Source organism: Mesorhizobium sp. WSM4813 (genome assembly GCF_055811555.1).
The window spans coordinates 28,585-77,232 of record NZ_JBVVQU010000032.1 but is presented as its reverse complement, the minus strand read 5'-3'; the positions used below and the strand labels follow the sequence as shown (position 1 = coordinate 77,232).

Below are 48,648 nucleotides of genomic sequence, written 5' to 3'. Positions count from 1 at the left end.
GCTCCGAATCATCGAAGCCCCATGGAATCAGATCAACCGCAATCCCTAAAGTGCGTTAACCCGAGTTCGTAGCCCTGCACCCACCCGCCTTTGGCTTGCACCCCGCCCCACCTTCCGCTATAGAGCCGCCACCCGCGTAGACACCCTTGGAGGCAACGCGGCGGAAGGCTGTCCGGCCTGCGTGATCCCAAAATAGATTTTGGACCAGATCATGTAAGGCCATGACGGCTTTCGACGTTTACGGTCCAGGCATCTCGCCGGCCGCGAACGCTCCAGAACAACGCGAAAGGAAATGCCATGAGCCAAGATACTTACGAGCTCAAGGCCGAAGCGCGCGAACAGGTCGGTAAGGGGTCCGCCCGTGCAGTTCGCCGCAACGGTAAAGTGCCTGCAGTAATTTACGGCGACAAGCAGCCTCCCCTGGCAATTGCGCTGACCTACAAGGACATCTACTACAAGATCCATGGCGGCGGGTTCCTGACCACGATCGCCACGATCGATGTCGACGGCAAGAAGATCCAGGTCCTGCCTAAGGACTACCAGCTCGACCCGGTCAGGGATTTCCCGGTCCATGTCGACTTCCTGCGCATCGGCAAGGACACCGAAGTCAATGTCGACGTGCCGGTCCACTTCATCAACGAGGACAAGTCGCCCGGCATCAAGCGCGGCGGCGTGCTCAACATCGTGCGTCATGAAGTCGAGTTCCACTGCCCGGCCAATGCGATCCCGGAATTCATCACCGTCGATCTCACCGGCACCGATATCGGCGATTCGATCCACATCTCGGCGGTCAAGCTGCCGGTCGGCGTCAAGCCGGTGATCTCCGACCGCGACTTCACCGTCGCGACCATTGCCGGCTCCTCGGCGATGAAGCCGGAGGCGGAAGAGACGGTCGAAGCGGCTGAACCCGAAGCGGCGGCTCCTGCCGACGAAGAGAAGTAATCCCTTTCCGCCTAGTGTGACGAATCCGAAATTCGCATCACCTTGGAGCAGCGCACTGGGCGAATTTCGGATTCTAAGGCCACACTAGCAACCATGGGTTCTAGTGTGGTTTTTGGATTTGAAGTTCCTGAACGCTGATGCCGTCAAAGCAACAGGAACTTCAAATCCACCACACTAGAGGTGACGATGCTGCTGTTTGCAGGCCTCGGCAATCCGGGCGCGAAATACGCCAACAACCGGCACAATGTCGGCTTCATGACGGCGGACGCAATCGCCCGCCGCCATTCCTTTTCGCCCTGGTCGAAAAAGTTCCAGGGCCTGATCGCCGAAGGCACGCTTGCCGGCGAAAAGATCATCCTGATCAAGCCGCAGACCTTCATGAACAATTCAGGCCAGTCGATCGGCGAAGCGCTGCGCTTTTACAAGCTCGGCCCCTCGGCGCTGACGGTCTTCTATGACGAGATCGACCTTGCCGCCGGCAAGGTGCGGGTCAAGGTCGGTGGCGGTTCCGGCGGCCACAACGGTATCCGCTCGCTCGACCAGCATGTCGGCAAGGATTTCCGCCGCGTGCGCATTGGCGTCGGCCACCCCGGCATCAAGGAAATGGTGCATGGTCATGTGCTTGGCGATTTCGCCAAAAGCGACCGCGAGTGGCTGGACGTGCTGCTCGACACCATTGCCGACGATGCTGGACTGCTTGCCAAGGGCGACGACAATGCCTTCATGAATCGCGTGACGCTGGCCCTGCGCGACAAGCTCACGCCGACAGGCGACGACGACCGCCCGCCACCCAAGGCGTCAAAAGCACAAAGCCACGTTCGCCAGGCGCGGCCGCAGCAGCCGGCGGTCAAGCTGCCCGAAACCGGCCCGATGGCCGCCATGCTGAAGAAGCTGTTTGGCGGCAAGGAGTGAGCTTCCGCGTGAACGGAGCCGGAGGGCTTGACGTTCGTCACCCCTTTCGCCCATAGCCCTCATCAAATTTCGATTTCCCGATAGGACCGGACAAAAATGGGTTTCAAATGCGGCATCGTTGGCTTGCCCAATGTCGGCAAGTCGACGCTTTTCAACGCGCTGACCAGGACGGCGGCGGCGCAGGCCGCCAACTACCCGTTCTGCACCATCGAACCGAATACCGGCGAGGTGGCGGTGCCCGACCCCCGCCTGCAGAAGATCGCGGCGATCGGCAGGTCGAAGGAGATCATCCCGACCCGCATTTCGTTCGTCGATATCGCCGGCCTGGTGCGCGGCGCTTCGAAGGGCGAAGGACTGGGCAACCAGTTCCTGGCCAATATCCGCGAGGTCGACGCCATCGTCCATGTGCTGCGTTGCTTCGAGGATGACGACATCACCCATGTCGAGGGCCGCATCGATCCCGTCGCCGACGCCGAGACCGTCGAGACCGAGCTGATGCTGGCCGATCTCGACAGCCTCGAGCGCCGCATCGTGCAGTTCCGCAAGCGCGCCTCCGGCAAGGACAAGGAGGCGCTGACCGTGCTTCCGATGATGGAAGCCGCTCTCGAACTCCTGCAGGCCGGCAAGCCAGCCCGCATCCTGCTCAAAGATATCTCCGCGGAGGATCTGCGCATCCTGCAGGGGCTGAACCTGCTGACGTCGCACCCCGTGCTCTATGTCTGCAATGTAGCCGAGGCCGACGCTGCCACCGGCAACGCGCACACCAAAGCGGTCGAGCAGATGGCTGCCGCGCAAGGCGCCCGCACCGTGGTGATTTCCGCGGCGATCGAAGCCGAGGTCGCGCAGCTCAGCGACGAAGAGGAAATGGAATTCCTGGCAACGCTGGGCCTCGATGAGCCTGGCTTGAACAAGGTGATCCGCGCCGGCTACGAGCTGCTGCAGCTCATCACCTATTTCACAGTCGGGCCGAAGGAGACACGCGCCTGGACCGTGCACAAGGGCGCCAAGGCGCCACAGGCGGCAGGCGTCATCCACACCGATTTCGAGCGCGGCTTCATCCGCGCCCAGACCATCGCCTATAACGACTTCGTCACGCTGGGCGGCGAAGTGGCGGCCAAGGAAGCCGGCAAGGCGCGCGACGAAGGCAAGGAGTATGTCGTCCAAGACGGCGACATCATGCTGTTCAAGTTCAACACCTGAGCTGACTGACGGCGCGTCGGAAACCCTCATGGGCGCCGGCGCGATCACAGCCTCGTGCACTCCGCACGGGCCGTTTCCGCGCGGCTTGACGGCCCGCAATGCCCGGTCTAAGGGGCGTCTGCACCGGCCCGTGCTTTCGTCGAGAGCGCCTGTCCCGTGCAATCCGAAACGACGCGCCCGCTCGAACCTATCCTTTTGGCGTCAGCAAGGGAGACCCGGCGATGATCAAGGCATTCGTCGTGGACAATGATCGCCTGCGCCTCGCCGACGATCTCTTGCAAAACAGCGACAAGATCGTCTGGGCCGATCTTCTGAACCCGACAAAGGAGGAGGAAGCGACCATCGAGGCCTGGCTCGGTGTTGCCATTCCGACGCGCGAGGAGATGGAGGAGATCGAGATTTCCAGCCGCCTTTACGTCGAGGACGGCGCCTATTTCATGACCGCCATTCTGCCGGCCCAGACCGAGGCCGACGATCCCCTGATGTCGCCGGTCACCTTCGTGCTGGCCGGCAACAGGCTGATCACCGTGCGCTATCACGAACCGAAGGCCTTCAAGACCTTTCCGCTGCGCGCCGAGAAGGTGGCGACCGGCTGCACCAGCGGCGACACCATCCTGATCGGCCTGCTGGAGGCGATCGTCGACCGCCTCGCCGACATTCTGGAGCGCGCCGGCCGCGACATCGAGACGATCTCGCGCGACATCTTCCAGGCAAGCTCGACCAAGGCTTCCAAACGCAACCGCGATTTTCAGGAATTGCTGAAGGCCATCGGCCGCAAGGAGGACATTGCCTCCTCGATCCGCGACAGCCTGATATCGCTGCAGCGGCTCGCCGGCTTCCTCACCCACGCCTCAACCCAGACCAAGATGAGCAAGGACATCCGCGCGCGCATCAAGACCTTGTCGCGCGATGTGCTGTCGCTCGCCGACCACGCCACCTTCCTGTCGCAGAAGATCAACTTCCTGCTCGACGCGACGCTCGGCATGATCTCGATCGAGCAGAACGCCATCATCAAGATCTTCTCCGTCGCCGCGGTCATCTTCCTGCCGCCGACGCTGGTGGCGTCGATATACGGCATGAATTTCAATGTCATGCCCGAGCTGAACTGGCATTTCGGTTACCCCTTCGCCATCGGCTTGATGATCCTATCGGCGATCCTGCCCTTCTGGTATTTCCGCCGCCGCGGCTGGTTGTAGGGCCTTCGGAGCTTCTATTCCGTTGGGCGTTATGGCCTGGCGCATCAGAAATTACTTGACCAAATTGCGCCCCGCCTGCATCCGGGAACCCCGATCCGTGGCGATCGTACAACCTTGAACCGGATTCCAGACCATGACCGGAAAGAATTCCAGACCATGACCGGAAAGACTTGGGCCTATGAGGATTTCGTCGAGGGCGCCTCGCTCGACCTCGGCACGAAGCTGGTGAGTGCGGCCGAGATCATCGAATTCGCGCAAGAGTTCGATGCGCAGCCGATGCATCTCGACGAGGCGGCGGGCAAGGCCAGCATCCTTGGCGGGCTGGCGGCCTCCGGCTGGCACACCTGCGCGATGTTCATGCGCATGCTGTGCGATGCCTTCCTGCTGGACTCGACCTCGCAAGGCGCCCCCGGCGTCGACCAGGTCCGGTGGAAGAAGCCGGTGCTGGCCGGCGACATCTTGAGCGGCAACACCACCGTCCTTGCCAAGCGCCTGTCCAGGTCCAAGCCCCAACTCGGCCTCGTCACCATGCGCAGCGAGCTTTTCAATCAGCGTGGCGAAGGCGTCTTCGAACTCGAGAACACCGTCATGTTCCTCGCCCGTGATGCCGCACAGGGCCCCTCATGACTTTGGACGAGTTCTTCTGCATCGGCCTCACCGTCACCCTTGGGTCGCATACATTCGAACCCGAGGCGATCAAGGCGTTCGCCAGGAAATACGATCCGCAGATATTCCATCTCGACGAAGAGGCGGCGAAGAAAAGCGTGTTCGGCGGCCTGTGCGCCTCGGGCTGGCACACCGCTGCAACCTGGATGAAATTGAACCTAGAGACCGGCGTGGAGGCCGAGGGCGCCCGCTGGGCCGGCGCTGGGCCGGCGCCCGAATTCGGCCCCTCGCCCGGCTTCAAGAACCTCAAATGGCTGAAGCCCGTCTATGCCGGAGAAACCGTGACCTTCACCCGCACCGCGCTTGCCCATCGCCCCATCATGTCACGGCCGGGCTGGCGGCTGCTGACGCTGCGCTCGGAAGCCTTCGATTCGACCGGCGACAAGGTCATCGAGTTCGAAAGCGCTGTGCTGGTGAAGATGGGGTAATTTCTTCCTTAGGAAGAGCTGCCCCTCTCAATGCCCTTCAAATCCGATCAGCGTCCTGACTGGCACGCCGAGCGCTTCGAGCTTCTCGCGGCCGCCGAGGTCCGGCAGGTCGATGACGAAGCAGGCGGCGAGGATGTCGGCGCCGATCTGCCGCAACAGCTGGACCGCCGCCGCCGCGGTGCCGCCGGTGGCGATCAGGTCGTCGACCAGGATCACCTTCTCACCCGGAGATACGCCATCCCTGTGCATCTCCATCTCGTCCAGCCCGTACTCAAGGCTGTAGGCGACGCGCACCGTCTCGTAAGGCAGCTTGCCCTTCTTGCGGATCGGCACGAAGCCGGCCGAGAGCTGATGGGCGACGGCGCCGCCAAGGATGAAACCGCGCGCCTCGATGCCGGCGATCTTGTCGACTTTCTGGCCGGCATAGGGATGCACCAGCTCGTCGATGGCGCGGCGGAAGGCGCGCGCATTGCTCAGCAGGGTGGTGATGTCGCGAAACAGGATGCCCGGCTTGGGATAGTCCGGAATGGTGCGGATCGCGGCAAGCAGCGTGTCTTCGAGCGAAGGTTTCATGGGGCGGCTCTCCGGGCATTCGTCCGATTCGACATAAAGACGGGAAAAGGAACTCCGGCCGATCGTAACCCGGCGCGGCCGGCGACGGCTACCGCGATGTGGCGCCTGGAAGAAAATTGTCCGGCAAAGGACCGAGCCAGCGGTCTTTGGAGGCGTCCTTCGGAAATACAAAAAGGCGCCTTTCGACGCCCTTTCGATTTGGTGGCTTTGCGTAGCTCAGTGCGCCACGCCGGCCCACACCTTGCGCTTGGTCAGATAGACCAGCGCGCCGAACAGCAACAGGAAAACCAGCACGCGAAAGCCGGTCTTCTTGCGGGCTTCAAGATGCGGCTCGGCCGCCCACATCAGGAACGCCGACACGTCGCGGGAATACTGGTCGACCGTCTGCGGCGCGCCGTCGTCATAGGTCACTTGATCGTCTGAAAGCGGATTAGGCATCTTCAGCGACACGCCCGCAATGAAGTAGGGATTGTAGTGCGTGCCTTCCGGTATCTCCATGCCCGCCGGCGGCTGCTCGTCATAGCCGGTCAGCAGCGAGTGGATATAGTCGGGACCGCCCTGGGCGTATTGCGTGAAGATGTCGAAGACGAAACGCGGAAAGCCGCGCTCAACGCCGCGCGCCTTGGCCAGCAGCGACATGTCGGGCGGGGCAGCCCCGCCATTGGCGGCCGCTGCTGCCTGATCGTTGGGGAACGGCGCCGGGAAATAGTCTGACGGTATGCCGGGACGATCGAACATGTCGCCGGCATCGTTGGGACCATCATTGATCGTGTACTCGGCGGCCAGCGCCTTGACCTGCGCTTCCGAATAGCCAAGGTCTTCCAGCGTGCGGAACGCCACCAACTTCATCGAATGGCAGGCCGCGCAGACTTCTTTGTAGACCTTCAGCCCGCGCTGCAACTGCGCCTTGTCGTAGGTGCCGAACGGCCCGGCGAAGCTCCAGTCCATCTCCTTCGGCTCGTGTATCGGGAAATGCGTCGGCGCGGCTTCGTTGTGCGCCTCCTCCTGGGCGGTCGCCCCGGTGGTCGCGGCCGCTGTGCCTGCCAACACAAGGCCGAGCAGCGCCAGCGAGGTGAGAATCGTCTTCATACCAAATCCCCTTGAGATTCTCTGCCGCGCCGTCGTCTCGAGCGTGATCTTTTCCGAAAACCGGTCTCCACTTTTCGGCAACATGCTCAGCTCTTGGTTTCCGGTGCGGCTGTCGCGCGAGCCGGATGCCCGCCACCGCCATGCTTGTTCTTCTCGAGCACCGCCTCGGTGATCGAATTCGGCAACCGCCGCGGAGTCTCGATCAGGCCAAGCACCGGCAGCGCGACCAAGAAGAAGGCGAAATAGAACAATGTCGCCATCTGCGCCATGAACACGTAGCTGCCTTCGGCCGGTTGCGAACCCAGCCAGCCAAGCAGGACGGCATCGATCACGAACAGCCAGAAGAACAGCTTGTACCAGGGCCGGTAGACCGCCGAGCGCACCTTCGAGGTGTCGAGCCACGGCACCAGGAACAGCATTGCGATGGAACCGAACATCGCCAGCACGCCACCGAGCTTGGAGTTGATCGGCCCGATATTGAAGGTGATGGCGCGCAGGATCGCATAGAACGGCAGGAAGTACCATTCCGGCACGATATGCGCAGGCGTCTTCAGCGGGTCGGCGACGACATAGTTGTCCGGGTGACCGAGAAAGTTCGGCAGGTAGAAGACGAAATAGGCGAAGATGAACAGGAACACGAGCATCCCGAACGCGTCCTTGATGGTCGCGTAAGGGGTGAAGGCGACGGTATCGGTTTTCGACTTGACCTCGATGCCGGTCGGGTTCGACTGGCCGACCACATGCAGCGCCCATATATGCAGCACGACGACGCCGGCGATCATGAACGGCAGAAGATAGTGCAATGAAAAGAACCGATTAAGCGTCGGGTTATCGACAGCGAAGCCGCCGAGCAGAAGCTGCTGGATCCATTCGCCGACCAGCGGAATGGCGCTGAAGAAGCCGGTGATGACGGTCGCGCCCCAGAACGACATCTGCCCCCAGGGCAGCACATAGCCCATGAAGCCTGTCGCCATCATCAGGAGGTAGATGATGCAGCCGAGGATCCACAGAAGCTCACGCGGCGCCTTGTAGGAACCGTAGTAAAGGCCGCGGAAGATGTGGATGTAGACCGCGACGAAGAAGAAGGATGCGCCGTTGGAATGGAGGTAGCGCAACAGCCAGCCCGAATTGACGTCGCGCATGATCTTTTCGACCGAATCGAAGGCGAGAGTGCTGTCCGCCGCATAATGCATGGCCAGCACGATGCCGGTCAGCATCTGCGCCGTCAGCATGAGCGCCAGGATGCCGCCGAAGGTCCACGCATAGTTGAGGTTGCGCGGCACCGGATAGGCGACGAAGCTGTCATAAACCAGCCGCGGCAGCGGCATGCGGGCGTCGAACCAGCGTCCGATACCGGTCTTGGGCGTATAGGTCGAGTGTCCCTCGCTCATCGAAATATCCCTTAGCCTTAGCCGATACGGATCTTGGTGTCGGAAATGAACTGGAACACCGGCACCGACATGTTCTCCGGCGCCGGCCCGCCGCGGACGCGGCCAGCGGTGTCGTATGTCGAACCGTGGCACGGGCAGAACCAGCCGCCGAACTCGCCTTCCTGGCCGAGCGGAATGCAGCCGAGATGGGTGCAGACCTGAACCATCACTATCCAGGCCTCCTTGCCCGGCATGGTGCGGTTGGCATCCGTCGCCGGTGCATCGGCCGGCAAATTGGCATTGCGGGCGAGCGGATCCTTGAGCTCGGCCAGATTGACCGCCTCGCCGTCCTTCATCTCTTCTTCGGTGCGGTTGCGCACCACCACCGGCTTGCCGCGCCATTTCACGACAAGCGACATTCCGGGTGTCAGCGAGGAGACGTCGACCTCGACCGAGGCCAGCGCCAGCGTCGAGGCATCCGGGCGCATCTGGTCGATGAACGGCCAGGCGACGGCACCCGCGCCGACCACCGCGGCCATGCCCGTGGCGACGTAGAGAAAATCACGACGGTTGGGATCCTGGATGTCGGTTGCGCTCACGGGTGCCTGATCCTTTCGCCTCTTCCGTGCCGGTGGCCGAGGCTTGTTCCCCGCTCTTTCACGCCAACCCGACAGCGCATGGCGAACAGGCTAGCGAATTCCTCCGGCAATTGGCCTTCGGTTTATGCGTGAAGCCCGTTTTTGTCCAGACGGGTGAAGGCACAAGGGCAGATTGTCGCGGGGACGCAATTCGACGGCGGACGGCGTGGCGACGAAGACGGCGAAACCACAGGAAAACAATGGCAAAACCGGCGCCGGTGTTTGCCTCGACAGAAGACCCAGCCTCGGTCTATCCTCGGCTCATGACGCACGTCATCGACCGCGACAAATGGGCCAGGGCGTCCGACCGCTGGCCCGACCATTGGCAAGGCGAACTGCAGTGCGGCGCCTACGGCTCCAAAAGCTGTCTGATCTTCAACTATCTGCCGGAGATCGGCGGCGGCCCACGGCTGCACATGCATCCCTATTGCGAGATCTTCATCATCCGCACTGGCGCCGGGCTGTTCACCGTCGGCGACCGGCAGATCGAGGCGTCGGCCGGCCAGATCCTGATCGTGCCGCCGAACACGCCGCATAAATTCACCAATCTCGGCCCAGGCCCGCTGGAGACCACAGACATCCACGAAAACGGCAGCTTCATCACCGAATGGCTGGAGTAGACAACGCGCCGAAAGTCCGCGTCAGCGAAAAGCGGGAACCGGTTTTCGGGAAAGATCATGGCCAAAAAAATAGTGGTGAAAATCTGACGCTTGGTACCCGAGGTTAGACAACGGCCTCTTGGCGCCAGGTGATCCACCGGCGCGGTTGACGCGCAGCAAAGGCTTTCGCTGATCGGAGGGACCGGTCCGATCCCACGACTAGTCCATCCTTCGGTCCAAGTGCGAACACAGAACCTTTGCAACATTATGGTTCTGATGCGTAGTCGCAGTAATGGAAGGTGGCGAGATAGCCGGGGAGTGCGCGCATGAACTCCTGTTGATGGGTCCAAGCTCTGCACTCGACCATGGAGGTCATAGGTTTCACGTGGGGGAGCCTGATTAGCTCCCCCTGGTTGGTCAGAAGGATTGTGACAGCGATAGCGGTGGACATGGCCCAGTCATCCATCGACTTAAGGCTGGCGACATCATAACCGCCGGGGTTGGGACGGACGTCGTCTGAGGCAGCCTCGTTGACATGGTTAGGGCCGCTGAGTTTCGCGGTGCGGGAATCCGCTTTTGCGGCCGTTTGCGCCACCAAAAGAAGAGCGAAAGCGATGATGAGCTTGGTGCTTTTCATGTTATCCTCCTTCCAATCCGGTGTTGTTGGGATCACTTGGAAGTGACGACCGAATTGGCTGCGCCAGGAAGCGCGCCAGGAAGGTGAAATGTCCCGAAAGACTCCTGAAATTGACCCGAAATCTGCTGAGACGATCACGTTTCGCGGTTTTGTCTTCCTGCCGAAAAGCAAAGAACTCCGAACCGTCGAAGGCAAATCGGTCAATCTTCGCAGCCAGTCCGCCGAGGTGCTTTCCGTGCTCGCGGCGGGACCGGGCGAAATCGTGTCCAAGGATGCGCTGATGCAGGCGGTTTGGCCCGACACCTTCGTGACGGACGACAGCCTCACGCAATGCATTGCCGTTATTCGCCGCGCGTTGGAGGACGACGAGCACGGGATCGTGGAAACCGTCCCAAAGAGAGGTTACCGACTGAACGCCGATCCATCGGACGCGGCGGACTCAAATGCCGCAGCCGGCGCGGCACGTGCCAAGACACGATTCTCGCAGCGCGGTTTTATTCTTGCTGCAATCGTTCTCATTGCGGCAGCGATCGGCGCGTATTTCGGCGTGGAAACATGGCAAGCCGCTCCAGTTCGTTCGAGCGACATGCCGAGGATTGCGGTCCTTCCTTTCGAGGACTTCAGTGCTGGTGCGGATCAGGGATATCTCAGCGACGCCGTCGCCGAGGGGATCATCACCGAGCTTGCACGGAGCGAGACTTATGCCGTCATCGCCCGGAACTCGAGCTTCAGGTACCGCGACCAGCCGGTCGACGCCAGGCAGATTGGAGATGAGCTCGGCGTCGACTACCTGCTCGAAGGCAGCCAGCAGAAGATCGGAGTCCGGCTGAAAGTGACCGCCCAGTTGCTGAATGCGCGTGACGGATCGCATCTCTGGGCCAACACCTACAACCGGGAGATTGGCGATCTTTTCGCCGTCCAGGAGGAAATCATCCGCACGCTTGCCGATCGGGTCGGGCGCAGGATCCAGCGCCCCCTGCCGAAGAGCACTGCTGCACAGGTCAGCGCGCTCCACTATCACCTGATGGCGATTGCCGAGATGCGCAGCAGTGCTTTCACTGCCGCGGGGAACCAACTGGTGCGGCAGTTGAGCCTCAAGGCGATCGAAGCGGATCCAAACGCCCAGTTCGGCTATATCGGGCTGGCCTGGTCCTATCGCCATGATGTGACATTTCGGGTGGCACGAGCAGGAACATAACCGAGACAAGGCCTTGAAGCGTGGCGCCGAGTACGCCGACAAGGCAATCCTGCTCGCTCCCGACGATGCCGAGGCACATCATATCCGCGCCCGCATCCATACCGAAGCCGGAGAGATCGAGCAGGCCCTTGCACAGTTCGATCAGGCAATTGCGCTGAATCCCAGCAATTCAAGCATCCTTCACGGCAGTACGGACCCGCTGCTGTATATTGGCCGCATCGACGAAGCGACCGATCGGATCGAACAGGCCAAGGGCATCGATCCTTTTCACTCTGATTTGCTCCACTGGCAGATGGGCTGGGCACTGTGGGAAAAGAACGATTGCCGCGCTGCGCTGGCGGCGATGCGGAAAATGTCTAGAATCCCGACAGGCGCACACCGAATGCTTGCGGGGATCCACGCTTGTCTGGGAAACGAGCGGGAGGCAAAGGAAGCGCTAGCGGTTTTCCTCCAGGATTCGCCCGGCGAATCGATCAGCAAGGAACGCAGGGAGTGGGAGAAGATATGGACCGCGCCCGGAAGCCTCGACCGCTGGATCGAACACATGCGGATCGCGGGGTTGCCGGAGTGACGGCTGACCGTATGCGACCACCCGGCAGAAGACCGATTGGCCGCTAAACCTTTGAAGTCTTAAGGGCGTATAAGCGCTGATTGCGCTCAATGTTGGATCGTCTTCGCAAGAAAGATTGAGTGCGGGAAAGTCAGCAATTGGGCCGCCTTGCACCATAGTGCACTCGCACCCGAACTTCTTGAACGGGTCGAAATCGGTATTTCGTCTTCGGTACCAAGCGTCAGATTTTTACCACTGGTATCTATTTCGCGCCGAGCCTAGCCAGCACGGCCTTGGGAATGTTGTATTCCCGGATCACCGCGTCGTGCTTGCGCAAACCGCACAATTCGCGCTGGATGAAATAGGCGTGGACGGCCTCGGCCGCGGCCTTGAGCAGCCGGGCACGTTGTTCGCCTTCATCGCCATGTTCACGCAACCTCGCCAGCGTTTCATCCACGCGTCGGCCGGCGCGGCCGAGCGCCGCCGCCTTTTCGCCGAGGATTTCATGGCCGAGCAGGTCGAGCGCGCTCTCCTGCGTCCCCGATCGTCCGAAATTCGATGGCATTCGCACCGACATGGTCCACTCCGGTTTTTGCTGAAATCTGGCCCTACTCCGCCGGCCGCGTCTCCTCCAGCACGCTCTCCTCGTTGAACAGGAAGCCGCCGGACTGCCGCTTCCACAGCCGCGCATAGAGCCCGTCGAGCGCCACCAGTTCGTCATGCGTGCCTTGCTCGACGATGCGGCCGCCGTCGAGCACCACCAGACGATCGAGTGCAGCGATGGTCGACAGCCGGTGCGCGATGGCGATGACCGTTTTGTTCTCCATCAGCATCGCCAGATTTTCCTGGATGGCCGCTTCGATATCGGAATCAAGCGCCGACGTCGCCTCGTCGAGTATCAGGATCGGCGCGTCCTTTAGGAAGACGCGGGCGATCGCCACGCGCTGGCGCTGGCCGCCAGACAATTTCACGCCGCGTTCGCCGACAAAGGCCTCGTAGCCCTGGCGCTCGCGATTGTCGCGCAAGTCGAGGATGAAGTCGTGCGCCTCGGCCTTCTTCGCGGCCGCGATCACCTCGGCGTCGGTCGCTTCCGGCATACCGAGCTTGATGTTGTCGCGAAGCGAGCGGTGGAAAAGCGCAGTATCCTGGCTGACAACGCCGATATTGGCGCGCAGCGAATCCTGCGTCACCTTTGAAACATCCTGGCCGTCGATAGTGATCTTGCCGCCCTCTACGTCGTAGAGGCGCAGGATCAGATTGGCCAGTGTCGTCTTGCCGGCGCCGGACGGACCGACCAGTCCGACCTTCTCGCCCGGCCGCACGACAAGGTCGATGCCGTTGAGCACGCCGAATCCCTTGCCGTAGTGGAACTCGACTTTTTTCACATCGATCCGGCCGCCGGTCACGACAAGCTCCCTGGCGTCGGGTGCGTCGGTCAGGCCGAGCGGCTGCGAGATCAGCGCCTTGGAGTTTTCCAGCACGCCGAGATTCCGCAGGATGCCGTTGAGCTGCATCATCAGCCGGCCGAGCAGCATGTTGAGCCGAAGCACCAGCGACAGCGTGAAGGCGACGGCGCCGACCGTGGTCGAGCCTTCGACCCAGAGATAGACGGCAAAACAGGCGATCGCGGTGATCATGATCCCCGACAGCGTCGTCAGCGCCATGCGCACGCCGGTCAGCCGGCGGGTGAACGGGCGCAGCGCGTCGAGATAGATATCGAAGCCGCTCCTGATGTAGCGGTCGTCGCCGTCGGCGGAGAACAGCTTCAGCGTCTGCACGTTCGAATAGGAATCCACGATGCGGCCGGTGATCATCGAACCGGCCTCGGCGGTTGCCTCGGCGTGTTTGCGGATCGCCGGCAGATAGCGCTTGGCGAGCCAGCCGAAGGCGGTGATCCAGATCACCACCAGCACCGCCAGCCGCAAGTCGAGACCGGCGACCAGCACCAGCGTCGTCACCGTGTAGACGACCATGAACCAGACGACCCCGATGAAGCTTTCCATCAAATCGCCGGTCGCCTGGCCGGCCTGCCAGACCTTGGTTGCAATGCGGCCGGCGAAATCGTTCTGGAAGAAGTCGTAGGACTGCCGCGAGACATGGCGGTGCGCCTGCCAGCGCACCAGATTGTAGAAGCCGGGGGTGATCGTCTGCTCGTCGACCAGCGCCGCCAGGCCGACGACTATGGTGCGGAGGACCAGCACCACGGCGGCCATGAAGACAAGTTCGGGACCGGCGGCAGTCCACAGCGCGTGCCAGCTGCGCTCGCCGGGGAGCTGGTCGAGAATGTCGACCAGCCTGCCGACGAAGTAGAACAGCCCGGCCTCGACCAGCGGCGCAATGCCGCCGATGACCAGCATGGCGAAGAAAGCGACCTTCGCCTGGCCGACATAGTGCCAGAGGAAACCGCTGACGCTGACCGGTGGCCGAAGATTCGCAGGCTCCCTGAACGGATAGACCCAGTTCTCGAACCAGCGATAGACGGCAATCATCATTCGGCGGCCATCATTCTGCTGCCATCACTCTGCTGCTTGACCCCTAGCGATGGCATCGTTGGCGGCGGCACCGTCGTCGAGCAGGAAGCCGCCCGACTGGCGCTGCCAAAGCTGCGCATAGAGCCCGCCGCTGGCGACGAGTTCCTCATGCGAACCATCCTCGATGACGCGGCCCTTGTCCATGACGACGAGCCGGTCCATCGCCGCGATGGTCGAGAGCCGGTGCGCGATGGCGATGACGGTCTTGCCTTGCATGAGCTTGTAAAGGTTCTCCTGGATCGCCGCCTCGGCCTCCGAATCGAGCGCGGACGTCGCCTCGTCGAGAATGAGGATCGGCGCGTCCTTCAGCATAACGCGGGCAATGGCGATGCGTTGCCGCTGGCCACCGGACAATTTGACGCCGCGATCGCCGACATGCGCATCGAAACCGGTGCGGCCACTGGCGTCCGAAAGCCTTGATATGAAATCAAGTGCCTCGGCGCGGCGTGCTGCCTCGACCAGCATCTCGTTGCTGGCGTCCGGCCGGCCATAAAGGATGTTCTCGCGCACCGAACGATGCAGCAGCGAGGTGTCCTGCGTGACCATGGCGATCTGGGCGCGCAGCGAATCCTGCGTCACCGCCGCTATTTCCTGGCCATCGATCAGGATCTTGCCGTTTTCAAGGTCGTAGAAGCGCAACAGAAGGTTGACCAGCGTCGACTTGCCGGCGCCCGAGCGGCCGACGATGCCGACCTTTTCGCCCGGCTTCACCGTCAGCGACAGGTTTTCGATCATGCCTTTCTGCTTGCCGTAGTGGAAGCGGATGTCCTCGAAACGGATCTCGCCCTTGGTGACGACAATGTCCTTGGCGCCAGGCCTGTCTTCGACGACACGCGGCAGCGAGATCGAGCTGATGCCGTCCTGCACCGTGCCGATATTCTCGAACAGGGTGGACATCTCCCACATGATCCATTGCGACATGCCCCAGAGCCGAAGAACGAGGCCGATGACCAGAGCGACGGCACCGATCGTCACTACCTGGCCGAGCCACAGCCACAGCGAGATCGCGGTGACCGAAAACAACAGCAGCGAGTTCAGGACGTAGAGCAGGCCGTAGAGCTGCGTCACCAGCCGCATCGACCGGTAGACCGTATCGAGAAAGCCGGCCATGCCTTCCCGGGCGAAGGACGCTTCGCGCCGCGCATGGGAGAACAGCTTGACCGTCTGGATGTTGGAGTAGCTGTCGACGACGCGGCCGGTCATGGTCGAGCGCGCGTTGGCCTGCTCCTCGCCAACCTTGCCCAATCGCGGGATGAAATAGCGCAGGAGCAAGACATAGCCGGCCAACCAGACGGCAAGCGGTGCCGCCAGCCGCCAGTCGGCCGAGCCGACGATGAACAGCATGCCGAGGAAGTAGACCACGACATAGTTGAGCACGTCGATGAGCTTGATGACGCATTCGCGCACGGCGAGCGCGGTCTGCATCAACTTGGTCGCGATGCGCCCGGCGAACTCGTCCTGATAGAAGGCCATCGACTGCTTGAGCAGGTAGCGATGCACCTGCCAGCGGATACGCATCGGATAGTTCCCCATCAGCGTCTGCTGATTGAGGAGCGCATGGAACCAGACCGTCGCCGGCAGTGCGAAGACCACGATGAAAGCCATGCCGGCGAGTTTCCAGCCTTCGGTCTGCAGGAACGTCTCGCGGTTCTGCGCCGACAGCCAGTCGACGATCCGGCCCATGAAGCCGAACATCCAGACCTCGGCAAGGGCGATAGCCGTCACCAGCATCGCATCGACAGCGATGTAGGGCCAGGCGCCGCGCGTATAGTGCACGCAGAAGGCGATCAGCGTCTTCGGCGGCTCGACCGGCTCCTCGGCAGGGAACGGATCGAGCCTTGTTTCAAACCAGCGGAACATTGTCTTGGTACTCATGTGCTTGTTTTCGCTCACGCGGCGCGGAGCGCGTGGCATCCTTGGAGCGCGTAGCGTCAAAGACCGGCGTCCCGGAATCACCCGGGCCGCCGGTCCTGCTTCGCGCAATATAGGATGTCGCGGGCTTTTCGCCGACAGGCTCGCTTGACGATCCTGACAACGCCGTGTCGACGACCCGAAGTTTCGCGCCGGTTTTTGTGCCGGGGCGGATCAGCCTGATGATCCGGCGCACCAGCGACGGCCGGCTGTGATCGGGAACCGCGCGCGAGAAATCGACGTCCGGCAGCATGCCGCGATGCGGGCGCCGACGGGTCTCGGCGTGAGCCGCAGACGAATAGGTTTCGCCGATCAAAAGCGCTGAGGTCGCCATCCTGCGCTCGTGCAGGCTTCTTGAACCGGGAATTTTGCAGGGATCGAACATCGGTTCGTCCTCCATGTGAAAATACGGAAAAAAGTCCGGCCTGTTCGCGGGCGAATGGCCGGCGAAAGGCAAGGCCAGCGAAGGCCGGGATTGACCAGGGGCGTGTCCAGGTGGGGCGTTCAGCCCCTTCGACAGCTTGAAAAACATCGCAGGATTCCTTCGAAGACCGAAAAAGGTTTCGGCGAAGAATCGGTGCGATCGAAGTCTAAAGCGTCAGGAGAATCGTCGTACCGAAACCGCCGGCAGGCTGGTAAGCCCACAAGAGGGGCGCTGGATGTACATGATCATCATGAATTCCCCTCCATCGGTTCGGGTTGACAATGCCCGGCGTATAACCGACTTCGCAGAAAATGACCACCCGCCGGTCCAGCAATTTCCAAAACCGCGAACCTGCTGTGGCCGATCTGCCACTTACTAGAAGGATGCGGAAATGAACAACCGTCTCCGCATCGCGCTCTACCAGCCGGATATCGCCGGCAACACCGGGACAATCCTGCGCTTTGCGGCTTGCCTCGGTCTCGACGTCGACATCATCGACCCGGCCGGCTTCCCGCTCTCCGACCGGGCGCTGAAACGGGCCGGCATGGATTATCTCGAAATGGCGGCTCTGACCCGGCATGTCGACTGGCACGCCTTCGAGAACTGGCGCAGAGGCGAAGCGCGGCGGCTGGTGCTGCTGTCGACCAGAGCCGCGACCGCCTACACCGATTTCGCCTTCACCGACGCCGACATTCTTTTGTTCGGCCGTGAATCCGCAGGCGTGCCGGATCCTGTCCACAAGGCGGCGGATGCGCGACTGATCATCCCGATGCAGCCGGGCGCGCGCAGTCTCAACGTCGCGCTTTCCGTGGCCATGGTGGCCGGCGAGGCGATCCGGCAGCTCGGATAGCATTCGCAGACCGTCGGTGGGCGCAGCGAACACTGCCGCTTTCTGGCCCCCGGCTGCTTCCTGCCCAATGACCGCGCCCTTTCTGGTCATTCTCACCCAGGCGCACATCGCCTTCTCCTGCGGTTTGCATGTCCAGGGTTTCTTCGTTACAAGCTCAACTTAACTTGAGGTCAAGCGGAAAATTCGAATGGCGGTGACGGAACTGACGGTCGGCCAGGTGGCCACGCGCAGCGGGGTGGCGGTATCGGCGCTGCATTTCTACGAGGCGCGCGGACTGATCCGCAGCCACCGCACATCAGGCAATCAGCGGCGCTACAGCCGCGACGTGCTGAGGCGTGTGGCGATCATCAGGATCGCGCAGGAGGTCGGCATCTCGCTGGCCGAGATCGGTGCCGCACTTGAATCGCTGCCTGAAGGCCGCACGCCGACGCGCGAGGACTGGAACCTGCTTTCAACGGCCTGGCGCGACCAGCTCGATCAAAAGATTGCCCAGCTGAAGAAGCTGCGCGACGGGCTGACCGACTGCATCGGCTGCGGCTGCATGTCGATCGACAAGTGCCCGCTGCGGAACAAGGAAGACCGATTGAGCGCCCAGGGCCCAGGAGCAAGGCGGCTGTTGGTCGCTCGTTAATCCGCTGCCGGCAATCGCCTGATGGTGAACTCGATGACGTCGCCTGGCCGCTCGAACCAGCTTTCGATCTCGGTCCAGTAGGCCTGCTTGGGAAAGCGCTCGAACCACTCCTTCGCCTTAAGCCGCGCATCGGAGCGCGGCAGGACGAAGGTCTCGCGCAGGAACCCGTCGCGCGGCATGCGCGCGCGCTCGGCGCGCGAACGGTCGAGCCTCTTCTTCAGGCCATCCAGCGGCGGTCTTGCCGGGGTGCGCACGAAAGAACTCCATTCACACTTGACCCTTGCACCTAAGAGATTAGGGATCGCGGCCGGAAAAGACGAGTCATTTGTCGGGGTACGCGCCCCCACAATGGAGACAGCATTTGCAACGACCCGAAATACCGGCGGGGCTGCCGGCCGACATCGAACAGAAGAAGATGAAGGCGCGGCTGTGGTTCGAGACGTTGCGCGAGCGCATCTGCGTCGCCTTCGAGCAGATCGAGCAGGATCTGCAGGGGCCGCAGGCCTCATGGTCGCCCGGCCGCTTCGAAAAGACGCCGTGGGAGCGTGACACCGGCAAGGGCGGCGGCGGCATCATGTCGATGATGCACGGCCGCGTCTTCGAGAAGGTTGGCGTCCACACCTCCACCGTCTATGGCGAGTTCTCGCCGGAGTTCAGGAAGCAGATGCCGGGCGCCGAGAAAGACCCGCGCTTCTGGGCGAGCGGCATTTCGCTGATCGCCCATCCGTGGAACCCCAACGTGCCGGCCGTGCACATGAACACCCGCATGGTCGTCACCTCGCGCCAGTGGTTCGGCGGCGGCGCCGACCTGACCCCGGTGCTCGACCGTCGCCGCAGCCAGGACGACCCGGACACGGTTGCCTTCCACCGGGCCATGCGATTCGCCTGCGAGAAGAACGCTGGCGTCGCCGACCACGCGAAATTCAAGGCCTGGTGCGACGAGTATTTCTATCTGCCGCACCGCGACGAACCGCGCGGCACCGGCGGCATCTTCTTCGATTGGCTGCATTCGGGTGAGGACAAAGGCGGCTGGAACGCCGATTTCAACTTCGTCCAGGATGTCGGGCGATCTTTTCTCGTCGTCTACGGCCATCTGGTGCAGGCCAATTTCAACGACAACTGGACCGACGGCGACCGCGAAGAGCAGCTCATCCGCCGTGGCCGCTATGTCGAATTCAACTTGCTTCACGATCGCGGCACCATCTTCGGACTGAAGACCGGCGGCAACGTCGCTTCGATTCTGTCCAGCCTGCCGCCGGAAGTGAAATGGCCGTAAAATCTCGGTGAGTCGGACGTGAGCCGCAATGAGGTCCAAATCGTTTGATTTTGGCGGCGAATGTGGCGCGAAGAATATCTTTTTCGTCTAATATCCACTTGAAAAAACAGGACTATTTTTCGTTCCGGGCCGGGAAACGCCGGCGGTTCATCCTCCCTAGAACCGCGACCCGACGCGACCGGACGGCCTATAATTGAGTGGGGCACCCTCCCAAAATGGTGCCCTCATTTTCCAGGAGAGCATGCCATGCGCAAGCTTATTATGTCGGTTGCGGCTGCTGCCGTTCTTGCCTCTGGTGGCGCTGCCTTTGCAGCGGTCAAGCACACCACGGGCACTGTCAAAACCTATGATGGAACGGCCATGAGCCTTGTTCTGGATAACGGATCTACCTTTACGCTGCCCAAGGCCTTCAAGAATCCTGGCCTGAAGCCCGGCGAAAAGGTCCGCGTTTCGTGGGACATGAGCGGCAAGCACAAAATTGCCGAGGCAGTCAGGATCATGAAGTGATCGCCTGCCCCCTGGAGCCAGACGAGGTCTTGCCCCGAGAGCAAGACACAGTCTTGTCTCCGGGGTAGTGTTAAGAGGGCGGAGCAGCGATGCTCCGCCTTTTTTGGTCTCCGCGGCAACCAAAACCATTCGATCGTGTTATGCTTGCTCCCCCAAGCATGACCCGAAAACCGGACCGGTTTCCGACAGGGATCATGCGTTGATCAAAAGGTGCTGGAGCTTCCGTGTCAGAGCAGATGCGACGCTCCGAGGAGGAAGGGAGAAATCCGATGAAGGAATTCCACTGCGGCTCGCTCGTTCCGGGTTGTGACTGGCACACGCGCGCCGACGAGGAAGCCGAGATCATGCGGCGTGCGGTCGAGCACATGCGTGAGACGCATGGCGAGACGATCATCCGCGAGACGATGATCGAAGCCATCCGTTCGCGCATCGAAAAGCCCCGCGACGCGGCCTGATTTTGCCTAACCTTCGAGTGCTTCTGCGGCGCGCTCGAGGAGTGCGCCGCGATCCAGCGCAAAGCCGGACTCGACCCATTCGTTTTCGAGGTTCTTCAAGGTTGCGCCGAGTTTCGGTCCGGGCGACGCGCCAAGCGTCGTCAGATCGGCGCCCTTGAGCGGAAAGTCGGGCTTTTTCCATTTTCCGGCGAAAGCCAGCAGGCGCGAGAAGCCGCCGGCTTCGAGCAGCGCGTCATTGTCCTCTACGGCGCGGCCTCGAGCCGAAGCGAGCGACAGCCGCAAGCGATCGACAAGGCCCTGATGATCGCCACGATAGAGCCGTTTGGCGAGTTCCGCTTCGGTCGTCTTCGGCTCGACAGGCGCTGTCAGCGCCCACTGCCGCAGACGGCCGGCGTCACTGATGGAGAATCTCAGCCGCTCTGCGAGGGTCTTCAGCCGCGCGGCGTCCGGCGGCACGATCGCTTCCAGCCTGAGCAGCGGGTCCGGCGTCCAGCCCAGATCCTTCTCGGCCCTGGTCAGCGCATGGATCGTATCGATGCCCCATTTCTCACTCTCCGGCAGAACGCTGGTAAGCACGCTGGCCTGGCGCATCCACAGCAAGGCGCGCGATGGATCGGGGGCCGACAGCAGCTTCTTCAACTCGGACCAGACGCGCTCGACCGAGAGTTGGCCAAGCCCCTCCTTGAGCCGGGCGCAAGCCTTCAGCCCTTCCGCATCCGGCCGGCCGTTGCCATACCAGGCGAAGAAGCGGAAAAAGCGCAGGATGCGCAGATAATCCTCGCGGATGCGCGCCTCCGGATCGCCGATGAAGCGCAGCCGGCGCGCCTCGATATCGGCGACGCCGCCGACCAGGTCGACGATCGTGCCGTCGGCCTCCGCATAGAGCGCGTTGATGGTGAAATCGCGCCGTTCCGCATCGGCCTTCCAATCGCGCCCGAACGACACCTTGGCCCGCCGTCCGTCGGTCTCGATGTCGGCACGCAGCGTGGTCACCTCGAACGGCTTCCCGCCGGCGACAATCGTGATGGTGCCGTGCTCGATGCCGGTCGGCACAGCCTTGAAGCCCGCCGCCTCGGCGCGGCGGATGGTTTCATCAGGCATGGTCGTGGTTGCGATATCGACGTCGGCGACCGGTTGGCCGATGAGCGCATTGCGCACCGCGCCGCCGGCGACGCGCGCCTCCTCGCCGCCATCCGCCAGAACCGTCAGCAGGCGCTGCAGGTGCCGTTCGCCGAGCCAGTCGGCTTTGCCCGCGAGCGACACCCGGCCGCTCACGTATAGAGCCTTTCATAAAGCGTGCGGATGATGCCGGCGGTGACGCCCCAGATGCGTTGTCCGTCATAAGGCATCTCGTAAAAGACCCATTCGAGGTCGTTCCACATGCGGCTGTCGCGGCCGTGGTTGGCCGGGTCCATCAGGAAGCGCAGCGGCACTTCGAAAGCGGCGTCGACCTCCTCGGGATTCAGCGTCAGTGAAAAACCCGGCCGCACTATTCCCAGCACCGGGGCGATGCGGTAGCCGCTGCCGGAGACGTAATCGGGCATGCGGCCGATAATCTCGACCCGGTCCGACCCGAGGCCGATCTCCTCGAACGTCTCGCGCAATGCCGCCGCCTCCGGGCTCGGGTCGGTAGGATCGATCGTGCCGCCCGGGAAGGCCACCTGCCCCGAATGGTTGCGCAGGTTTTCCGCCCGTTTGGTCAGCAGAACCGTGGCATCGCGTCCGTGATCGACCACCGGGATCAGCACGGCGGCATCGCGCAGCGCCTTTGCGAGCTTCAAACGCGGATGGCCGGGGTTGAAGCGATGGTCGCCATAATCGTCGGCGGCATGCGCCAGCGGCTGTGCCGCGACGCGGGCGCGAAAATCCGCGGCGGAAAACGGCGCCCCCGTCACTTGGTCCATAGTGTCATCTGGTCCATCGCGTCACCTGGTCCATCATTCGCTATCCGTCATGCGCTCAGCCGCTGCAGTTTTTCGGCCGGCATGATCGGATAGACCGCGCCCCTCGAACGGACGGCAAACATCCTTCTGCCGCCGACCTCGATCTCTTCGCCATGATCGACCAGTTCGTACATGACCGGCCGCGCCACCAGCGCTTCCAGCCGTCCGCGCACCAGCACATAGGGTTTCAGGCCACCGGTCGCATCCTCGTCGACAAAGCGCAGCGGATGCTCCGGACCGGCCTCCACCACATCGCCGACATTGGTGCGGAAGGTGATGACTTGGCCATCGCCGGTCCCGGAAACGTCCATCTCGACGGCGATGAAAGGCGCGTCGACGACGCGGATGCCGACCCTTTCCACCGGCGTTACCAGATAGGTCTTGCCGTCTTCGTCCTTGCGCAGCACGGAGGAAAACAGCTGCACCAGCGGCATGCGGCCGATCGGCGTGCCATGGTAGAACCAGGTGCCGTCCTCTCTGATCTCCATGTCGAGATCGCCGCAAAAAGCCGGATTCCAGCGCTCCACCGGCGCCGGCCCCTTGCCTGCACGCGTTGCGCGGGAGACGAGCGCCTCGAGCCCGCGCGCCTCGGTGGCGGCCGTCAGGTTCTCTTCACGATCGTCGGCGCGTTCTGTCATGGTCACGAAATAGTCACTGTTGTTCCGCTTGTCAGCCTAAGTCTGTGATTTAAGTTCAAAGACAGGCGCCATGCGAGGCCGAATCGCGGCACTCTGCAGCGTCGAAGGTGCAAGCCGGTATTTCCAACGAGAAGGATCGATGCTGCATGAGCGTGATGATCAAGGAAAGCCCGATCAGCGAAAAGGATATGATCGGACAGGCCGAGACGGCGCTGGCCGACATTTCCAGGGTTCGCGATGGCGTCGGCCGCGTCATCTTCGGCCAGGAAAGCGTCGTCGAACGCACCCTGGTGGCGCTGCTGGCCGGCGGCCATGCGCTGCTGGTTGGCGTGCCCGGCCTTGCCAAGACCAAGCTGGTCGAGACGCTCGGCATCGTGCTCGGCCTCGATTCTCGCCGCATCCAGTTCACGCCCGACCTGATGCCGTCCGACATTCTCGGCTCCGAGGTGATGGAGCAGGACGAATTCGGCAAGCGTTCGTTCCGCTTCATCTCCGGGCCGATCTTCGCGCAGCTGCTGATGGCCGACGAGATCAACCGCGCTTCGCCGCGCACCCAGTCGGCCCTGCTGCAGTCGATGCAGGAATACCACGTCACCATTGCCGGTGTCCGCCACGACCTGCCGGCACCCTTCCATGTGCTGGCGACGCAGAACCCGCTGGAGCAGGAGGGCACCTATCCGCTGCCCGAGGCGCAGCTCGACCGCTTCCTGATGCAGGTCGACATCCTCTATCCGGAAATCGAGGCGGAGCGCCGCATCCTTCTGGAGACAACCGGCATCGAGGACGCCAAGGCGCAGAACGTGCTGCAGCCGGCGCGGCTGAAGGAGATCCAGACCCTCATTCGCCGCATGCCGGTGCCGGAAAGCGTCGTCGAGGCGATCCTCCAGCTGGTGCGCTCGGCGCGCCCCGGCCAGGGCAATGCCGAGACCGACAAGCACGTCGCCTGGGGCCCAGGCCCGCGCGCCAGCCAGGCGCTGACGCTGTGCGCCCGCGCCCGCGCCCTTTACGACGGGCGGCTGGCGCCGTCGATCGACGATATCAGAGCGCTCGCTGAGCCGGTGCTGCAGCACCGCATGGCGCTGACCTTTGCCGCCCGTGCCGAGGGCACGACCGTACGCGACGTGGTGGCGAAACTGGCAAAAGGCATCTGATGGCGCGTATAGGCGAGGCCCAGGCACCGGCGGCGACGCGTGACGCGCTCGCCCGCGGCCGGTTGCGGGCTTCGCTGGTGCCGGACCTGCTGGTCGAGGCGCGCCGCATCGTCAACACCGTGATCGCCGGCTGGCACGGCCGCCGCAAGCGCGGCATCGGCGAGAATTTCTGGCAGTTCCGGCCCTATGTCGAAGGCGATTCCTCGCGTGTCGACTGGCGCCGCTCGGCCCGCGACGATCACATCTATGTGCGCGACCGCGAATGGGAGGCCGCCCATACGGTGTGGCTGTGGGCCGACCCCTCGCCTTCCATGCTCTACAAATCGACCGGGGCCACCGTCTCGAAGGAGTCCCGCGCTCTGGTGCTGGCGCTCGCCATGGCTGAGCTTCTGTCGCGCAGCGGCGAGCGCATCGCCTGGCCCGGACTGACCGATCCGTTCACCGCCCGCAACGGCGCCGAACGCATCGCGGCGCAGCTCACCCATGCCGGCGAGCTGCCGGCAAAGCCCGACCTGTCCGCCATCCGTCGCTTCTGCGACATCGTCATCGTCAGCGACTTCCTCGATCCGGTCGAGGACACCATGGCCTGGCTCGACGTGCTCGCCCGCCACGGCGTGCGTGCCCATCTGATCGAGGTCGCCGACCCCGCCGAGGAGAGATTCCCCTATGCCGGCCGTACCGAATTCACCGATCCGGAGACCGGCGACAAGCTGACCGCCGGCCGTGCCGAAACGCTGGGCGATGAATACCGACTGCTTTACATCGCCCGCCGTCAGGAACTGACCGACTGGTGCAAGCGGCTCGGCTGGAGCTTCACCGTCAACCACACCGACCGCCTTGCCTCCGATGCGCTGGTGCGTGTTCACATGGCGATGACCGTCGATGGCAGCTCAGCCGGGAGGATCCGCGCATGAGCTGGCTGCCGCTCTCCTTCGGGGCGCCGATGGTGCTGTGGGGCCTTCTGGCACTGCCGGTGATCTGGTGGCTTTTGCGGTTCACCCCGCCCAAGCCGCAGACCGAGGTCTTTCCGCCGCTGAAGATCCTGGCGCGGGTGCTGAAGCGCGAGGAGACGCCGCAGCAGAGCCCGTGGTGGCTGACGCTGCTCAGGCTGCTGATGGCCGCCCTTATCGTTGCGGCGCTGGCCGAACCTGTATTCAACCCGCGTGAAAGACTGCCGGCCGAGGGGTCTGCCCTAGCGCTGGTCATCGACAATGACTGGGCAAGTGCCGCCGACTGGGGCCAGCGCGTCGCCACGGCCGAACGGCTGATCACCGATGCCAGCTCCAACGGCGTGCCTGTGATCATCGCCTTCACCGCCGAGAAGCCGAATGCCGAGATCGGCCCGTTCGACGCCGCCACCGCGCTCGACCGGCTGCGCGCGGCAAAGCCGCGGCCGATCCCGACCGACCGCCCTGCCGTCTACGCCCGAGTTGCGGCAACCCTGGAGACTTTGCCGGGCGCCAGCGTCGCCGTGCTCGCCGACGGGCTAGCGGCGGAAGGCGATGAGGCCGCCTTCAATACGCTTTTGTCGAAGAACGCCGCCCGTGTGGTCTGGGCCGCCTCCGACCGGACTGGCCTGATCGGCCTGACCGGCGCCGACAACCAGGTGGACGGCTTCGAGCTGACCGCCATCCGCGCGCCGGGCGATCCGGCGCCGGCTCAGGTGACGGCCGGCGCCTTCGACGACAAGGGCCGCCGTATCGCCGACGCCACGCTGACCTTCTCACCGGGCGAATCCACCGCCACCGGCACCATGGCGGTGCCGTTCGAACTGCGCAACGATTTCGCCTCGATCGCGCTCGACGGCCAGCGGCAGGCCGGCGCCGTCCGCGTGCTCGACGAGAATTCCAAGCGCCGCCGCGTCGGGCTGCTGTCGCAGGCCGAAGCCGACCAGGCGCAGCCGCTTTTGTCGCCGCTCTACTACATCCGCCGCGCGCTGCAGCCCTTCGCCGATCTAGCCGAACCGTCGAGCGCCGATCTTGCCGATGCCATCCCCCAGCTCCTCGACCAGAAGCCGGCGATGATCGTCATGGCCGATGTCGGCACCATTCCGGAGCATGTGCGGCAAAGGCTGGTCGACTGGGTCGACAATGGCGGCACGCTAGTACGGTTCGCCGGCTCGCGGCTGGTCGCCGCCGGCAATGACGACGACCTGCTGCCGGTCAGGCTGCGTACCGGCGAGCGTTCGCTCGGCGGCGCGCTGTCGTGGACGACACCGCAGCCGGTTACCGATTTTCCGAAGACCGGTCCCTTCTCCGACCTCGCGCCGCCCGCCGAGGTCACCGTCACCAGGCAGGTGTTGGCCGAGCCGACGCCTGATATCGTCGAGCGCACCTGGGCCACGCTTGCCGACGGCACGCCGCTGGTGACCGGGATGAAGAAGGGCAAGGGCACGCTCGTCCTGTTCCACGTCACGCCGGAGGCGACCTGGTCGAACCTGCCGATCTCCGGCAGCTTCGTCGAGATGCTGCGTCGCATCGTGCAGCTGTCGCGCAACCAGGGCGCAGCGGTCGCCAATGCCGAGGCCGCCGCCACCTCGCTGGCGCCCTACCGCATGATATCAGCCGACGGCACCCTGGTGCCACCGACGCCGGATGCACGGCCGCTGGTGCCGAGTGCCGGCCCGCTGCCGGTGACGTTCGAGAACCCGCCTGGCCTGTACGGCTCCGAAACCGGCGTCCTCGCCCACAATCTGCTCAATGCCGAAAGCAGCTTCGCACCGCTGGTCCGTCCTCAGATCACCGTGCCGGTCACCACCATCCAGTACGCTTTCGACGAATCGCACAATTTGAAGGGCCCGCTGGTGGCGGCAGCTCTCTTGCTGATGGTGCTCGACACGCTGGCCGTGTTCTGGATGGGCGGCCTGTTCTCGCGCCGGCCGCGCCGCGCCGGCACGGCTGCTGCGACCACCGCCGCCCTGCTGATTGCGCTCGGCGCCCTGGTCGGCCACACCGACACCGCCCGCGCCGACGATGCCCAACCCGGCGATGCCAAACCCGGCGACGCTCGGGCGATCGAGGACATTTCCAAGACCCGGATCGCCTATGTACAGACCGGCGAACGGAGCGTCGATTCGATCAGCCAAGCCGGGCTGGAGGGCCTGACCCGCTTCCTGATCGAAAAGACCGCGCTCGAGCCGGGGGCGCCGGCCAGCGTCGATATCTCGAAGGACCAGCTGTCCTTCTATCCCCTGATTTACTGGCCGATCGACCCTGCCGCACCGATGCCGAGCCAGGCCGCGATCGCCCGCGTCGACGCCTATATGCAGCAGGGCGGCACGGTGCTGTTCGACACGCGCGACCAGTTCGCTACCGGCATCGGCGCGGATTCGGCCAGTCCGGCGACGGAGCGGCTGCGCGACATCCTCGGCAATCTCAACGTGCCGGCGCTGGAACCGGTGCCGTCGGACCATGTGCTGACCAAATCCTTCTACATCCTGCCTGAGTTTCCCGGACGTTTCGCCGGCGGTCCCCTCTGGGTCGCGGCGTCGCTCGAAGCCGCCAACACCGAGAACCGCCCGGTGCGCACCGGCGACGGCGTCTCGCCGATCATGATCACCGCCAATGATTTCGCCGGCGCCTGGGCGGTCGACGAGAATGGCGACCCGCTTTTACCGACCGTGCCGTCAGACCCGATGCAGCGCATTTATGCGCTGCGCGCCGGCGTCAACATCATGATGTACATGCTGACCGGCAACTACAAATCCGATCAGGTGCACGTGCCTGTGTTGCTCGAACGGCTGGGGCAATAAGCCATGAACTGGTCGCTCGCCTTCGAACCCCTCATCTCCTGGCCGCTGCTCGGCTTGGTGCTGGCGCCGCTGTTGCTGCTGGCGTTGGTCGGCCTGTGGTTTCGCCAGCGCGGCGCGGTCTTCCGTCTCGCCGGCCTGCTCGCGCTGGGTGCGGCCCTGGTCAACCCGGTGTTCCTCGATGAGGAGCGCGAGGCGCTGAAAAGCGTCGTCGCCGTCGTTGTCGACCGCAGCCAGAGCCAGGACATTGGCGAGCGCACCAAGCAGACCGACGACGCGCTGGCCGGGCTTCAGCAGCGCCTCGGCCGCTTCAAGCAGTTCGACGTCCGCGTCGTCGAGGCCGGCAAGTCGGAAGCCGCCGAGGAGCGCACCGAAACGCGGCTTTTCGGCGCGCTTGAAAGCGCTTTCCGCGACGTACCGCCGTCGCGCATCGGCGGCGCCATCATGATCACCGATGGCGAGGTGCATGACGCCCCCGGCGGCACACCCGACTTCAACGCCCCGCTGCACGCGCTGATCACCGGCAACGACCAGGAAAAGGATCGCCGCATCCGCTTCGAGAATGCGCCGCGCTTCGGTCTGGTCGGCAAGCCGCTCGAAATGACCTATCGCGTCATCGGCACCAATAACGAGGGCGGCTCGGTCGACGTGCGCGTGTCGGTCAATGGCGAGCAGGTTTCGGTCGAGCGCGCCACCATCGGCCAGGCCATGCCGCTGCAAGTGACCATTCCCGGCGCCGGCCGCAACATCGTCGAACTCGCCATCGATCCCGAGCCCGACGAACTCACCGACACCAACAACCGCGCCATCGCGCTGATCGACGGCATCCGCGAGAATTTGCGCGTACTGCTGGTCTCCGGCGAGCCGCATGCCGGTGAGCGCACCTGGCGCAACCTTCTGAAATCCGACGCCTCGGTCGATCTGGTCCACTTCACCATTCTGCGGCCGCCGGAAAAGCAGGACGGCACCCCGATCAACGAATTGTCGCTGATCGCCTTCCCGACGCGCGAGCTGTTCGTCGAGAAGATCAAGGATTTCGACCTGATCATCTTCGACCGCTACCAGCACCGCGACGTGCTGCCGATCCTCTACTACGACTACATCGCCGAATATGTCGAAAAGGGCGGCGCGCTGCTGATCGCGGCAGGGCCCGAATATGCCGGCGAAAGTTCCATCGCCCGCACGCCTTTGATGTCGGCGCTGCCGGCGATGCCGACCGGCGAAGTCGTCGACAAGGCCTTCTACCCGCGCCTCACCGAACTCGGCCAGCGCCATCCGGTGACGCGCGGGCTCGACGGCTCCGCCACCGAGCCGCCGCACTGGAGCCGCTGGTTCCGCACCATCGGCGTCGAAAACCCCGAGGGCGAGGCGGTGATGAAGGGGGCGGACAACCGTCCGCTACTCCTGCTCGACCGCAAAGGCGAAGGCCGCGTCGGCATGTTTCTGTCCGACCAGGGCTGGTTGTGGGCGCGCGGCTTCGAGGGCGGCGGCCCGCATGTCCAGCTCTATCGCCGCATCGCCCATTGGCTGATGAAGGAGCCCGAACTCGAGGAGGAGCGGCTGACCGCCGACGGCCGCGGCATGATGCTGGAAATCCGCCGCCAGACGATGAGCGACGATCCCGGCCCGGCGCAGATCATCACCCCGTCCGGCAAGGCGATGACCGTCAAGCTCGAGAGAGCCGAACCCGGCGTCTTCCTGGGCAGCATCGAGACCAGCGAGATCGGCCTCTACCAGGTCGGCAATGGCGACCTGAAGGCGCTTGCTCATGTCGGCCCGGTCAACGCACCGGAATTCACCGACGTCGTCTCGACCGAGAACCGGCTGAAAGCGCCGGCTGAGGCCACCGGCGGCAGCGTGCGCCGGCTGGCGCCATCATCGGCCCTTGGCAACCTCACCGGCGGCGTGACGCTGCCCTCGGTCGTCCCGGTCCGCTCCACGGGCGCGGCGGCCGGCAACGACTGGATCGGCCTGCGCACCACCGACGACAGCGTGCTGAAGGCCGTCTCGCGCGTGCCGCTGTTCGGCGGGTTTCTCGGCCTCGGCCTGCTGCTTCTGGCATTGGGCTCGATGTGGTACCGCGAGGGGCGGTAGCGCGCCGTCTTCCCGTTCACGGGGAGAAGGTGCCGGCAGGCGGATGAGGGGCGGCGCCAGCCTGAAGTGATTAGCAATCTCCACGAGCAACCTAAGTTAAATATTGGCACCCCCGGCGCCGCCCCTCATTGTCCTGCCGGACATTTCTCCCCGTATAGTGACGGGGAGAAAGACGCGGTCGCGAATTGGTTTCGCCAATTGTCAACGGCACAGACGGGGGAGCCGAGGCCAGGGAGGAGCACTACTCCTCAGGCTCCGTCGTGAACATCAGCGGATAGCCCTTGGCCTTGCCGGCATCGGTCGCCCGCGTCGCCTTAGTCTCGGCGACGTCCCTGGTGAAGACGGCGACGACGCAGACGCCGCGCTGGTGCGCGGTGATCATCACCCGCCGCGCCTGGTCTTCGTTCAGCTTGAATTCGCCTTTGAGCACCGTCACCACGAACTCGCGCGGCGTGAAATCGTCATTGAGGAGAATGACCTTGTAGAGCTTCGGCCGTTCGATTTGCGGCTTCGTCTTGGCGCGGGGTTTGGTGACGATCTCAGGCATCTGAACCGGCAACTGCTCGCAAGAGTTTCGCTTTTATTCTGACATAGGCAAAAGTGGTCGTCCATTTTGAGCCGCTTACAAACCGCCGTCCCGGCGGGCGCGACCGTTCACAATTCCGTGCCTATATGGGACCGCCGCCAAGCCGCGCAGACTGCGAAGAAACGATACGGGCCGTTTCGTTTAGAAATAGCTACCGCCGCAACACCGCACTCAGCACGTCCCTAATGCCGATGGCGCCGACGAAGCGCGACTGGTCGTCGAACAGCGCCACCGGTGCGGTCTGCGAGCGGTGCATGGCCAGCATCACCGTCTTCAGCGAGGTGCCGGGATTGGCCCAGAATACCTGCGTCGTCTCCTCCGGCTGCGCCTCGACATCGGCGCAGGACACCCAGAACGCCGGCTTGCCGTCGCGCTCGGCCGCCGCCACCAGCCCGTGCTCGTCGATCTTGAAACGCGTCGTCTTGCGGCGGTCGAGCCACACCCAGCCGTCCTCGCCGTGCTCGAGGTCGCGGCGGTCGCGCATCACGTTCCAGGCGGTCAGCACCGAGAGCGGATTCACATTGGCGATGAAGTCGCGGACATAGTCGTTGGCGGGGCGCAGCACGATGTCTTCCGGCGCGCCGGTCTGCACGATGCGGCCGCCTTCCATGATGGTGATGTGGCTGCCGATCTTCAGCGCTTCCTCGAGGTCGTGGCTGACGAAGATGATGGTCTTCTTCAGCTCGGCCTGCAACTGCAGCAACTCGTCCTGCAGCTTGGTCCGGATCAGCGGGTCGAGCGCCGAGAACGGCTCGTCCATCAGCAGGATCGGCGCTTCGGTGGCGAAGGCACGCGCCAGGCCGACGCGCTGCTGCATGCCGCCGGAAAGCTCATGGGCGTATTTCGACGCCCACTGGTCGAGGCCGACGAGCTTCAACTGGCGTGCCACGCGCGCCTTGCGCTCGGCTTCGGGCACGCCGGAAAGCTCGAGGCCGAAGCCGACATTTTCCGCTACGGTGCGCCAAGGCAGAAGGCCGAACTGCTGGAACACCATGGCGACCCGCGTCTGTCGGATGTGGCGCAGCGTGGCGGCGTCGCAGGTCGCGACATCGACCATGCGGTCGCCGTCCTTGACCATGACGTTGCCGCGCGCCGGCACGTTGAGCAGGTTAACGGCGCGGAGCAACGTCGATTTGCCGGAGCCGGAGAGGCCCATCAGGACGGAAATCTCGCCCTCGTTGACGGTCAAATTGGCGCCGGCGCAGCCGAGCACGGCGCCGGTCTTTTCCAGGATTTCCTGACGCGTCGCGCCCCTGTCTACGAGCGCCAGCGCTTCCTTGCGCGCCGCGCCGAAGACGATGTCGACATTCTTGAAATCGACCGCAGCGCTCATTTGGCGGCCCCCGTGCCGATGCGGCTGATGCGGTCGAGGATGATGGCGAGCACGACGATGGCGAGGCCGGCTTCGAGCCCGAGCGGGATGTTGACCGAGTTCAGCGCGCGCACCACCGGCTTACCAAGGCCGTTAGCGCCGATGAGCGCTGCGATCACGACCATGGAGAGGCAGAGCATGATGCACTGTGTCAGCCCCGCCATGATGGTCGGCAGCGCCGCCGGCAGCTCCACTTTCCACAGGAGCTGGCGTTTTGTCGCGCCGAAGGCTTCGCCGGCTTCGATCATCGGTTTCGGCACCGAGGTGATGCCGAGATGCGTCAGGCGGATCGGCGCGGGAGCGGCGAAGATGACGGTGACGATGAGGCCGGGAGCGATGCCCAGGCCGAAGAGAATGAGCACCGGGATGAGGTAGACGAAGGTCGGCATCGTCTGCATCAGGTCGAGGATTGGCTGGAGATAGCGGTAGCCACGCTCGTTATGCGCCGCCCAGATGCCGATCGGCACGCCAATTGCCATGGAAGCCGCAGCGGCGCCCACGACCAACACCAGCGTCTCGACGGTTTCCTGCCAGAGATCCTGGTTGACGATGAAGAGGAGGCCGAGCGCGACGGCAAGCGCCAGCTTCCATGATTTCTGCAGGTACCAGGCAAGCCCGGCTATGGCGGCAACCAGGAGAACCGGCGGGACGAGCAGCAAAAGATCGACCAGCCCGTCGAGAACGACGGTGAGCCCGTCGGCGATACTGTCGAAAAACCACTCGAAATTGGTGGTCAGAAAGTCGAAGAAGGTCTTGCCCCACCGCCCGATCGGGATTTTGAAGCTCGAAATCAGTTGCGAAACCGGATCCATGGCAAATGTCCCCTCATTTTCTTCACCCTCCCCCTGGCGGGTGGGTCGAACCGCTCAGCGGAGCGGGGTGGGGTGGTCACGGTTATGCTCCGTTCTACACCACTCCCACTGCGGCGCGTGCCGCGCCGACCCTCCCCACAAGGGGGAGGGTGTAAGTCTGCTACGAACCCAGCGCGGTTTTCACGGCGGCCGCGGCGTCGCCGCCGTCGAAGGTCGTCACACCGGCGAGCCATGGCGTCATCGCGTCCGGATTGGCCTTGAGCCATTCGGTAGCCGCGGCCTTCGGGTCGGCGCCATCATTGAGGATCGCACCCATGATCTCGTTTTCCATCTTGAGCGAGAATACCATGTTCTTGAGCAGCGCGCCGACGTTCGGACATTCGGTGGTGTAGCCGGCCCGGACATTGGTGGCGACGGTCGCACCGCCGAAATTCGGGCCGAACACCTCGTCGCCACCCGACAGATAGGCCATCTTGATGTTGGTGTTCATCGGATGCGGCTCCCAGCCGAGGAAGACCACGTCTTCGCCCGATGCGGCCGCCTTCTGCACCGCCGACAGCATGCCCGCCTCCGAGCTTTCGACGAGCTCGAAATCCTTCAGGCCGAACTTGTCGGCGGCGATCATGTCGAGGATCAGGCGATTGCCGTCATTGCCGGCTTCGATCCCGTAAATCTTGCCGTCGAGCTTGTCCTTGAACTTGGCGATATCGGCGAAATCCTTGAGACCGGCGTCATAGGTATGCTGCGGCACGGCGAGCGTATACTTGGCGCCTTCGAGGTTGGTCACGACCGTCTCGACCGACTTGTCTTCGAGATAGGGCTTTATGTCGGCTTCCATGGTCGGCATCCAATTGCCGAGGAAGACGTCGACGTCCTTGTTCTTCAGCGAGGTGTAGGTGACCGGAACCGACAGTACCTGCACGTCGGGTTCGTAGCCGAGCGCTTCGAGGATGACGCTGGCGGTAGCGGTGGTGGCGGTGATGTCGGTCCAGCCGACATCGGCAAAACGCACCGGCTTGCAGCTTTCCGGCTCGGCGGCGAGTGCGCCGCCCACGGAAAGAAATGCCGCCAGACCGAAGCCGGCGGCGAATAGTTTCATACGCGACATCATGTATTCTCCCATTGTGATCTATCGGCGAAGCGAAGTTGCGGTTTTTGTCTCCGCCTTGTTTCGTCAGCCAAACACCATTCTGGTGCGGTTTCAAGCGATAAGACAATCGCGACCAACGGCGCGGGCTGGCCGATCAGCGACACGTTCGCCGCTTTCCTGGTGGAATGTAGGGACCTCCCCTCCCCGCGCCGGGACAACTCGGCTTAAGAGGGCGGCATGGCCAAGCTGTACTTCCACTACGCGACGATGAATGCCGGCAAGACAACGATGCTGCTGCAGGCATCGTACAATTACCGCGAGCGCGGCATGACGACGATGCTGTTCGTCGCCGGCCACTACCGCAAGGGCGATACCGGGCTGATCTCTTCGCGCATCGGCCTGGAGACGGAAGCCGAGATGTTCCGCGACGGCGACGACCTGTTCGCCCGGGTCGCCGAGCATCACGACCATACGACCGTGCATTGCGTCTTCGTCGACGAGGCGCAGTTCCTCGAGGAGGAGCAGGCGTGGCAGCTTGCCCGCATCGCCGACCGGCTTGATATCCCGGTGATGTGCTACGGCCTGCGCACGGATTTCAAGGGCAAGCTGTTTTCCGGCTCGCGCGCGCTTCTGGCAATATCAGACGATCTGCGCGAGGTGCGCACCATCTGCCGCTGTGGCCGCAAGGCGACGATGGTCGTGCGCCTCGGCGCGGACGGCAAGGTGGCGAGACAGGGCGAACAGGTGGCGATCGGCAAGGATGTCTATGTCTCGCTCTGCCGCCGCCATTGGGAAGAAGAAATGGGCCGCGCCGCGCCCGACGATTTCATCGGCTTCACCTAAAGCGCGTTGCGTCTTCACGCGACGCGCTTCAGTTCTCGTTGTTATGCGTGTCGTCGTCCCAAAACCGCTGCGCAATTTTGGGCAACATGCATCAAGCCTGACCAGCGTCATTCCGCGTTGCGTGCGCGTGGACCGAACGGTGCGACGACAGAGGGGGAAGAACTGGGCAAGAAGAACCGCGATCGGTGAGCTATTCGTTGCTTTGTGACGGCAGTTATGCTATTGGTTTGGGTATGGTGCTGATTGCGCCAACGACCCGCCGCCGAGGCGGGTTTTTTGTGTCGGGTTTCGGCGCTATCCTTTGCAAACTCCTAATCTTCCGCCTTTCCTTCCCCCCTTGCCATACATATATTCGCGGCGGTTCGCGACACGAAACAGATGCCGAAGCGGGAGGCCCCTATGGCGACATTGCAGAATTTCGATGCCGAAATTGCCAAGACCCAGCAGGTTGTGCAGGACATGCGCACGAAAATCGAGCAGTCCGGCACGGTGCTCGACACGCTCGCCAAGACCGACAAGAAGATTGGCGACGCCAATTTCGACCTCGAGAACGCCCGCATCGAGGATGTGCTGAAGCAGCAGAAGGTGATGGAAGGCAACATCGCCGACCTGATCATCGGGCTGGAGGACGCCACCAACGTCTTCGGCGCGGAATTCGAGAGCATGAAGAACTACACCGGCTGGGAAAGCTTCGTCGGCATATTTTCCGACCAGAGCAAGCAGCGCATGCGCACCGACCGTGTCCGCAACATGTCGCTGGCCGGCAATCTGCAGGAGCTGCTGGCGAAATCCGACACCATCGTCGGCATCCTCAAGGCGCAGAAGCAGATCCTCGACCAGCGTTACAAGACCTCCGAGGCCAGCCTGTCGCAGGTGATCGAGCGCCGCAAGGCAACCATGTCCAATCTGGAGACCGTGCAGAAGCGCATCGAGGAGCTCAATCCGATGCTGCTCGACATCGAGAACAAGATCGCCGCCTCGACCAGCCAGAAGGAGCGCACGCAGCTTGAAGGCGAGCGTTCGAAACTGGCCACGGAATACAACGAGAAGCAGGCCAAGGAGCAGGAGCTGCTGGCCGAAAGCCAGACGCTGGAGCGCTACACCTCGATGTTCCAGACCTTTGTCGATTCGCTCAACAACCAGATCGCCGCGCAGTCGACGCTAATCAACAAGCTGACCATCGATACCGAGCAGCGCATCGTGCTCTACAAGGCGCTGGAAGATTCGCTGAAGACTGCCGCCCAGCAGGACGTCGCCCACAAGATCAACACGCTGGGCAGCCAGGTCGACAACACCGCCGAGGAGACCATGGCCGGCATCGGCGCGGCCTCGCAGAAGCACATCGGCGATCTCCTCGAAATGCACGAGAAGAACATGGTGGCGACCGCCGACATCCAACGCCGCAAGAAGCTAGCCGACGATGCCTTTGCCCGCCGCTTCGACGATGTGATGAAGAAGCACAATTCGGCCAATTACGTGCAGCCGTAATTGCTGCACGTGCACTGCTCCCAAGGGCTGGCTGCATGACCCCCGAAAACGAAGCGGCAACGCGTTATTTCTCGGCGATCACGGCGGCACTTAGCGGCCTCGAAGTGTTCATGCGCGACGATCGCTCGCCGCTCTACCGGCACGGCATCGTCGCCAAGATCGTCGCCGAATATATTGCGCGGCTCGACAACTCGTTTTCCTGCTGGCGCAACCGGCTGGGTTTCATGGAGACGTTCCGCATTTCGCGCGCCGAAAGCGGCTTTCCGGTCTTCCAGAACGTGCTCGAGCTGGAGAACGACCGCCGCCAGGCCGATACACGTCTCGCCAACATACCGCTGGCTGACGAGTTGCGCGAGGAAATGGCCGACTTCATCCTGCGCCACAAGGAATTCCCCGAGGCGCTGCAGAAGTCGATGGCCGAGCGGCTCTATCTGGAGGGCGTCAGGAGCGAAACGACCTTCGGGCCGTTCACCTTGGCGCAGACGGCAAAAGTCTCGGTCAATCCGAAGACCGGGCGGCCTTACTATCTCGTCCATTGGGCCGCATTCGACGGCAGCGCCAACCTGCCGCTGGTCTACATGGTGACGGTCGAGGATTCCTCTGAAGAGATGGTCCGGCAGCTTGTCGACCGCAATGGCAAGCTCAATGACAAGGTCGACATTCCGCTTCCCGTTGAAGGCCTGCTCAATCCCGAGCTTGCCCATCGCTTCGACGACTTCACCGAGAAGAATTCCGCCTACACGCTGTCGCCGGCGACGATTGCCGTCAACCTCGACAAGGATTTCGAGCAACTCCACCCCAAGCAACTGCGCCGCGTCGTGCTCGGCCCGTTCTATTCGGCCGGGATCACCGACAACAATTCGACGGTCAGCGACGTTCTGGACAAAGTGCGCAAACCGGAAAACGCCTGGCTGCTGACCTGGACCATCCAGGAGGTCTACTCCAAGGCCGAAAAGCCCGGCCGTAAGGGTCTGTTTTCGAGCGAGAAGACGACGCAGGAATTCTTCATCGACACCGACGATCTCGAGGCCGCGCGCCAGGGCGTGTCGAGCTACGAGAAGCATGCGCTGATCCCGCATGAGGCCTATCAGGCGCTCTACGCCGCCGGCGAGGCGCAGAAGATCTTTTCCGGCTACAAGGTCCACATCCTGTCCAAAGGACAGGTCATCAGTGACGTCTGACCGTCAAACCGCGGAGCATCCTTCATGGACACCGGCCTGACCACGATTTCGGAAGCGGCAATCGAAAAGCACCGCGCCACGGCACAGAGCTTCATCACCCGCATCGTCGTGCTGGAGGATCCATCGCGGGAATCCGGAACGGCACTTGCCGGCACCAACCGCCGCTTCGTCTCGACAGTCTCTGTCGGCTCGGCGCGCCGCACCCGCGAAGTCGAGCTTTCCAAGACCGTGGCGGCCGTCCATCCCGACGACCAGTTGCTGAGCATTGCACAGCACATGCTGCTTTATCGCGCCCGGCGCGGGCTGGCGATCGCGCTGGCCATCGCCGATGTCTTCGCCGAAGGCTCAGATCTCGAGAGCCTGAAGGCGAAAAACGCCCGCGCCCCGCTCGAAGGCGACGAGGCCGCCACCTTCAAGAAGCTGCTGTCGGCTTCGGCCTATATTTCGGCCTTCAGCCTCGCCTCCTATCTGTTCCAGTTGATCGACAGCGACGGCGAGGCGCCGAACGATACGCCTGAGCCGGACTTCTTGTTCGACACGCCGCAGGACGCGGTGAAGTCGATTGTTGCCGGCCTCGACAGGGCGATATCAGGCGCGAAGGACGACGCCGACCTGATGACCCGGGCGCGCGCCTTCGCCCGTGTGGCCATTGACGGGCTTTTGGCGCGAAAGGGCCGCTTCGACGGCATCGGTCCGTTCGAGAACGCGCATATCCGCATCGACGTCGACGACTTCACCCTCGACGGCTTCGACGTCGCACCGGGCAAGCGGTCGAAGCCGCTGGTGATGACCTTCAAGAAGCCCGAAGAGGTCGTCGGCAACCACATCGCCAAGTACCAGTCGGTCAAGCTCGCCAAGATGCTGATGGCTTACGATTTCGAGCGCGAGCTGAACCCGTTCGTCGAGCTCGGCGGCTTCCTGTTCACCTTCATCGGCGACGGCGCGCCCGGTACCGGCAAGACGACGCTGATCCAGATGATCGCCGGCCTCGTCAACGGCTACTGCCAGGTCGCCGGCTATCCCTTCGCCTACGAGAATTTCGGTGTCGACCAGATCTCCTCCTACCAGGGCAAGTCGGGCCAAAACTGTCGCCAGTTCATCAACAATGTGCTGAACCCGCGCGTCATCGGTTTCGGCACAATCGACGACATCGATCAGGTGGCGGCGCGCCGCTCCGACGATCGCGCCTCGGCCGGCCAGCAGGAAATCACCGGTGTCCTGATGGACGCGTTCGCGGGTGCCGGCACCGTGGTGCGCGGCAACTGCTCCTTCGGCATGTTCTCCAACTATCCCGAAAACGTTGACGATGCGCTGCGTCAGCGCGCCGGCGCCCGCTGGCTGGTCGATGGGCCGCAAACGCGCGACGACTACATCGACATCTTCGTGCTGCTCGCCGGCAAGAACCACAAGATCCCGCTCGGCGACCACAAGCTCTACGCCGCCCAGGAAATCCAGCGCGCGGTGATGGAAGCCTATGAAGAGCATGAAAAGCCTAAGGAGGACGGGCTGATGAAGGTCTATGACCGCTACATGAAGGAGAACGGCGCGCCGAAGTCGATGGCCGACATCGGCACCTATCTGCACATGATCAAGGAGGCCGAGCCGCGCTTCACCGGCCGCGCCATCAAGAACGTAACCGATGCGATCAAGATGCGCGCCATGGACTTCGAGCTGCCGGACGAGTGGTTCGAGAAGCCTGAAGTCTTCATGCACAAGAGCTACGACGACAAGAAGGCGATGATCGAGAAACTGCGCGGCCCGTTCTCGATGGATATGGTGATGCAGGAGGTCAACCGCTACGCCGACTCGGAGTTCCGCTATTCCGACAAGTCCGACGACGCGGCGGTGACCAAGCTGATCCGCGACACCCGCCTGCGCGACCGCGCGGTCCGCGAGATCGAAGAGATGAAGAAGAAGGGCCTGTGGAATGCGTGAGCCTGGCGCTTCTCCCTTCTCCCCGTTCACGGGGAGAAGGTGCCCGAAGGGCGGATGAGGGGCAGCGCTGTGCGTGGTGGAAACGAGCCCAAGGTGGCGAGGGCTAGGCAGCTTCGAAAAGTCGAGAATGATGCTGAGGAATGGCTATGGCACGAACTGCGCGGGCGACGATTGAATGGCCATAAATTTGTTCGTCAACTGCCAATCGGTCCCTATTTTTGCCGACTTCGCCTGCCGCGAAGTCAATCTGGTTGTGGAGGTCGATGGAAGTCAGCACGTAAATCGATCTCAGGATCGATACAGGGATGATACCATGAACAGGAACGGTTGGTCGGTGTTAAGGGTTTGGCACTCGGATGTTCTGACGGCCCGCAAGAGCGTGCTGGATACGATCGTTGCGGCCCTGGATGGTCGGCTCAATCAGAAAATGATTGCTGTCGACGCGAAATTTCTGCCGTCAGCAACTTCAGAGGAAAGATGATAAGCGTCTGCGCCGCCCCTCATCCGCCCTTCGGGCACCTTCTCCCCGTGAACGGGGAGAAGGAGTAGATGAGCCCCGCCAGGAAATCCGATCTGCTGCGCGAGAACGAGCTGATCTATGGCCGGCTGCTGACCATCGACGAGCCGCATCTCATCCAGCGCTACAACAAGGCTTTGGTCGCCTTCGGCCTGAAGCCGACGAAGCTGAAGAGCTTCGAGATCGACCGCACCGGCTTCTCGCCGCAGGTGGCCGAGGAATGCGGCGACTACAACTATCTCGATCCCAATGAGATCAACCGCCGTTTCATTATCCTGACGCCGTCGCAGATCGATCTGCCGGTGGTGCACACCGCTTTTTCCAACACCTCGCAACTGATGTTCGAGTTCATGTCGACGAACCAGCGCGCCATCGACGCGCTGACGATCAAGGATGTCATCTACGGCGAGATCGAGGATTCGGTCCCCAAGGTCGACGACATCGAGGATCTGCTGTCGATCAACCAGGTCGAGTTCAAGGTGCTGTCGGCGGAGGACGTGCTCGGCAAGGCTGCCGAACTCGGCAAGCTCGTCGACCAGCTGAAGCAGGAGCCCGACGCCTGGCGCGACAGCGCCATGCTCACCCGCATGGTGGAGCTTGCCAAGATCTGCGGCGACATCCGCGAGAACGCGCTGGTGCCGGATCAGGTGATCTTCCGCCACAACGCCTATTGGACCAGCCATTTCGGCGGGCTCTATGTGTTCGTCGACCCGGACGTGACGACGGTGATCAGCGACCCGGCAGCACCCGGCTTCCGCCGCTCGCGGCCGTGGCAAGTGAGCTACCTCTCGATCAATGATGCCGACAGGGTGTTCAAGTTCCTTGCCGCGACAGGCCGCATCGAACTGCCGCGTGCCTCGTGGATCGAAACATCGGGCTATCTCGAACATCGCGCCGAGATGGTGGTGCGCGCGCTGATCCGCGACGCCGAGCCCGACCGTAATCTGACCGACGTCGACAAGGTCTGGCTGCAGACCTGGATCCACGGCCATGCCGACCTGATCACCAGGGACGGCAATTTTCCCTTTCTCAACGCCGCCAAGCGCGAGATCGCTCACCTCGGCTATCTCAAGGTCGAGGACGTGTTCCCGCAGCAGCGTTTCCTGGTGATCCGGGCTAAGCCCGGCCATCCCGACGCCTGGCTGACCAACCAGCTGATCTCGGATTTCGTGCCGCAGGACTTCGTCTCGCGCTACGTCTTCAACAAACCGGGTTTCTACCGGGACTATGACGGCTTCAGCGACGCCTGGAGAGCGCATGTTGTGGACGTTCTGAAAACCACATATCTGAAAGACAAGGTGGCGTTTCGCACACGCCTCTACGGCCTTACCGATTGAATGCCTAACCTTATCGAATTCTTGGCTGACTGACGAGGGGGTGACATCGCCATGCTTGATCCGATCGTGAATTTCTTCACACGGATGTTCCAGTGGATCGGCCGCGGCATCGGCTTCGCCGTCGGCGTGATCCTATGGCCGTTCATATGGGCCGGGCACTGGTACACACAGCGCGGCTGGATCCTGAAGGCGGTGCTCGGTCTCGCCCTGCTCGCGCTGATCGGCCTCTACGGCTACTTCATCTGGAACACGCAGGTCTGGAGCAATTTCAATCCCGCCTATGCGGAGGCATACAATTTCAAGCAGCCGGCCGGGACCGCTCCGGCCCAGCCCGCTCCTTCCGCCACGGGAGAAACCGCTGGCGTCGAGGGAGAGGTCAAGACCTGCACCAACTCGGCCATAGTCCAAGTCGCGGCCGATCTCATCGACTTCAACGTCAACGAGAACGCCTGGATCTCGTCGATGATACTCTACAAGCTCGGGTTCTTCGGCATGGACTGGGACCGCACGCCGTTTCTCGACAACAAGGCCTCGTTCCAGCGCGGGGTCAATCAGGCCATCCGGCGCACCGCGGTCGAGCTTGTCGACACGCTGGGCCGCGTCCGCGGCACCAGCCAGATCGACCAGAACCTGCAGGATGCGCGCGGCGCGATCACCTTCGACGAGGAAACCTGGTATTTCGGCCTCAGGCCCTTTGGTCCGAAAACCCCGACGCCGAGTTTCTATCGCACGGCGGCGAACAGCCTTCGCGCCTTCAACGACCGGCTCATGAAGTGCGAGGTTGTCTTCAACGCGCGCGCCGACAACCTGTTGCAGTTCGTCGACCGGATCGCGAGTGACATAGGCTCGACGTCAGACCTGATCCGCGACCGTTCGCAGAATTTCAACAGCGGCTGGTTCGACACGCGCGCTGACGACCGCTTCTGGTTCGCCTACGGCCAGCTCTACGGCTATTACGGCATCCTGACGGCGGCGCACCACGACTTCCAGCAGATCCTCGACAATCGCGGCCTCACGCCACTGTGGAACAGCGTGGAAGGCCAGCTCAAGGCAGCGCTCGCCATCCAGCCTTTGATAATCTCCAACGGTCGCGAGGATGGCTGGATCATGCCCACCCACCTCACCACGATGGGATTCTATGTGCTTAGGGTGCGATCGAACCTCGTCGAGGTCAGGTCCGTTCTGGATCGGTGAAGGAAACGAATGGTGACAGACGTCTTGGCTTGAGATCACCGCTGTCCCTGGTCGAGATCAGCAACGTGTCGAGGCAATAGTTCGACCGCATCGCGGAGAGCGGAACCTGACTGCCTCGTCGTCGTTCAACCGCTGGGCGGCAGCCAGCGAGGACGCGAGATGGATATCCGGGAAGTTGCTCGAAACCTCTATGCCATGATCGACGCGCAAGACTGGGACAAACTGGCCACTCTGGTCTCTCCAGATGTCGCCGTTCATCTCGGCAGTGCCAACCCGATCGGCTTCGATGACTGGCGCAAATCCCTGACCGAGTTCTTTGCCGGCTTCCCGACGGACATCACGTCATCGACGATTATGTCAGCGATGCCGACAAGGTGGTCACGCGCTGCCGTTTTCAGGGCACGCACACCGGCATCTTCCATGGCGTCGAACCGAGCAGAAATCGCGTCTCGGTTGGTGTGATTCACATTGATCGCATTGAGAACGGCCTCGTGGTCGAACATTTCGGCCAGCTTGACGGCTTGGGGCTGATGCACCAGATCGGCGCATTCTGACGCGACCGCTCGAAGCGCCGACCGGCGCTCGAACCCTGTCGCATTCCGTGCATTCCGCGGCTGTTTTGAGACGGCAGGACGGCGCGTGCTCTGGCTTCTATACGGCGCGACAACCGGGCGAAGATCCGGGACAGGTCGACCGGGAAACAGAGCCGACTTTCTCTAGAGGAAACATAGTTGCATGCAAGTTGACGCCACGGCAGCGACAGGGTTAGAACGTGCCCTCGCCTGCAGTGCCAGGCTGTTTCGAACAGGCTTGCGACCACACTGATCAAACCCGTCCCCTCCACCGTCCAATCCAGAGGAAAGCCGCCATGGCCGAAGTGAAGTCCGACATCGAGATCGCGCGCGCCGCCGACAAGAAGCAGATCCAGGAGATCGGCCAGAAGATCGGCATTCCGAGCGAGCATCTTTTGCCTTACGGCCACGACAAGGCGAAGATCTCGGCCGAGTTCATCAAGTCGGTGAAGGCAAACAAGGACGGCAAGCTGATCCTCGTTACTGCTATTAACCCGACTCCCGCCGGCGAGGGCAAGACGACGACGACGGTGGGCCTCGGCGACGGTCTCAATCGCATCGGCAAGAAGGCGATCGTCTGCATCCGCGAGGCCTCGCTCGGGCCGAATTTCGGCGTCAAGGGCGGTGCAGCCGGCGGCGGCTATGCGCAGGTCGTGCCGATGGAGGACATGAACCTTCACTTCACCGGCGATTTCCACGCCATCACCACGGCGCATAATCTGCTTTCGGCGCTGATCGACAACCACATCTACTGGGGCAACGAACTCGGCATCGACATCCGCCGCGTCGTCTGGCGCCGCGTCATGGACATGAACGACCGCGCGCTGCGCGAGATCATCTGCTCGCTCGGCGGCGTCGCCAATGGCTTTCCGCGCGAGGGTGGCTTCGACATCACCGTCGCCTCGGAAGTCATGGCGATCCTGTGCCTCGCCACCGACCTGAAGGACCTGGAAAAGCGCCTCGGCGACATCATCGTCGCCTATCGCCGCGACAAGTCGGCCGTCTACGCCCGCGATGTCAAGGCCGACGGCGCCATGGCCGTGTTGCTCAAGGACGCCATGCAGCCCAACCTGGTGCAGACGCTGGAGAATAACCCAGCCTTCGTCCATGGCGGTCCCTTCGCGAACATCGCGCATGGCTGCAACTCGGTCGTCGCCACCACGACGGCGCTGAAGCTTGCCGACTATGTCGTCACCGAAGCCGGTTTTGGCGCCGATCTCGGCGCCGAAAAATTCTTCGACATCAAGTGCCGCAAGGCTGGCCTGAAGCCGGCGGCAGCCGTCATCGTCGCCACCGTGCGCGCCATGAAGATGAATGGCGGCGTCAAGAAGGAAGACCTCGGTAAGGAGAATGTCGAGGCGGTGAAGAAGGGCTGCGCCAATCTCGGCCGTCACGTCGAGAATATCAGGCAGTTCGGCGTGCCGGCGGTGGTCGCCATCAACCATTTCTATTCCGACACCGACGCTGAAATCCAGGCGATGAAGGACTACGTGGCCTCGATGGGCGAAGAGGCGATCCTGTGCAAGCACTGGGCCCACGGCTCGGCCGGCATCGAGGAGCTCGCCGGTAGGGTGGTGGCGCTTGCCGAATCCGGCGCGTCGCAGTTTGCGCCGCTCTATCCCGACGCCATGCCGCTGTTCGAGAAGATCAACACCATCGTCCAGCGCATCTATCGCGGTTCCGAAGCGATCGCCGACAAGTCGGTGCGCGACCAGCTCCACGCGTGGGAACACGCCGGCTACGGCCATCTGCCGGTCTGCATGGCCAAGACGCAATATTCCTTCTCGACCGACCCGAACCTGCGCGGCGCGCCGACCGGCCACACCGTGCCGGTGCGCGAGGTCAGGCTGTCTGCCGGCGCCGGCTTCATCGTCGTCATCTGCGGCGAGGTCATGACCATGCCCGGCCTGCCCAAGGCGCCGTCCTCGGAGAAGATCTTCCTGAACGAGATAGGCCAGATCGAAGGCCTGTTCTAAGGGCTCGCTGCCCCTCACCCTTGCCTCAGCTTCGGCGACTGGCTGATCGACCAGCGCGTCGACCAATTCTCAATGTCGGCGCTGCCCCTCATCTGCCTGCCGGCATCTTCTCCCCGTGAACGGGGAGAAGGGGCTGGCCGCAACGTCGGCACCCTTTCTGCAACGCTGTAGATTGGCGAAATCGGCGACAACGGCATCTTTCTCCCCGTCACTATACGGGGAGAAATGTCCGGCAGGGCAATGAGGGGCAGCGCTGATTTTAACAATTGTCCTTAGTAAAGGAACGCGGGAGACGCCTGAACATCTAACTTCGCCTAAGCGGCGTTGCGTGCCAGCGCACGCTGGTTGGAAGCGTAGATCGTATCGCGTTCGGGCAGCGCGCCGGTTTTCAGGCAGTCGATCCATTCGGCGGTCTTGAGAACGGCGGCGAAGCGCGACTGCAGGATAACAGTCACCACGCGGTGGATGTCCTCGGCCGAAGCGTAGCCGGCACTGTTGGCATAGGGCAACGACCCCGTTGCATCCGACAGGAACTCGACCGCAAAGCCCATATGGACAGCGTGGATGACGGTCGAGAGATCGCAGTTATGCGTCATGTAGCCGACGACGGTGATCGTATCGATGGCGTTGGCGCGCAACCAGTCCTCAAGGTCCGTGCCGGTGAAGGCGCTCGGCAAGGTCTTTTCGACGTAATGATCGCGGCTTCGCCTGGCGATCTCCGGATGCAATTCGGCGCCGTGGCTGCCCTTAGCGAAGACCGGTGACGTTTCGGGCGCCAACTGCTTGATGACCACGACCTTGACGCCCGCCTCGATGGCCGCGTCCATCGCCCGCGCTGCGTTGACGACGCTGTCGCGAAACGGCGGATATTGGATGGCGAGATTGCCGCCGTCATAGTCGTTCTGAACGTCGACGACGATGAGGGCACGGCGTGGCGCTTTGCCGTTGGCTGATTCCGACATGGGGATTTTCCTTTCCCGTTTGACATTGATGGTCGAGGATAGGCCCGTCATCGGCCCGCAAAAGTGTCCCGATTGACATTATTAGAAAGAATTGGGACAATCTGGATCTAACCCTCATTGGTGCTCATCATGGCCGATCCGATCGTTGCCGCCATCGCCTTCGATGGCATCAGCCCGTTCCACCTCTCCGTGCCGTGCCTTGTATTCGCGGAGGATCGCACGGCGCTCGGCCTGCCGCGCTTCGATTTCCGGGTCTGCGCGATTGAGAACGGGCCGATCCGCACCGATGCCGGGCTGACCATCAGCGTCCCGCACGGGCTTTCCGCGCTTGATAGCGCCGACATCGTCATCGTACCCAGTTGGAAGAACCTCGAAGTCCCACCGCCAGCGGCACTGATCGAGGCGTTGCGTCGCGCGCACGGGCGCGGCGCGCTGATTGTCGGACTGTGCTTGGGAACATTCGCTGTTGCGGCGACCGGGCTGCTTTCGGGGCGGCGAGCCGCGACGCACTGGGCCTACACGGATCGGCTGCAGGCACTCTATCCCGACATTCTCGTCGAGCCGGAGGTGCTCTACATCGACAACGGCGATGTCGTGACCTCGGCCGGTGTCGCCGCCGGGCTCGACTGCTGCCTGCATATCGTGCGGGCCCGCTGCGGTGCCGAGGCGGCGCTGCGCCTCGCCCGGCAAATCGTGCTTTCTCCTCATCGGCAGGGCGGGCAAGCACAGTTCATAGAACGCCCGATCTCCAGGACCGAAAATGCGGACCGCTTCACCCAGGCTCTCGACACTGTGCGCAAAGCCTTGGGTGATCCACACAGCCTGGACAGCGTCGCCGACGCCGCCGGTCTCACCCGCCGGACGTTCACGCGCCGCTTTCAAAAATCGATCGGCACCAGCTTCGGCGACTGGCTGACCGATCAGCGCGTCGCGCTGGCGCAGCGGCTGCTGGAAGCGACGGAAAAATCGATGGATATGGTTGCCTTCGAGTCAGGGTTCGGCAGCGCCACATCGCTGCGCCAGCATTTCGCGGCGCGGCTCAGAACCACGCCCGCGCAGTACCGGCGCGAATTCTCGAAGAACGCTCAGGACGAGCGCGTGGTAAGATAGCTCCAACTCATGTTGGAACAACCACCGTCGATGTCGGCGCTGCCCCTCATCTGTTTGCCGGGCAACTCAAACGTCCCGGAGCAGGCGCGGTCGGTGAAGCTGCCGATCTCCCCCGCAAGGGGGGAGATTCGACGTCGCTTCGGTTTTCGCCAACCGCTAAGCTGGAAAGCTGGGCAATGAGGGGCAGCGCAAACCTGAAGCGATTGCCTGCGCTCGATCCTACCGTCCCTTGAAAGGCTCGGCGTCATCTGTCATATATTAAAGCGACAGATGACGCGAGAGGCGAGCCGTGGCGATGGCATTGGAAAAGGCTGCGCCAGCAGCAAAAAACACTGAACTGCAGAAGGTGGCCAGATTGTTGGGCGGCACCCGCATCCTATCGCGGCGCCTCCGGAGCGCATTGGACGCCCATGAGCTGCTTGTGCACGGCCTGCCGGGTTCGGCGCTGGACCATCTCATTGGGCAGCTCGTCTTCATCCAGAAGACTGATTCGCTAGAGAAGGCTGTCGGTATGAGCTTGCGCACCTACCAGCGTCGGAAGGATGCACCTTCCAAGCCTCTCAGCCAGGATCAGAGCGGACGAACTTGGAAATTTGCGGAGATCCTGTCGAAAGCGACCGACGTGTTCGGTTCACAGGCGGAAGCGGAGCAATGGCTGGAGCGCCCGGCGATCGGGCTCGACCAGCGTCGTCCCATCGATCTTCTGGCAACCCCGGCGGGCGTCGAGCTTGTGGAAGACTATCTCGAGCGGCTTGAATACGGCGTCTATGCATGACGCCGCTGCCGGCGGCGCTTGGCGGCTCCGATCTCGTTGGCTGGCGTCTCGATCAGGCTGCGTTCGCGCCGACATGGGACAGTGGCGAGGGCGCATACAGAGTCGGCGGACGATGGAACAGCAGGGGCGTGCGCGCAGTCTACTGCTCAATCGATCCTTCGACTGCGATTCTCGAAGTTGCAGTCCATAAAGGTTTTAGGGCGCTCGACACAATCGCGCATGTGATGACGGCGGCGATAGTCAGCGATGTCACGGATGTGCATATCGTCGACCCCGCGGCCGTTCCGAACCCTAATTGGCTGCGTCCGGGCATCCCGAGCTCTGGGCAACAGGCATTCGGCGATGATCTTCTCAAACGATATCGGTTCGTGGTGATTCCGAGCGCGGTGTCCCAGAATAGCTGGAATCTAATTTTCGACGCGAGCGTCGCGAAGGGCGCCTATGAAATGAAAACCCAGGAGGCCTTTGCGCTCGATACGCGATTGCATCCACCTCCTGCCAAATGACCGTGCTGATCTCGCCGCTTCGCTGATCCAGCTGGAGCAAAGGATGCTCAGCCGCGCCTGACCGGCCGCGCCGGGTTGCCGGCCACTGTCGTGTTTGGCGGCACATCACGGGTCACCACAGCGCCGGGGCCCCCCCAACCCCCCGCCCCCCATGTGATACCCCCCCGGGTTACGGCCCAGCCCCCCCCCCCCGCCATTTTCCCCCACAAGAACCGCGTTGGGGAAAACCCCCCCC

At 62.9% G+C, this 48,648-nt stretch carries 47 protein-coding genes and 1 pseudogene; 30 read left to right on the top strand and 18 right to left on the bottom strand.

The genetic code is table 11. The features are described from left to right. Positions 1-297 precede the first annotated feature (297 nt). The 6 genes from AC0L25_RS19495 to AC0L25_RS19470 all read left to right on the top strand — a co-directional run bounded on the left by AC0L25_RS19495 (position 298) and on the right by AC0L25_RS19470 (position 5,344). Entirely contained in the window at positions 298-942 is a 645-nt protein-coding gene (locus AC0L25_RS19495; protein ID WP_473597007.1) for a 50S ribosomal protein L25/general stress protein Ctc, read from the top strand. Positions 943-1,128: 186 nt separating this feature from the next. Continuing rightward, positions 1,129-1,854, top strand: a complete 726-nt coding sequence (gene pth / locus AC0L25_RS19490) for an aminoacyl-tRNA hydrolase (protein WP_473597006.1) — start codon at positions 1,129-1,131, stop codon at positions 1,852-1,854. 96 nt (positions 1,855-1,950) lie between these two features. After that, positions 1,951-3,054, top strand: a complete 1,104-nt coding sequence (gene ychF, locus AC0L25_RS19485; protein ID WP_473597005.1) for a redox-regulated ATPase YchF — start codon at positions 1,951-1,953, stop codon at positions 3,052-3,054. A 221-nt stretch (positions 3,055-3,275) separates the two neighbouring features. Then, a complete protein-coding gene (gene corA, locus AC0L25_RS19480) occupies positions 3,276-4,250 on the top strand; it encodes a magnesium/cobalt transporter CorA (protein ID WP_473597004.1) in 975 nt (324 codons plus the stop codon). A 156-nt stretch (positions 4,251-4,406) separates the two neighbouring features. After that, positions 4,407-4,877 (top strand): MaoC family dehydratase, encoded by a 471-nt coding sequence (locus AC0L25_RS19475; RefSeq protein ID WP_473597003.1) that lies wholly within the window; start codon positions 4,407-4,409, stop codon positions 4,875-4,877. Further along, positions 4,874-5,344 carry a MaoC family dehydratase gene (locus tag AC0L25_RS19470; RefSeq protein ID WP_473597002.1) on the top strand — a complete coding sequence of 157 codons (471 nt, stop codon included), beginning with the start codon at positions 4,874-4,876 and terminating at the stop codon, positions 5,342-5,344. The genes AC0L25_RS19475 and AC0L25_RS19470 overlap by 4 nt, the downstream gene beginning before the upstream one ends. Positions 5,345-5,371: 27 nt before the next feature. Here the strand turns inward: AC0L25_RS19470 and AC0L25_RS19465 are convergent, their stop codons facing one another. The 4 genes from AC0L25_RS19465 to petA all read right to left on the bottom strand — a co-directional run bounded on the left by AC0L25_RS19465 (position 5,372) and on the right by petA (position 8,975). Further along, positions 5,372-5,917, bottom strand: a complete 546-nt coding sequence (locus AC0L25_RS19465) for an adenine phosphoribosyltransferase (protein WP_065011944.1) — start codon at positions 5,915-5,917, stop codon at positions 5,372-5,374. A 216-nt stretch (positions 5,918-6,133) separates the two neighbouring features. Next, on the bottom strand, positions 6,134-7,006 hold the full coding sequence (locus AC0L25_RS19460) for a cytochrome c1 (protein ID WP_473597001.1): 873 nt from the start codon (positions 7,004-7,006) through the stop codon (positions 6,134-6,136). Between the two features lie 86 nt (positions 7,007-7,092). Next, positions 7,093-8,397, bottom strand: a complete 1,305-nt coding sequence (locus AC0L25_RS19455; protein ID WP_473597000.1) for a cytochrome b — start codon at positions 8,395-8,397, stop codon at positions 7,093-7,095. Between the two features lie 17 nt (positions 8,398-8,414). Beyond that, on the bottom strand, positions 8,415-8,975 hold the full coding sequence (petA, locus tag AC0L25_RS19450) for a ubiquinol-cytochrome c reductase iron-sulfur subunit (protein ID WP_473596999.1): 561 nt from the start codon (positions 8,973-8,975) through the stop codon (positions 8,415-8,417). A 302-nt stretch (positions 8,976-9,277) separates the two neighbouring features. On the opposite strand from petA, the gene AC0L25_RS19445 reads away from it, so the two are divergent. Then, the gene (locus tag AC0L25_RS19445; RefSeq protein WP_473597013.1) at positions 9,278-9,634 is read left to right on the top strand and encodes a cupin domain-containing protein; all 357 of its coding nucleotides are present in this window, start codon (positions 9,278-9,280) and stop codon (positions 9,632-9,634) included. A 244-nt stretch (positions 9,635-9,878) separates the two neighbouring features. Here the strand turns inward: AC0L25_RS19445 and AC0L25_RS19440 are convergent, their stop codons facing one another. Further along, positions 9,879-10,250, bottom strand: a complete 372-nt coding sequence (locus AC0L25_RS19440) for a hypothetical protein (RefSeq protein ID WP_473596998.1) — start codon at positions 10,248-10,250, stop codon at positions 9,879-9,881. A gap of 88 nt (positions 10,251-10,338) precedes the next feature. On the opposite strand from AC0L25_RS19440, the gene AC0L25_RS19435 reads away from it, so the two are divergent. After that, a complete protein-coding gene (locus AC0L25_RS19435; protein ID WP_473596997.1) occupies positions 10,339-11,448 on the top strand; it encodes a winged helix-turn-helix domain-containing protein in 1,110 nt (369 codons plus the stop codon). A gap of 13 nt (positions 11,449-11,461) precedes the next feature. Then, on the top strand, positions 11,462-12,019 hold the full coding sequence (locus AC0L25_RS19430; protein WP_473596996.1) for a tetratricopeptide repeat protein: 558 nt from the start codon (positions 11,462-11,464) through the stop codon (positions 12,017-12,019). A gap of 241 nt (positions 12,020-12,260) precedes the next feature. Here AC0L25_RS19430 and AC0L25_RS19425 read toward each other — a convergent pair whose 3' ends face one another. From AC0L25_RS19425 to AC0L25_RS19410, 4 genes are read right to left on the bottom strand one after another with little or no spacing between them, the layout of a single operon-like run. Then, positions 12,261-12,575: a DUF6665 family protein gene (locus AC0L25_RS19425; protein WP_473596995.1), complete on the bottom strand. Its 315-nt coding sequence runs from the start codon at positions 12,573-12,575 to the stop codon at positions 12,261-12,263. A 31-nt stretch (positions 12,576-12,606) separates the two neighbouring features. Continuing rightward, positions 12,607-14,490 carry an ABC transporter ATP-binding protein gene (locus AC0L25_RS19420; RefSeq protein ID WP_473596994.1) on the bottom strand — a complete coding sequence of 628 codons (1,884 nt, stop codon included), beginning with the start codon at positions 14,488-14,490 and terminating at the stop codon, positions 12,607-12,609. Positions 14,491-14,514: 24 nt separating this feature from the next. Continuing rightward, complete coding sequence (locus AC0L25_RS19415) at positions 14,515-16,389, bottom strand: ABC transporter ATP-binding protein (RefSeq protein ID WP_473597012.1); 1,875 nt, start codon at positions 16,387-16,389, stop codon at positions 14,515-14,517. Continuing rightward, the gene (locus AC0L25_RS19410; protein ID WP_473596993.1) at positions 16,373-16,774 is read right to left on the bottom strand and encodes a hypothetical protein; all 402 of its coding nucleotides are present in this window, start codon (positions 16,772-16,774) and stop codon (positions 16,373-16,375) included. Before AC0L25_RS19410 ends, AC0L25_RS19415 begins: the two co-directional genes overlap by 17 nt. A gap of 481 nt (positions 16,775-17,255) precedes the next feature. Here AC0L25_RS19410 and AC0L25_RS19405 point away from each other — a divergent pair, with 481 nt between their 5' ends. After that, positions 17,256-17,714: a tRNA (cytidine(34)-2'-O)-methyltransferase gene (locus AC0L25_RS19405; RefSeq protein WP_473596992.1), complete on the top strand. Its 459-nt coding sequence runs from the start codon at positions 17,256-17,258 to the stop codon at positions 17,712-17,714. 187 nt (positions 17,715-17,901) lie between these two features. Further along, positions 17,902-18,345 carry a redox-sensitive transcriptional activator SoxR gene (gene soxR / locus AC0L25_RS19400; protein ID WP_473596991.1) on the top strand — a complete coding sequence of 148 codons (444 nt, stop codon included), beginning with the start codon at positions 17,902-17,904 and terminating at the stop codon, positions 18,343-18,345. On the opposite strand, the gene AC0L25_RS19395 is transcribed toward soxR, so the two are convergent. Further along, on the bottom strand, positions 18,342-18,599 hold the full coding sequence (locus AC0L25_RS19395) for a hypothetical protein (RefSeq protein ID WP_192356034.1): 258 nt from the start codon (positions 18,597-18,599) through the stop codon (positions 18,342-18,344). The two genes, soxR and AC0L25_RS19395, sit on opposite strands and share 4 nt — an antisense overlap. A 107-nt stretch (positions 18,600-18,706) precedes the next feature. Between AC0L25_RS19395 and hemF the strand changes: the two genes are divergently transcribed. The 3 genes from hemF (at position 18,707) to AC0L25_RS19380 (ending at position 20,583) form a co-directional block, all read left to right on the top strand. Continuing rightward, positions 18,707-19,621, top strand: coding sequence for an oxygen-dependent coproporphyrinogen oxidase (hemF, locus tag AC0L25_RS19390; RefSeq protein WP_473596990.1), 915 nt, complete (start codon positions 18,707-18,709; stop codon positions 19,619-19,621). A gap of 246 nt (positions 19,622-19,867) precedes the next feature. After that, entirely contained in the window at positions 19,868-20,128 is a 261-nt protein-coding gene (locus AC0L25_RS19385) for a DUF1344 domain-containing protein (protein WP_473596989.1), read from the top strand. 269 nt (positions 20,129-20,397) lie between these two features. After that, on the top strand, positions 20,398-20,583 hold the full coding sequence (locus tag AC0L25_RS19380; protein ID WP_029349897.1) for a DUF1059 domain-containing protein: 186 nt from the start codon (positions 20,398-20,400) through the stop codon (positions 20,581-20,583). A gap of 6 nt (positions 20,584-20,589) precedes the next feature. Here AC0L25_RS19380 and AC0L25_RS19375 read toward each other — a convergent pair whose 3' ends face one another. From AC0L25_RS19375 to AC0L25_RS19365, 3 genes are read right to left on the bottom strand one after another with little or no spacing between them, the layout of a single operon-like run. After that, positions 20,590-21,858, bottom strand: coding sequence for a CCA tRNA nucleotidyltransferase (locus tag AC0L25_RS19375; RefSeq protein ID WP_473596988.1), 1,269 nt, complete (start codon positions 21,856-21,858; stop codon positions 20,590-20,592). Then, complete coding sequence (locus AC0L25_RS19370) at positions 21,855-22,487, bottom strand: CoA pyrophosphatase (RefSeq protein WP_473596987.1); 633 nt, start codon at positions 22,485-22,487, stop codon at positions 21,855-21,857. Before AC0L25_RS19370 ends, AC0L25_RS19375 begins: the two co-directional genes overlap by 4 nt. Before the next feature lie 47 nt (positions 22,488-22,534). Then, positions 22,535-23,164 (bottom strand): DUF1285 domain-containing protein, encoded by a 630-nt coding sequence (locus tag AC0L25_RS19365; protein ID WP_473597011.1) that lies wholly within the window; start codon positions 23,162-23,164, stop codon positions 22,535-22,537. 146 nt (positions 23,165-23,310) lie between these two features. Here AC0L25_RS19365 and AC0L25_RS19360 point away from each other — a divergent pair, with 146 nt between their 5' ends. The 4 genes from AC0L25_RS19360 to AC0L25_RS19345 are packed head-to-tail and all read left to right on the top strand — an operon-like array spanning position 23,311 to position 30,157. Beyond that, complete coding sequence (locus AC0L25_RS19360; protein WP_352953013.1) at positions 23,311-24,315, top strand: AAA family ATPase; 1,005 nt, start codon at positions 23,311-23,313, stop codon at positions 24,313-24,315. After that, entirely contained in the window at positions 24,315-25,229 is a 915-nt protein-coding gene (locus AC0L25_RS19355) for a DUF58 domain-containing protein (RefSeq protein ID WP_473596986.1), read from the top strand. Before AC0L25_RS19360 ends, AC0L25_RS19355 begins: the two co-directional genes overlap by 1 nt. Beyond that, positions 25,226-28,066 carry a DUF4159 domain-containing protein gene (locus AC0L25_RS19350; protein ID WP_473596985.1) on the top strand — a complete coding sequence of 947 codons (2,841 nt, stop codon included), beginning with the start codon at positions 25,226-25,228 and terminating at the stop codon, positions 28,064-28,066. Before AC0L25_RS19355 ends, AC0L25_RS19350 begins: the two co-directional genes overlap by 4 nt. Positions 28,067-28,069: 3 nt before the next feature. Further along, on the top strand, positions 28,070-30,157 hold the full coding sequence (locus AC0L25_RS19345; RefSeq protein ID WP_473596984.1) for a hypothetical protein: 2,088 nt from the start codon (positions 28,070-28,072) through the stop codon (positions 30,155-30,157). A gap of 241 nt (positions 30,158-30,398) precedes the next feature. Here AC0L25_RS19345 and clpS read toward each other — a convergent pair whose 3' ends face one another. From clpS to AC0L25_RS19325, 4 genes are all read right to left on the bottom strand, one after another. Beyond that, positions 30,399-30,704: an ATP-dependent Clp protease adapter ClpS gene (gene clpS / locus AC0L25_RS19340; protein WP_473596983.1), complete on the bottom strand. Its 306-nt coding sequence runs from the start codon at positions 30,702-30,704 to the stop codon at positions 30,399-30,401. 190 nt (positions 30,705-30,894) lie between these two features. Further along, positions 30,895-32,076 (bottom strand): choline ABC transporter ATP-binding protein, encoded by a 1,182-nt coding sequence (choV, locus tag AC0L25_RS19335; RefSeq protein WP_473596982.1) that lies wholly within the window; start codon positions 32,074-32,076, stop codon positions 30,895-30,897. Further along, positions 32,073-32,927 carry a choline ABC transporter permease subunit gene (choW, locus tag AC0L25_RS19330; protein WP_095494431.1) on the bottom strand — a complete coding sequence of 285 codons (855 nt, stop codon included), beginning with the start codon at positions 32,925-32,927 and terminating at the stop codon, positions 32,073-32,075. Before choW ends, choV begins: the two co-directional genes overlap by 4 nt. Positions 32,928-33,087: 160 nt before the next feature. Further along, positions 33,088-34,035 carry a choline ABC transporter substrate-binding protein gene (locus tag AC0L25_RS19325; protein WP_473596981.1) on the bottom strand — a complete coding sequence of 316 codons (948 nt, stop codon included), beginning with the start codon at positions 34,033-34,035 and terminating at the stop codon, positions 33,088-33,090. A 219-nt stretch (positions 34,036-34,254) separates the two neighbouring features. Between AC0L25_RS19325 and AC0L25_RS19320 the strand changes: the two genes are divergently transcribed. The 9 genes and pseudogenes from AC0L25_RS19320 to AC0L25_RS19280 all read left to right on the top strand — a co-directional run bounded on the left by AC0L25_RS19320 (position 34,255) and on the right by AC0L25_RS19280 (position 45,060). After that, positions 34,255-34,860 carry a thymidine kinase gene (locus AC0L25_RS19320; RefSeq protein WP_473596980.1) on the top strand — a complete coding sequence of 202 codons (606 nt, stop codon included), beginning with the start codon at positions 34,255-34,257 and terminating at the stop codon, positions 34,858-34,860. A gap of 399 nt (positions 34,861-35,259) precedes the next feature. Further along, entirely contained in the window at positions 35,260-36,348 is a 1,089-nt protein-coding gene (locus AC0L25_RS19315; protein WP_473596979.1) for a hypothetical protein, read from the top strand. Between the two features lie 35 nt (positions 36,349-36,383). Next, positions 36,384-37,529, top strand: a complete 1,146-nt coding sequence (locus AC0L25_RS19310) for a hypothetical protein (protein WP_473596978.1) — start codon at positions 36,384-36,386, stop codon at positions 37,527-37,529. A gap of 24 nt (positions 37,530-37,553) precedes the next feature. Further along, positions 37,554-39,464: an AAA family ATPase gene (locus tag AC0L25_RS19305; RefSeq protein WP_473596977.1), complete on the top strand. Its 1,911-nt coding sequence runs from the start codon at positions 37,554-37,556 to the stop codon at positions 39,462-39,464. A gap of 69 nt (positions 39,465-39,533) precedes the next feature. After that, a pseudogene (locus tag AC0L25_RS19300) lies at positions 39,534-39,945 on the top strand (endonuclease domain-containing protein). A gap of 68 nt (positions 39,946-40,013) precedes the next feature. Then, the gene (locus AC0L25_RS19295; RefSeq protein ID WP_473596976.1) at positions 40,014-41,318 is read left to right on the top strand and encodes a DUF6638 family protein; all 1,305 of its coding nucleotides are present in this window, start codon (positions 40,014-40,016) and stop codon (positions 41,316-41,318) included. Between the two features lie 51 nt (positions 41,319-41,369). Then, entirely contained in the window at positions 41,370-42,512 is a 1,143-nt protein-coding gene (locus AC0L25_RS19290; protein ID WP_473596975.1) for a DUF2333 family protein, read from the top strand. Positions 42,513-42,886: 374 nt separating this feature from the next. Further along, positions 42,887-43,066: an ester cyclase gene (locus AC0L25_RS19285; protein ID WP_473596974.1), complete on the top strand. Its 180-nt coding sequence runs from the start codon at positions 42,887-42,889 to the stop codon at positions 43,064-43,066. A 314-nt stretch (positions 43,067-43,380) separates the two neighbouring features. Beyond that, the gene (locus tag AC0L25_RS19280; RefSeq protein WP_473596973.1) at positions 43,381-45,060 is read left to right on the top strand and encodes a formate--tetrahydrofolate ligase; all 1,680 of its coding nucleotides are present in this window, start codon (positions 43,381-43,383) and stop codon (positions 45,058-45,060) included. A gap of 314 nt (positions 45,061-45,374) precedes the next feature. Here the strand turns inward: AC0L25_RS19280 and AC0L25_RS19275 are convergent, their stop codons facing one another. Beyond that, positions 45,375-46,022 (bottom strand): cysteine hydrolase family protein, encoded by a 648-nt coding sequence (locus AC0L25_RS19275; protein ID WP_473596972.1) that lies wholly within the window; start codon positions 46,020-46,022, stop codon positions 45,375-45,377. A gap of 129 nt (positions 46,023-46,151) precedes the next feature. On the opposite strand from AC0L25_RS19275, the gene AC0L25_RS19270 reads away from it, so the two are divergent. The 3 genes from AC0L25_RS19270 to AC0L25_RS19260 all read left to right on the top strand — a co-directional run bounded on the left by AC0L25_RS19270 (position 46,152) and on the right by AC0L25_RS19260 (position 48,413). Beyond that, positions 46,152-47,132: a helix-turn-helix domain-containing protein gene (locus AC0L25_RS19270; protein ID WP_473596971.1), complete on the top strand. Its 981-nt coding sequence runs from the start codon at positions 46,152-46,154 to the stop codon at positions 47,130-47,132. 295 nt (positions 47,133-47,427) lie between these two features. Then, on the top strand, positions 47,428-47,907 hold the full coding sequence (parS, locus tag AC0L25_RS19265; RefSeq protein ID WP_473596970.1) for a type II RES/Xre toxin-antitoxin system antitoxin: 480 nt from the start codon (positions 47,428-47,430) through the stop codon (positions 47,905-47,907). Further along, positions 47,904-48,413 carry an RES family NAD+ phosphorylase gene (locus AC0L25_RS19260; RefSeq protein ID WP_473596969.1) on the top strand — a complete coding sequence of 170 codons (510 nt, stop codon included), beginning with the start codon at positions 47,904-47,906 and terminating at the stop codon, positions 48,411-48,413. The genes parS and AC0L25_RS19260 overlap by 4 nt, the downstream gene beginning before the upstream one ends. The last annotated feature ends 235 nt before the right edge of the window (positions 48,414-48,648 follow it).

Coding starts and splice junctions, on each gene's coding strand:
- AC0L25_RS19495 (WP_473597007.1), top strand. CDS start 298: ATGAGCCAAGATACTTACGAGCTCAAGGCCGAAGCGCGCGAACAGGTC.
- pth (WP_473597006.1), top strand. CDS start 1,129: ATGCTGCTGTTTGCAGGCCTCGGCAATCCGGGCGCGAAATACGCCAAC.
- ychF (WP_473597005.1), top strand. CDS start 1,951: ATGGGTTTCAAATGCGGCATCGTTGGCTTGCCCAATGTCGGCAAGTCG.
- corA (WP_473597004.1), top strand. CDS start 3,276: ATGATCAAGGCATTCGTCGTGGACAATGATCGCCTGCGCCTCGCCGAC.
- AC0L25_RS19475 (WP_473597003.1), top strand. CDS start 4,407: ATGACCGGAAAGACTTGGGCCTATGAGGATTTCGTCGAGGGCGCCTCG.
- AC0L25_RS19470 (WP_473597002.1), top strand. CDS start 4,874: ATGACTTTGGACGAGTTCTTCTGCATCGGCCTCACCGTCACCCTTGGG.
- AC0L25_RS19465 (WP_065011944.1), bottom strand. CDS start 5,917: ATGAAACCTTCGCTCGAAGACACGCTGCTTGCCGCGATCCGCACCATT.
- AC0L25_RS19460 (WP_473597001.1), bottom strand. CDS start 7,006: ATGAAGACGATTCTCACCTCGCTGGCGCTGCTCGGCCTTGTGTTGGCA.
- AC0L25_RS19455 (WP_473597000.1), bottom strand. CDS start 8,397: ATGAGCGAGGGACACTCGACCTATACGCCCAAGACCGGTATCGGACGC.
- AC0L25_RS19445 (WP_473597013.1), top strand. CDS start 9,278: ATGACGCACGTCATCGACCGCGACAAATGGGCCAGGGCGTCCGACCGC.
- AC0L25_RS19440 (WP_473596998.1), bottom strand. CDS start 10,250: ATGAAAAGCACCAAGCTCATCATCGCTTTCGCTCTTCTTTTGGTGGCG.
- AC0L25_RS19435 (WP_473596997.1), top strand. CDS start 10,339: ATGTCCCGAAAGACTCCTGAAATTGACCCGAAATCTGCTGAGACGATC.
- AC0L25_RS19425 (WP_473596995.1), bottom strand. CDS start 12,575: ATGTCGGTGCGAATGCCATCGAATTTCGGACGATCGGGGACGCAGGAG.
- AC0L25_RS19420 (WP_473596994.1), bottom strand. CDS start 14,490: ATGATGATTGCCGTCTATCGCTGGTTCGAGAACTGGGTCTATCCGTTC.
- AC0L25_RS19415 (WP_473597012.1), bottom strand. CDS start 16,389: ATGTTCCGCTGGTTTGAAACAAGGCTCGATCCGTTCCCTGCCGAGGAG.
- AC0L25_RS19410 (WP_473596993.1), bottom strand. CDS start 16,774: ATGGCGACCTCAGCGCTTTTGATCGGCGAAACCTATTCGTCTGCGGCT.
- AC0L25_RS19405 (WP_473596992.1), top strand. CDS start 17,256: ATGAACAACCGTCTCCGCATCGCGCTCTACCAGCCGGATATCGCCGGC.
- soxR (WP_473596991.1), top strand. CDS start 17,902: ATGGCGGTGACGGAACTGACGGTCGGCCAGGTGGCCACGCGCAGCGGG.
- AC0L25_RS19385 (WP_473596989.1), top strand. CDS start 19,868: ATGCGCAAGCTTATTATGTCGGTTGCGGCTGCTGCCGTTCTTGCCTCT.
- AC0L25_RS19380 (WP_029349897.1), top strand. CDS start 20,398: ATGAAGGAATTCCACTGCGGCTCGCTCGTTCCGGGTTGTGACTGGCAC.
- AC0L25_RS19370 (WP_473596987.1), bottom strand. CDS start 22,487: ATGGACCAAGTGACGGGGGCGCCGTTTTCCGCCGCGGATTTTCGCGCC.
- AC0L25_RS19365 (WP_473597011.1), bottom strand. CDS start 23,164: ATGACAGAACGCGCCGACGATCGTGAAGAGAACCTGACGGCCGCCACC.
- AC0L25_RS19360 (WP_352953013.1), top strand. CDS start 23,311: ATGAGCGTGATGATCAAGGAAAGCCCGATCAGCGAAAAGGATATGATC.
- AC0L25_RS19355 (WP_473596986.1), top strand. CDS start 24,315: ATGGCGCGTATAGGCGAGGCCCAGGCACCGGCGGCGACGCGTGACGCG.
- AC0L25_RS19350 (WP_473596985.1), top strand. CDS start 25,226: ATGAGCTGGCTGCCGCTCTCCTTCGGGGCGCCGATGGTGCTGTGGGGC.
- AC0L25_RS19345 (WP_473596984.1), top strand. CDS start 28,070: ATGAACTGGTCGCTCGCCTTCGAACCCCTCATCTCCTGGCCGCTGCTC.
- clpS (WP_473596983.1), bottom strand. CDS start 30,704: ATGCCTGAGATCGTCACCAAACCCCGCGCCAAGACGAAGCCGCAAATC.
- choV (WP_473596982.1), bottom strand. CDS start 32,076: ATGAGCGCTGCGGTCGATTTCAAGAATGTCGACATCGTCTTCGGCGCG.
- choW (WP_095494431.1), bottom strand. CDS start 32,927: ATGGATCCGGTTTCGCAACTGATTTCGAGCTTCAAAATCCCGATCGGG.
- AC0L25_RS19325 (WP_473596981.1), bottom strand. CDS start 34,035: ATGTCGCGTATGAAACTATTCGCCGCCGGCTTCGGTCTGGCGGCATTT.
- AC0L25_RS19320 (WP_473596980.1), top strand. CDS start 34,255: ATGGCCAAGCTGTACTTCCACTACGCGACGATGAATGCCGGCAAGACA.
- AC0L25_RS19315 (WP_473596979.1), top strand. CDS start 35,260: ATGGCGACATTGCAGAATTTCGATGCCGAAATTGCCAAGACCCAGCAG.
- AC0L25_RS19310 (WP_473596978.1), top strand. CDS start 36,384: ATGACCCCCGAAAACGAAGCGGCAACGCGTTATTTCTCGGCGATCACG.
- AC0L25_RS19305 (WP_473596977.1), top strand. CDS start 37,554: ATGGACACCGGCCTGACCACGATTTCGGAAGCGGCAATCGAAAAGCAC.
- AC0L25_RS19295 (WP_473596976.1), top strand. CDS start 40,014: ATGAGCCCCGCCAGGAAATCCGATCTGCTGCGCGAGAACGAGCTGATC.
- AC0L25_RS19290 (WP_473596975.1), top strand. CDS start 41,370: ATGCTTGATCCGATCGTGAATTTCTTCACACGGATGTTCCAGTGGATC.
- AC0L25_RS19280 (WP_473596973.1), top strand. CDS start 43,381: ATGGCCGAAGTGAAGTCCGACATCGAGATCGCGCGCGCCGCCGACAAG.
- AC0L25_RS19275 (WP_473596972.1), bottom strand. CDS start 46,022: ATGTCGGAATCAGCCAACGGCAAAGCGCCACGCCGTGCCCTCATCGTC.
- AC0L25_RS19270 (WP_473596971.1), top strand. CDS start 46,152: ATGGCCGATCCGATCGTTGCCGCCATCGCCTTCGATGGCATCAGCCCG.
- parS (WP_473596970.1), top strand. CDS start 47,428: ATGGCATTGGAAAAGGCTGCGCCAGCAGCAAAAAACACTGAACTGCAG.
- AC0L25_RS19260 (WP_473596969.1), top strand. CDS start 47,904: ATGACGCCGCTGCCGGCGGCGCTTGGCGGCTCCGATCTCGTTGGCTGG.